This is a genomic window from Methylorubrum subtropicum (assembly GCF_038442325.1).
GTDB classification, from domain to species: Bacteria; Pseudomonadota; Alphaproteobacteria; order Rhizobiales; family Beijerinckiaceae; genus Methylobacterium; species Methylobacterium subtropicum.
The window spans coordinates 229,022-276,835 of record NZ_JBBXMW010000006.1; the positions used below are offsets into that span (position 1 = coordinate 229,022).

Sequence of the window (47,814 nt, forward strand, 5' to 3'; positions counted from 1 at the left end):
CAGGTCGCCGACCCGGGTGAAGCTGTAGAGGCGCTCGATGTCGTCGCGCCCCGAGCGGGCGGTGAAGCGGCCGCTGCGGGCGGCCAGATACGTCGCGAAATTCGGCTGCCCGGCGATGCTGGCACCGATATCGTCCTCCCGCTGGGGATGGCGCATGAGGTGGGTGCCGTCGCGCAGGTAGAGGTTGATCCCGCTGTCCTTCCCCAGGACGACGCGCTCGAAGATCCCGCTGAAATAGGACAGCTTGAGGCTGCCGAGCACCACGCCGCCGAACGAGCCGTCCGGCCGGTCGATCCGGCGGCTCAGCACCACGATCGGCACGCCCAGAACCCGCGAGATCAACGGTGGGCTGATGTGGAGGCCGAGATCGGCCCGCTCCCGGTGAACCTTGAAGTAGGCCCGGTCGGCGTTGTTGAGGTGCTTCGAGGGCATCCCGCTGACATCGATGACGTTGTCGCCGTTCTCGTCGAGGACGATGAGCGCGCCCATGTCCCGCGTGGTCCCGGCCCGGCCGAACAGGATGAGCTGGCGCAGGTGCGGGCTCGTCTCGCTCAGGCCGCTGGCCTTCATGTTGTCGATGACGGCGCGCAGCGTCAGGTCGATCAGCTCGACGTTGCGGGCGATGTCGCGCTCGATCACCTGCAGCAGGTTCTGGGAGGTCTGCTCCGCCCGCTCCCAGGCGTCGCGCCGCATGTCGAGCAGCATCGAGACGGACAGGGCCAGCATGCCGAGCGGCGCGAGCACGCCCAGCACGATCCAGGTTCGGGCGGAGCGGAGCCTTGGCGCGAGGCTCGGCGGGCGGATCATCGGGGTATTGCCCCTCGTTTCGTGACGCGCATTGGCCCACGGACGGCTTAAGAACCCCTTTCGCCGCCTAGATGATGGGCACGGCGCCACATCCTCCGCGTGTTCCATCGTGGACACGAAAATGTGAAGATCGCCGCAGGATGACGGGGCGGCCCGGCGCGGAACCCTCCGCCCCGATGCGGTTTAGCGCGGCGCAGCGACGACCGGCGCCGTCCGGCCCCTCCCCTCCCACCGCGAGACCGCCGATGGTGCCCGATCCGCGATCCTCCGCCGCAGCCCCGGAGCGTCAGCCCTCGCGCCCGGCCCTGCGCGGCCTCGACGCGCTCAACTTCACGCTCGCCGACGTGCGCGACGGCCTCGGGCCCTATCTGGCGATCTACCTTCTGGCGGTGCGCGGGCCGGAGCAGGGCTGGAACGAGGCGACCATCGGCCTCGTCATGACGATTGCCGGCATCGCCGGCCTCATCGCCCAGACGCCCGCGGGCGCCCTGATCGACCGCAGCCGCAACAAGCGCGCCATCGTCATCGCCGCCGCGGTGGCGGTGACGCTGAGCTGCCTCGTCCTGCCGTGGATCTCGAACTTCGCGCTGGTCGCGGCGACGCAGTCGATCTCGGCCATCGCCGGGGCGATCTTTCCGCCCGCGCTCGCCGGCATCACGCTCGGCATCGTCGGGCCGAAATACTTCGCCAAGCAGATCGGCCGCAACGAGGGCTTCAACCACGCCGGCAACGCCGTCTCGGCGATGCTGGCGGGCGGGCTCGCCTACCTGTTCGGGCCGATCGTCGTGTTCTGGCTGATGGGCATCCTGGCCGCCGCCTCGATCGGCGCGATGCTGATGGTTCCTGCCAAGGATATCGACGACGACCTCGCCCGCGGCCTCGACCATGCCGAGGACCAGGGCGGCGAGCAGCCCTCGGGCCTCAGCCTGCTCCTGCGGAACAAGCACCTGATGCTGTTCGCGGGGCTGTGCGCCGCCTTCCATCTCGCCAACGCGGCGATGCTGCCCTCCGTCGGCCAGCTCCTGACCAAGGTGGTGGGGAAGGACTACGCGACCTCGCTCATCGCCATCTGCATCGTCGCGGCCCAGCTCGTCATGGTGCCGGTCGCCGTGATGGTCGGGCGCAAGGCCGACCAGTTCGGCCGCAAGCCCATCTTCCTGGCCGCCTTCGGCTTCCTGGCCCTGCGCGGCGCGCTCTATACCTTCTCGGACAACCCGTTCTGGCTGGTGGCCGTGCAGTGCCTCGACGGCATCGGCGCGGGCATCTTCGGCGCGCTGTTCCCCATCGTCGTGGCCGACCTGACCCGCGGCACCGGGCGCTTCAACGTCGCGCAGGGGGCGGTGGCGACCGCGCAGGGGCTCGGCGCCTCGTTCAGCGCGACGCTGGCCGGCGTCATCATCGTCGGCGCAGGGTACTCCGCCGCCTTCCTCGTGCTGGCCGCGATCGCGGCGGCGTGCTTCGTGGTCTACTTGATGTTCATGCCCGAGACCTACGGCTACGAGCCGAAGCCGGGAGGGGCCAAAAACTCTGCGGTCCCGCCCACCGTGGTCCCCGCGGAGTAGGTCAGCGTTCGGGCGGGATCGAGTAGGTGCCGGTGGCGTGGCAGACGATGTCCTCGCTGCCCGCGCTGCGCAGCGCCACCTCGCCGACCGCGAGGCGGCGCCCGAGCTTGAGCAGGCGGCACTCGGCGAACAGCGCGCCGGGGCCGGGTTTGCGCAGGAAGTTGAACGAGAGGCTGGTCGTCACCGTGAGGCCGACGGGGCCGATATTGGCCAGGATCGCGGCGTAGAGCGCGTAGTCGGCGAGCGCCATCATGGCGGGACCCGAGACGGTGCCGCCGGGGCGCAGATGCCGCTCGTCGCCGTCGAGCCGCATCCGGGCGGAGAGCGGGCCGACCGCCTCCAGATGGTAGGCGCGTTCCCCGGCATTCATCTGCGGGAAGTCGCGGTCGAGGAAGGCGATCGTTTCCTCGAGGGTCATCGTGGTCGCGCTCATGCTCCGCCTTGCAGCACGGCCCGGCTTGCCCGACAAGGGCCGTCATGATCCCGACCCTCGACGGCGCTCCCGAAGGCCTCGCGACGCGGCACGACCGCTACGCGGACGCGCGGATTCGTGAGATACTCAAACAAACCTACTCGATCGCACTCGTCGGCGCCTCGGCCAATCCCGCGCGCCCGAGCTACATCGTGTTCAAATACCTGTCCGAGCGCGGGTACAGCGTGACCCCGGTCAATCCGGGGCTCGCCGGCCAGACCCTGCTCGGCCGCCCGGTGGTGGGCCGCCTCGCCGATCTCCCCGGCCCGGTCGACATGGTCGAGATTTTTCGCAACTCCGCTGCCGCCGGACCGCTGGTGGACGAGGCGCTCGCGCTGCCGACCCCGCCGAAGGTGATCTGGATGCAACTCGGCGTGCGCGACGACGCGGCCGCCGCGCGCGCGGAAGCCGCGGGTGTCGCCGTCATCATGAACCGCTGCCCGAAGATCGAGTACGGGCGGCTGTCGGGCGAGATCGGCTGGACCGGGGTGAACTCGCGGATCATTTCCGCCCGGAAGCCGGTGATGGCCAAGGGCGGGGTGCAGAAGCGGACGATCGACGCGTCGTAGCGATGGGCGGCACACCGCCGGACGGCACACCCGCACCGTCATCGCGAGGCGGAGCCGAAGCGATCCAGGGCGCGCGCTTTTTGGAAAAGGCGAGACCGCGCCGACGACGTAGCCGCGTGCGTGCGCTTTCCTGACAGTGCGGAGCACTGGATTGCGTCAGTTCCGCCTCGCAATGACGGCGTGCTTGAACCGGTCACGCCAACGCGTTGTCCAGCAACGAAAAATGGCGGCACCGCGCCAACAAGAATGCGCCCCCGGCCGAAGCCGGGAGCGCCTTCGAAGAGTCCCGCGGAGAAAATCAGGCCACCGTCAGCCCGACATCCACGTTCCCGCGCGTCGCATTCGAATACGGGCAGATCTGGTGCGCCGCATCGACGAGGCGCTGGGCGTCGGCGCGGTCGAGGCCGGGGAGATCGACCGTGAGGTCGGCAGTGATGCCGAAGCCGCCTTCCGAGCACGGGCCGATGCCGACGGTGGCGGTGACCTTGGTCTCGGCCGGGACCTTCAGCTTGAGCTGGCCGCCCGCGACCTTGAGGGCGCCGAGGAAGCAGGCGGAGTAGCCCGCGGCGAAGAGCTGCTCGGGGTTGGCGCCGGAGCCGCCCGCGCCGCCGAGTTCCTTCGGGGTCGAGAGCGCGACCTCGAAGCTGCCGTCCTCGGTGCGGGCGGAGCCGTCGCGGCCGCCGGTGGCGGAGGCGGTGGTGCGGTACTTCACATCGACGGGCATGGTCTGTCCTCGGGGTCTCGAAGGGTCGGGGGGCCGATCCGTTCGGCTTGAGGCGGAGATAGGCGATAACCCGATTGTGCGCAATCTAGATTTTGCGAATGGGTATGCGTTGCCCGCAGGTCGCCTCGCCCGATTCCGGCCTTGTCGCCGGTCGGGTCATGCCCCGCGCCCGGTCTCCGGCATGGCGAGGACGGCCAGCAGGCTGATCCCGGCGGCGACCGCGAGGTAGAGCCCGACGAGGCCGATACCGCCCTGGCCCACGAGCCACTGCGCCGCGAACGGCGCGCCCGCGGCCCCGACGATGCCCGCGAGGTTGTAGGTGACGGAGGCGCCGGTGTAGCGCACGCGGGTCGGGAACAGCTCGGGCAGGAGCGCGCCCATCGGCCCGAAGATCCAGCCCATGGCGAAGAGCGCCAGGCAGAGGAAGCCGAGCACGAGGGCCGGCTCGCCGCCGCCCAGCATCGGCCCGATCGCGCCGCCCAGCGCCGCGGTGACGGCGAGCCCCGACAGCATCACGGGCTTGCGCCCGAACCGGTCGGCGGCGGCGCCCGACAGCGGGATCGCCAGCGCCATGAACAGGATCGCCACGCACTCGAACAGCAGGAAGGTTTTGCGCGGGTAGCCGAGCGTCGCGGTGCCGTAGCTCAGCGCGAACACGGTCGAGAGGTAGAACACGGCGTAGGCCGCCACCATCGCCAGCGTCCCGAGCAGCGTCGCCCGCCGATGCGCGGCAAAGATCGTGGCGAGCGGCACCCGCTCCGGCGGCGCCTCGGCCAGCGCGGCGCGGAAGGCCGGCGTCTCGGTGAGCTTCAGGCGCACGTAGAGGCCGACCGCGACGAGCGCGGCGGAAGCCAGGAACGGCAGGCGCCAGCCCCAGGATTCGAACGCCTCCTGGGACAGCCCGACGCTGAGGCCCAGGAACAGGAGGTTCGCTGCAATGAACCCCACCGGCGCGCCGAGCTGCGGAAAGACGCCGTAGAGCGCCCGCCGTCCCGGCGGTGCGTTCTCGACGGCGAGAAGCGCGGCCCCGCCCCATTCCCCGCCGAAGCCTAGGCCCTGGCCGAAGCGGAGCAGGCAGAGCAGCGCGGGCGCCCACCAGCCGATCGCATCGTAGCCCGGCAGGCAGCCGATCAGCACGGTCGAGACGCCCATGATCATCAGCGAGGCCACCAGCGTGGCTTTGCGCCCGACCCGGTCTCCGAAATGCCCGAACGCCGCCGCCCCCACGGGCCGCGCCACGAAGGCGATGGCGAAGGTGGCGAAGGCCTGGAGCGTCTGCACGCCGGGCTGTCCGGCCGGAAAGAAGATCGGTCCGATCACCAGCGCGGCGGCGGTGGCGTAGATGTAGAAATCGTAGAACTCGATCGCGGTGCCGACGAAGCTCGCGATCAGGATGCGGCGCGGGGACGGTGGAGTCGGGGCGGTGGTCATCGGCTCCACGTTTTCTCGGCTCGAAATCTGCAGTCGGGCGCCCCGGCTTTGCGGGAGCGGCGCGCCCAAGGCAATGCGCCCGCCGATCGGGTTGGCGCTGCCGCGCAACGATGCTAGGTGTCTCAGCCACGTCTCCGTAGCTCAGCCGGACAGAGCACAGGTTTCCTAAACCTGGGGTCGGAGGTTCGATTCCTCCCGGGGACGCCATTTACACCAAGGGCTTAACTCCGAGGCAGTGTGACCTTGCCCCGCCTGCCCTGCGTTAGGTGATTCGTTGTTGTCGCCCAGGCAGCGGACCCCAAAGGCACACAGGTCACCCACTGGGCGTGACGATGCTCGCCAAGGCGGAATGCACGATGCCGGAAAGCTACTCGATCATCGGCCACACGCTCGTGGGCGCGAACAAGGTGCTCGAAAACTATCTCGCGCGAACGAACCTCCTGGCGAAGAGCGCAATCGCGAAGCTTAGGCTTCTCTAAGCATCCCCGGGCAAACGCTCAAGATAAAACATTTTTTGGTAATATAAATCAATTGCGCACATTTTCGGCTAAAATAGTGCATTCTCTAGCAGACTAGACTGGCTAACATCGACTTTCAAGCCATTCTTATTGCAGAAATCGGAAATTAACTCTCGATACCACTTAGGAGAGGTTGGGCTTACATAGATCGAGTGAATTAGAGAAGCTAAATTGATAGGCACTGCGGCGCCGCTGTCCTTCAGACACTTTTCTATTTCTTGTGCTGCTGGTTCCACTCTAGTAATTTTTGCAGCCTTATTCGATGAAAAGGCGGAGCTATCCCAGAGAACCGCCCTGAGTTCTGTCTCATGGCTGAATGAAGCACGTTTGTGTAAAAACGGGTTGAACACGTTTCCGAAGACAGTTGTATCTCTGCTGTAGTCTATGTACTTAACCATGCCAATATAAATCCATGCAGGTAGGCATTCGCTTAGCGTCTTATAGTCAGTTACAACCGCAACAGCATCCCTGTTGGGGGCATATATACTCCACATGGCAGCAGACTCGTACTCATTCATATGCCAGCAATTAATGTACATCGAATCTACTATCTGCTTTCGGTTGCTTTTTGTTTTTAATTCTTCGGCGGTTTCGGACGATTGCAGCTTTTCGGCCTCGTAATCTGGCGAGGTAATCGAACCCTCGAATGGATCTCCAAGTAGGTCGGACCTTGAGAACCACAAACTTTTGCTTTGTATTAAGTCCATAAACTTGGCCGTATCCATATATCTCCAAATCTTCGTTGAACCAAGCGGGGTTGAAAACGATGGATGCACGTTTCGGTAAACTCCACTATACCTTCCGGTGCCCACCGACTTGGTTGCTATATCTTCATCGGGTATTTTCGCTTCGGCCAATTTGGACTCCTGGAATTGAACCATGTTTGGCTATTCTGCCGAGCCAGCCATATCAGCCTAGGCACGGCAAAGCCTTTCGACTATGAGCGAAATCGGCTGCATCTGTATCATTCAAAAAGCGAGTTCGCACTGCCGACCGCAACATACGCGGATTGCCCCATGGCAGACCGGGGGCTGCGTCGTGGACGTATTCCCCGTCTGCCGCTGCGAGCTTTACGCCCTCCATGGCTTCGGCCCCCTCATTGTCAGCTACGCGGCGAGCGGGTCTTCTTCAACGGAAGGCACTACCGGGGCCGGCTCCTCGAGCTTGCCGAGCGTTTTTAGGTCCTCAATCGCCGCAATCGTCGACGCGATTTCGCCGGGCGGTGCACGCGGCGGACGAGGCGAAAAACCAGACGGGGATAAAGCTAAGGCTTCGCGGTTAGAGGCGGCTGCGAAGGAGCCGAGGCGGGCCAAATTTTGCTGCAGCGAGGGACACGCTGGCGATGCCAAAGAGCAGAGCCGCGATAATGCCGACAATCTGCCATGTGGTCGGGATGCTCGCGACCCTGTCCTCGACGTACTGAAGCCGGTCGCCCTATTCGCCTCCAACCCTTGCCAATGCTTCGCCGCTGGCCTTCGTGTTCAGCTTGGCTTCGATGCCAGCAAGCCGTCTCTCAATTGCGCCGAAGCGCTTCTCGTTCTCAAGGCGGCCGTCGGTGATCGCCTTGATAAGGGCGTCGAGCTTGCCATCGATTTTCTCGAAGCCCTTCTCAAGTGCGACTACGTGCTGTTCCATAGGGTCAGATGTGCCCTGCCTCCCCCCGCCAGACAGGGTAGTTGTAGGAGCAGGTCTAAGAGCAGAGCTCGCTTGCCGGGTTGATGCGATCTTGCCGGGCCCAGCCATTGCGCGGCCCTCGGCCTGGGCAATGCGAAGGCTGTGCGCTTGGCCGAACGACGCAAATCGTTCGAGGACCGGGCGCGGCGTATTCCACCCGGGGACACCATCACCGCCCCTCCCCCGGTGCAACCGGAGCAAGGCTCGGCCGTTGGTCCGCCGAACCGGCACCGTTTCGCGTCGCCGGGCAGGGACCGGAATGGACGACGACACGGCCACGCTTGACCCACGATCCCGCCCCGTCACCTTCCTCGGGCGCGGCCTCGGCCTGCGCGCGTCCGGGCGGCTCACGCTGCTGGTGTGTCCGCTCTGCTCGCAGCGCAACGGCGAGCGGATGGCCGCGCTCGGCACCTGCGTCTGGTGCGGCTACGAACCCTCGCCGCGCGACGAGGAGCCGGCCGCCGCGGAGATGTCGGCGGTCGATACGGCTTCGCAAGGACCGCCTGAACTTTGTAACAAATGAGATTTTCTGTGAGTCTCGGCCGACAAGGCTTGCGCGTTCGGCCGATTCGGTCGAACCAGATCGTGCAAGCGGAGCCGTGCGGGGCGAGATGGCGGGGCAGAAGACCGACGAGCGCGACGTCATCCTCGGGCAGCGCATCGCCGAGCAGCGCAAGCGCTCGCGCCTGACCCAGCGCAATGTGGCCGACAGCTTCGGCATGTCGGCGGCCCAGCTTCAGAAATACGAGAAGGGCGTCAACCGGATCAGCGCGATCCACCTCGCCATCCTCAGCCGGATGACCGGCACCCCGGTCTCCGAATTCCTCGACGGCATCCCGCATCCGGACGCGGCGACCGAACGGGGTTTCGCCGACACCCCGCAGCAGCCGCTGACCGCCGAGCCGTGGACGGACCTCGCCCGCGCCTTCGCCCGCCAGATCAGCGAGAGCTTCAGTGAGGCGCAACGGCGCGATCTGTCGGCCGCGATCGAGGCGTTCGGGCGGGAGTTGAAGAATTAAGGCGGTCCGCGGCAGTCGCCCGGCCTCCGAAAACCTCGCGCCGTCATTGCGAGGCGGAGCCGAAGCAATCGAGCGCTCCGCATTCGCCGGAAAGGCTGCGCCGCCGTCGATGCTTCACGGGTCGCCTCGCCTTTTTCGGCATCGTCGCGCTCTGGATTACTTCGGCTTCGCCTCGCAATGACGGGGAGGGTCCAGGGCCCGAGGCGACGAGCCGAAAGCCGGCGAACAAGAAAATTCTTCCGTCTGCCGTTCGTTATAACGGACGAGTTCGCCATTCCGCCTTGACCGTCCCTTTCGGCGGTGCGAAAAGCCTGGCTGCTTTATGGCCGGGTCAAGCGACGCCGCGAAGGCGCGTGCCCGACGCTCGGGGGTTCTCATCCGATGCCGCGCTCAGACTTCCTGTTCACCAGCGAATCCGTCTCTGAGGGCCACCCCGACAAGGTGAGCGACCGCATCTCCGACACCGTGGTCGATGCCTACCTCGCTGCGATGCCAGAGGCCCGGCTCGGCGTCGAGACGCTGACCACCACGAACTACATCGTGATCGGCGGCGAGGTGCGCGGCCCCGATTCCGTGACCTTCAAGGACCTGGAGGAGCTGACCCGCGAGGCCGTGAAGGACATCGGCTACGAGCAGTCCGGCTTCCATTGGAAGAACAACCAGATCGACATCCGCCTGCACGCGCAGTCCGCCGACATCGCCCAGGGCGTGGACGCCTCCGGCAACAAGGACGAGGGCGCGGGCGACCAGGGCATCATGTTCGGCTACGCGTCGGACGAGACCCCGGCCCTGATGCCGGCCCCGATCTACTACGCCCACAAGATCCTCAAGGACCTCGCCGACGCCCGCAAGGGTAAGCAGGGCGACGCCGCCAAGCTCGGCCCCGACGCCAAGAGCCAGGTGACGGTGCGCTATGCGAACGGCCGCCCGGTCGAGGCGACGCAGATCGTTCTGTCCACCCAGCATCTCGACGAGTCGCTGGACTCGGCCGACGTGCGCGCCATCGTCGAGCCCTATATCCGCGCGGCGCTGCCGCAGGACTGGGTCACCGAGAAGACGGTGTGGCACGTCAACCCGACCGGCAAGTTCGTGATCGGCGGCCCCGACGGCGATGCCGGCCTCACCGGCCGCAAGATCATCGTCGACACCTACGGCGGCGCGGCGCCCCACGGCGGCGGCGCCTTCTCGGGCAAGGACCCGACCAAGGTCGATCGCTCGGCGGCCTACGCGGCCCGCTACCTCGCCAAGAACGTCGTCGCCGCAGGCCTCGCCCGCCGCGCCACGATCCAGCTCTCCTACGCCATCGGCGTGGCCAAGCCCCTGTCGATCTACGTCGATCTGCACGGCACCGGCACCGTCGACGAGGCGAAGCTCGAGAGCGTGCTGATGGACGCCCTCGACTTGTCGCCCCGCGGCATCCGCACGGCGCTTCAGCTCAACAAGCCGATCTACGCCCGCACCTCGGCCTACGGCCATTTCGGCCGCGAGCCCGATGCCGACGGCGGCTTCTCCTGGGAGAAGACCGATCTGGCCGACAAGCTGAAGTCGGCGTTCTGATCCCGAACCGTCATGGGGAGGGATGAGGCCATCCCTCCCGAAGCGGGCGGGACCGACGAGCGCGCCTTCTACGGGCGCCGCAAGGGCAAGCGGCTGCGGCCGGGCCAGGAGCAGCGGCTGGAATCGCTGCTTCCGAACTTACGCGTCGCTCTCCCCGAGCGCGGCGCCCGTCTCGATCCCCCTGCCCTCTTTCCCGTTCCGGTGGACGAGGTGTGGCTGGAGATCGGCTTCGGCGGCGGCGAGCATCTCGCCGCCCAGGCAGCAGGGCATCCGAACGTCGGCCTCGTCGGCTGCGAGCCCTTCGTCAACGGCGTGGTGAAGCTGCTGCGCGCGGTGGACGACGGGGCCTTGCGCAACGTCCGCGTCTGGGACGAGGACGCGACGGCGCTGCTGGCCGCGCTCCCCGACGCGTCGCTGGCGCGGGTCTACCTGCTCTATCCCGATCCCTGGCCCAAGCGCCGCCAGCGCAAGCGCCGCTTCGTCTCGGACGCCTCGCTCGCCGAGATCGCTCGCGTGCTGCGCCCCGGCGGGCATTTTCGGTTTGCCTCCGACATCGACGACTATGCCGGCTGGACCCTGGTGCGGGCCGCGCGCTGTTCCCGTCTGCGCTGGACCGCGCGGAGCGCCGACGACTGGCGCACGCCGTTCCCCGGCTGGCCCGGCACCCGCTACGAGGCCAAGGCGCTCGCCGCCGGGCGGCGGCCGAGCTATCTCACGTTCGAGCGGGTCTGAGCGCTTAAAGCCGCGCTTCGACCCTTGCCGAAGCGCCCGCTCCGCACCATCACCGTCACGCTTGGACCTGCGCTGCGCCGGATGCTCCTGCGCGCCCGGAAGGGGGCGCGACGCGGGCGGGCGCGCCCTATCTATCGGGTGCGGGACAAAGAACGCGAGGACGACCGAGATGAACGCGCTGAACGCCCTCTTCGCCGAGCACGAGCAGGCGGTCTGGCTCGACTTCGTGGCCCGCGGCTTCGTCGCCAAAGGTGAGCTGCAGGCGCTGGTCGAGCGCGACGACCTGCGCGGCGTCACCTCCAACCCGTCGATCTTCGAGAAGGCGATCGGCCACTCGAACGAGTACGACGACAGCCTCAAGGCGGCGCTGGATCACTCCGACGCCCGCGTGATCGATCTCTACGAGGGCCTCGCCATCGCCGACATCCAGGCCGCTGCCGATGTGCTGCGGAAAGTCTACGACACCAGCGACGGCGCCGACGGCTACGTCAGCCTCGAAGTCTCGCCCTACCTCGCCCTCGACACCGAGGAGACGCTGGCCGAGGCGCGGCGCCTGCACAAGGCGGTGGCGCGCGACAACCTGATGGTGAAGGTGCCGGCGACCCCCGCGGGCATCCCGGCGATCCGCCAGCTCACGTCGGAAGGGATCTCCGTCAACGTCACCCTGCTGTTCTCGCAAGAAGTCTACGAGGAGGTCGCCCACGCCTTCATCGACGGGCTGACCGCGTTCGGGGAGACCGGCGGCGACGTGTCGAAGGTGGCTTCGGTCGCGAGCTTCTTCATCAGCCGCATCGACACGCTGGTCGATAAGAAACTCGACGAGGTCGGCGGCCACGAGGAGCTGAAGGGCAAGGTCGCGGTGGCCAACGCCAAGCTCGCCTACCAGCGCTACAAGCGCGTCTTCTCCGGGCCGAAGTGGGAGGCGCTGGAAGCCAAGGGCGCCAAGGCGCAGCGGCTGCTCTGGGCCTCCACGGGGACCAAGAACAAGGCCTATTCCGACGTGCTCTACGTCGAGGAGCTGATCGGGAAGAACACCGTCAACACCATGCCGCCCGCGACCATGGACGCCTTCCGCGACCACGGGACGGTGCGGGCCTCGCTGGAGGAGGACGTCGAGCAGGCGCAGGCCGTGATGGATCGGCTGGGACAAGCCGGCATCGACATCGAGGCGGTCGGCCGCCAGCTCGTGGACGAGGGCGTGCAGCTCTTCGTCGATGCCGCCGACGCGCTGCTCGGCGCGGTCGCGAGCAAGCGCGCGGCGCTGCTCGGGGCGCGCCTCGACAGCCAGACGTGCAAGCTCGGCGACGCGCTCCAGGCGGCGACCGACAAGGCGATCGAGTCCTGGCGCGCGAGCGGCGCGATCCGGCGGCTGTGGGCGCACGACGCCACCGTTTGGACCGGCCGCGACGAGGCGAAGTGGCTCGGCTGGCTGCGCATCGTCGAGGACGAGCTGGAGCGCGTCGAACTCTACGAGGGCTTCGCCGAGGAAGTCCGCTCCGAGGGTTTTTCGGACGTGGTGGTGCTCGGCATGGGCGGCTCCAGCCTCGGGCCGGAGGTGATCGCCTCGACCTACGGCCACCGCGAGGGGTTTCCGAAGCTGCGCATCCTCGACTCGACCGATCCGGACGAGGTGCGTGCCGTCGAGGGGGCGGTGAACCTCGAAACCACGCTCTTCATCGTCGCCTCGAAGTCGGGCTCGACGCTGGAGCCCAACGTGTTCCGCGACTACTTCCTGGGCCGGATGAAGGAGGTGGTCGGGCCTGAGAAGGCCGGACGCCACTTCGTCGCCGTGACGGACCCCGGTTCCGCCATGGAGAAGGCCGCGAAGGACGACGGCTTCAGAAAAATCTTCCTCGGCGTGCCGCAGATCGGCGGGCGCTACTCGGTTCTGTCGGCGTTCGGTCTCGTGCCGGCGGCTGCCGCGGGCGTCGAGATCCGCGAGTTCCTCGATTCCGCGCGGATGATGGTGCGCTCCTGCGGGCCGGCGGTGCCGCCCGCCGCCAATCCCGGCGTGCGGCTGGGTGCCGCCATGGGCGTCGCGGCCAAGGAGTTCGGGCGCGACAAGATCACCTTCATCGCCTCGCCCGGCATCGACACCTTCGGCACCTGGGCCGAGCAGCTCATCGCCGAATCGACCGGCAAGGAGGGCCACGGCATCATCCCGGTCGAGGGCGAGCCGGTGGGCGTGCCGGCGGTCTACGGCGAGGACCGGCTGTTCGTGTACCTGCGCCTGACGAGCCGGGCCGACCCGCGCCAGGACGAGGCGGTGAAGATCCTGGAGAGCGAGGCGCAGCCGGTGGTGCGCATCGACCTCGAAAAGGTCGAGCAGCTGCCGCAGGAGTTCTTCCGCTTTGAGATCGCCACGGCGGTGGCGGGTGCGGTGCTCGGCATCAACCCGTTCGACCAGCCGGACGTGGAGGCCAGCAAGGTCGAGACCAAGAAGCTTTTTGCGAGTGCCGAGGAGACCGGCGCGCTCCCGGCCGAGACGCCGATCTTCGAGGACGACACGGTCGCGCTCTACGCCGATCCGGCCAACGCCGAGGCCCTGCGCCAGGGCGAGGGGTTCGAGGCGCTCGTCGCGGCCCATCTCGGCCGGGTGAAGGCGGGCGATTACGTCGCGGTGCTCGCCTATGTCGAGCGCAACGAGGCGCATCACGCGGCGTTGCAGGAGGCGCGGCTGGTGGTGCGCGACGCGCGCCAAGTGGCGACCTGCCTGGAGTTCGGGCCCCGCTTCCTCCACTCGACGGGGCAGGCCTACAAGGGCGGCCCGGCCTCGGGCGTGTTCCTGCAGATCACCGCCGACCCGTCGTCCGACCTCGCGATCCCCGGGCGCAAGCTCGGATTCAAGACGGTGATCGCGGCGCAGGCGCGGGGCGATTTCGCGGTGCTGTCCGAGCGCAAGCGCCGGGCGCTGCGCATCCACCTCAAGGGCGGCGACGTCGCCACCGGCGTGAAGCGCGTCGCGGCGGCGATCAAGGGCGCGGTCTCGTCGTAACGGGATCGCAAAGGGATCATCCCTTTGCCGGGGCGCGGGGCAGCGCCCCGCAGACATGAAAAAGGCCGGTGCTCTGCACCGGCCTTTTTCGTGTTCGCTCGCCTCAGTGCGTGGTGAGCGGCCCCGGGATCGCGGCTTCGGCCTTGATCAGCAGGCGCTCCTCGTGGCGCTTCATGAAGAGCCAGAGGGCGAGGCCGCCGAAGACCACGAAGGCGAGAAGGCCGAGGCCGATCGGGCCGATGATGTGCTCGATGGAGCGGCCGCACCAATAGGCGCCGAAGCCCATGATCGAGGCCCAGGCGACGCCGCCCAGCCCGTTGAAGATGAAGAAGCGGCGGGCATCGAGCTTGTTCACACCGGCCAGCACGGCGGCGTAGGCGCGCAGCATCGCGGTGAAGCGGCCGAAGAACACGATCTTTCCGCCGTGCTCACGGAACAGGTACTGCCCGAGCTTGAGTCGCCCGTGATCGAGGGCGATGAGGTGGCCGTAGCGCAGCAGCAGCGGCATGCCCCAGCGGCGCCCGACCCAGTAGCCGAGGTTGTCGCCGAGGATGGCGGCCGTGGCCGCCGCGACCACGACGAGGACGATGTTCAGGCCGCCGGTGCTGCCGGCATAGATCGCCGAGGTCAGCAGGATCGTCTCCCCCGGCAGCGGCAGGCCCGCGCTTTCCAGGGTGATGATGACGAAGATGGCGAGGTAGCCGTAATGCGCGATCAGATCGCCGATCGGCAGCCCTTGCAGGAAGGACATGGATGAAAACTCTCCGCGAATCGTGCGGGGCACTGTCGGGATGAACGTGGCCGCAACAGGGCGCGATTTTTCAAACCCGCGGGATCAGGCCTCGGCGGGTTGGGGCGCAGGCGCCGGGTCCACGCACGGCTCGACGGCCGGCTCGTTCGCGACGACCGGCTGATCGGCGGTCGGCAGCGGAAACAGGTGCAGCAGCCCTTCGGACACGCCGAAGAGCAGCGGGTTCGCCCTGGGGCCGAAGCCGGGCGGCAGGAGGTTGACGGTGTCGATCATGGCGTGACGGGTGCCGGGCCCGCAGCGTGGGGCCGATGAGGTGTCTCGAACGGTGCCCCGCCGCCGGCTCCGTAGGCGGACGCGCGGGGCGCTTCCGAGACACCAAGTCGCGACCGGGCCGTCGGTTGCATCGTCGGGTCGATATCGCGTGTCGCCGGGCACGCGGTTCGGGCCGGCGACGATCCCACGATTGCTCCCACCCACCCCCTCATCCTGAGGTGCCGCGAAGCGGCCTCGAAGGAGGGCTCCAGTCTGCTCGCGATCCCTGGAGCCCTCCTTCGAGGCTCCACTGCGCTGCGCACCTCAGGATGAGGGGGTTGGGTGGGACGAGTCCGTCGAACAGGCGCTCAGCCCGCCTTGAGGAAGCGCTCGATGCTGCCGCCGAGGCTGGTCGAGTGGCCGGCGAGATCGTCGGCGATGCCGCGGACCGATTCGGCGAACTCGCCGGTGGCGTTGGCGGCGGCCGAGACGCCGCCGATGTTGCCCGACATCTCGTGGGTCGAGGCCGCCTGCTCCTCGACCGCGCTCGCCATGGCAACCGTGAGGTTGGACAGCTCCGAGACCGCCGCGGTGATGCCGCCGATGGCGTCGACCGCCTCGCCGGTGGCGCTCTGGATCGCCGCGATCTGGCCGGTGATCTCGCCGGTCGCCCGTGCGGTCTGCTCGGCCAGCGCCTTCACCTCGGTGGCGACGACGGCAAAGCCCCGGCCGGCCGCACCGGCCCGCGCCGCCTCGATGGTGGCGTTCAGCGCCAGCAGGTTGGTCTGGTCGGCGATGGACTTGATCATGCCGACCACCGCATCGACCTTGCGGGCGCTCTCGGCGAGCAGCCGCACGGTGGTGTCCGTGGCCTCGGCCTGGGTGGCGATGCGCTTGGCCCGCTCGGAGACGCTGCCGACCTGGCCGGAAATCTCCTGGATCGAGGCGGTCATCTGCTCGGAGCCCGCCGCCACCGACGAGGCGCGGTGGCGCGCTTCGTCCGCCGAGCGGGTCAGTCCTTCGGCGGAGCGCTGCATCTCGCTCACCGCCGTGCCGACGGCCTCGACGACGCGCTTCACTTCGGCCGCCATCTGCACCTCGGCGGTCACCACCGCCCAGGTCAGCATCGGCCCGACATAGCGCCCGTCCGGCCCGTTGATCGCCGAGACCCGCAGGTCGAGCGTCTCGGGGCCGACCTTGATCTTGGTCCGGTGCGGCAGGCGGCTCGCATCCGCCAGCATCGTGCGCTGGTGGTGGGGGTTCTTGTGGAACACGTCGAAGGACGAGCCCAGCATCTGCGCGACCTTGATCGGCAGATGCTGCTCGATCGAACCCAGCGTCACCTGCGAGGTCTTGTTGAGGTAGTTGATCTTGAAGTCGTCCTTCGGGTCGGCGGTCATGACGGCGACGGGCATGCCGTCGATCATCGTCATCAGCCGGCTGGTCTCGTTCTTCTTCGCCGTGATGTCGGCGGCGAACTTCACCACCCGCTCCGGCTTGCCGGCGGCGTCGAGCACCGGGTTGTAGGTCGCCTCCAGCCAGACGCGCCGGCCGGCCTTGTCGCGGCGGGCGAACTCGCCCGAGGCGTATTCGCCGCCGCGGAGCTTGACCCAGAAGGCGTCGTACTCGGCGCTCGCGACGTAATCGGGGTCGCAGAACATCCGGTGATGCTTGCCCTTGATCTCGTCGAGGCTGTAGCCGACGACCGCGAGGAAGTTTCGGTTCGCGGCCAGGACCGTTCCGTCCATGGCGAACTCGATGGTGGCGAGCGATCGGTCGAGGGCGTCGAGTCTCGCCTGCGCCTCGTTGTAGGTCGATTTCCGGAACATCCGCTGAAAGCCCCCGCAGCGGCGAGCCCCACGCGTCTTCGCGTCGAGGATCACCTGTCGATCATGGGGCGCCGAAGCCGCCGCCGCTGCTTTCGGGAGCTGTCGCGCGTTCGCCGCCGCCTCACAAATGTTTGATCAGGAGGGTTAAGAGGGGATTAAGTGCCTTTCAGATCGTGAAGTTATCATTTGTTGTTTTTGTAGATGCGTTCGGCCAAGTTCTTGAAGGACTTGACGGAGTGCCGGGATGAAGAGGGCCGGACGCTCTTCGGCCGGATGGCCTAGGCCGAATGCGCGAAGCGCCGCGAGGTCCCTGCGGCTCGGGCCGGAAGCGGTTCGATACTGCGTTCGATCCCATCCTCACCCTCATCCTGAGGTGCCGCAGCGAAGCGGAGCCTCGAAGGAGGGCTCCAGCCAGCCGCGCGACTTCTGGAGCCCTCCTTCGAGGCCGCTTCGCGGCACCTCAGGATGAGGGGGGTGGGATGAGCCCGTCAGCCGGGCGCTCAGCGGGTGCCGCGGGGCAACTGATCGAGCGGCACCGGGGCGGCGTGGGGCCGCGTGCCGAGCATCGCGTCGATCAGGGCCAGCACCTCGGTGCGGCCGACATTGGCCGCGGGCTCGAACGGGGTCCAAGTCTGGGTGAAGTCGAGCCGCTCGAACACGTCGCGGTAATGGCGCAACTCGTTCACCGTGAGCGGCACGCCGCGCACGAACGCCTTGTGCGCCGAGATCGTCGTCGCCCGCCGGAAATCGTTGGGGTCCAACTCGAACTTCAGGGCGTCGCCACAGAAGCAGATTTTTCGGGCTCGGTCGAACAGGACGGCGTGGCCGTCGAAGTGGCCGGCGGTGCGGTGCAGTTCCAGGCCGGGGATGGGTTCCAGGAAATCGTCGTAGGGCCAGGAGACCTGAAGGGCGGCGCTCCACGTGAAGTCGGCGGCGGGCAGGCACAGCTCCGGGTCGAACCGGTCCTGCAACTGCACCAGCGCGCCGTAGGAATGCGGGTGGGAGGCCGAGAGCACCTGCATGCCGCCGAGCCGCGCGATCTGGTCGAGCGCCGCCTCGCTGAAGACCGGGCAGCCCTCGAAGCCCATGTTCCCATGCTCGGTCTGGACGAGGTAGGCGCTCGGGCCGATGCCGGTGACGGGCTCGTTCCAGAAGCGCCAGACCCCGGGCTCCAACTCCTGCCAGTGGCAGGGGAAGGCGTCCTGCGCCTCCCGCTCGGAGCGGAAGCGCCAGCCGTCCTGGGGCACGACGTGGCGGGCGTCGAGGCACATCGGGCAGGAGGGCGGGGCCGCGAAATGGCGCTGCCAGAACCCGCAATTGTCGCAGGTGTAGGCGGGAAGCTTCAGGGCGCCCGCGAAGGGCAGGTAACCGGGCACGGGCGATCCTGTCCGTGAAAAAGGGAACGGCCGGAAGCTAGTGCTCCCGGCCGTTCAGGCATCCCCTCTGCGGCAACGCCCAGCCGTTGCCGCAATGCTCAGCCGTGGGCGGGCGTCCCGTGCGGCTCGGGCTCGTGGCCCTTGCCGCGCTTCTTGCCGATCCAGATCACGATCTTGCGGATCACGACGTAGAAGACCGGCGTCAGGAACAGGCCGAAGAAGGTCGCGCCGATCATGCCGAAGAACACCGCGGTCCCGAGCGCCTGACGCATCTCGGCGCCGGGGCCGGTGGCGATGACGAGCGGCAGCACGCCGAGGATGAAGGCGAAGGCCGTCATCAGGATCGGGCGCAGACGGAGCCGACAGGCCTGGACCGCGGCGTCGACCGGGCCCTTGTGCTCGCTCTCCTCGATGTCGTGGGCGAACTCCACGATCAGGATCGCGTTCTTGGCCGCCAGGCCGATGAGCACGATCAGGCCGATCTGGGTCAGGATGTTGTTGTCCTGCCCCCTCAACTGCACCCCGAACAGGGCGGCGAGCACGCCGGTCGGCACCACCAGCAGGATCGCCAGCGGCAGCGCCCACGATTCGTACTGGGCCGCGAGCACGAGGAAGACCAGCAGGACGCCCAGCGCGAAGACGTAGATGGCGGTGCCGCCCGCGGCCTTCTGCTGGTAGGCGATCTCGGTCCAGTCGTAGGCGTAGCCCTCGGGCAGCGCCTGCTTGGCGATCGCCTCCATCGAGTCGAGCGCCTGACCGGTGGAGATGCCGGCCTGCGCCACGCCCTGGACCGGCACCGAGTAGTACAGGTTGAACCGCTGCACGATCTGCGGACCGGTGATCTCGCGGATCGTGGCGAGCGTGCCCATCGGCACGAGCGCGCCGGTGGAGGAGCGGACCTTGAGCTGCTCGATGTCGCGCTTCGACATGCGATAGACCGCATCGCCCTGCACGCGCACCTGATAGATGCGGCCCAGCGTGTTGAAGTCGTTGACGTAGGTGCCGCCGAGCGCCGCCTGCACCGTCGAGAACACGTTGGCGAGCGGCACGTTGAGCATGCGGGCCACCGTGCGGTCGATGTCGAGATAGAGTTGGGGCGTGTCGTTGCCGAAGGTCGTGAAGACCCGCGTCACGTCCTTGCTCTGGTTCGCCTGCCCGATCACCTCGCCGGCCGCCGCCAGCAGCGGGCCGATCTCCGAGGATTGGCGGCTCTCGATCTGCATCTTGAAGCCGCCGCCCTGGCCGAGGCCGCGCACCGGCGGCGGCGGGATGACGATGACGCGGGCCTCTTGGATGCCGGCCGTGGCCTTGAGCACATCGCCGGTGATGACGGCGGCCGAGCGTCCCTGCGCGGCCCGCTCCTTGGCGCCCTTCAGCGTGAGGAACATCACCGCCGCGTTCGTCGTGTTGGTGAAGGTGGCGCCGTCGAAGCCCGCGATGATGACGGTGTTGGTCACGCCGTCGACCCCGCGGGCGATCTCGGCGGCGCGGTTGACCACCGCCGTGGTGCGGTCGAGCGAGGCGCCCGCGGGGAGCTGCACCACGCCGATGAGGTAGCCCTGGTCCTGATCCGGGATGAAGCCCGTGGGCGTGGTGCGGGCCAGATGCAGCGTGCCCGCGATGACGCCGGCATACAGGATCAGCATCGCGATGACGCCCACCGCCGTGCCGGTGAGGAAGCGGACGGTGTGGCCGTAGCCGTTGGAGAGCTTGTCGAAGCCGCGGTTGAACAGGTCGGCGAGCCAGTTGACGAAGCGGGTGAGGAAGAACTTCGGCTTCTTGTGCTCGTGGTGCGGCTTCAGGAGCAGCTTGCACAAAGCGGGCGACAGCGTCAGCGAGTTGAAGGCCGAGATGATGGTCGAGGCCGCGATGGTGAGCGCGAACTGCTTGTAGAACTGGCCCGAGATGCCGGGGATGAAGGCGGTCGGGATGAACACCGCCGCCAGCACCAGCGCGATGGCGATGACCGCCGAGCCCACTTCGTCCATGGTCTTGTGGGCGGCCTCGCCCGGCGACAGGCCCTCGGCCATGTTGCGCTCGACGTTCTCCACCACGACGATGGCGTCGTCCACGACGATGCCGATGGCGAGCACCAGCCCGAACAGGGTCAGGTTGTTGAGCGAGAAGCCGAGCGCCGACATCACCGCGAAGGTGCCCACCAGCGAGACGGGGATCGCGATCACCGGGATCAGCGCCGTGCGCCAGCTCTGGAGGAACACCAGCACCACGATGACGACGAGGAGCACCGCCTCGAACAAGGTCTTGTAGACCTCGTGGATCGATTCCTCGATGAACTCGGTCGGGTTGTAGGCGATGCGGTACTCGACGTCCGGCGGAAAATTCTTCTTCAGCTGCTCCATCGCCGCCTTGACCGAGGCGGCGGCGTCGAGCGCGTTGGTGCCGGGGCGCTGGAACGCGCCGATGCCGACCGCGGGCGTGGCGTTGAGGAACGAGTTCGTCGTGTAGTCCTTCTGGCCCATCTCGACGCGGGCGACGTCGCGCACGCGCACCAGACGGCCCTGGTTCGCCTTGACGATGACGTCGGCGAACTCCTCCGGCGACTGGAAGCGGCCTTGCGACTGCACCACGAGCTGGAACGCGGCGCCCGGCGCCGCGGGCGGGCCGTTGAGCTGGCCGGCGGCCACCTGCACGTTCTGCTCCTGCAGCGCGGAGGTGATGTCGGTGGTGGTCAGGCCGTAGGCGGCCATCTTCTGCGGATCGATCCAGATCCGCTCGGCGTACTCGTTGCCGCCGAAGATCGTGATGTCGCCCACGCCCTCCAGACGCAGCATCTCGTCGCGGATGTTGAGGTAGATGTAGTTGGCCAGATAGTTCTGGTCGTAGGTCTTGTTGGGCGACAGGAGGTGCACGACCAGCATCAGGTCGGGCGAGGCCTTGCGGACGATGACGCCGAGGTTGCGCACGTCCGGCGGCAGGCGCGGCTGGGCGACCGAGAGGCGGTTCTGCACCAGCACGTTGGCGATATCGAGGTTGGTGCCGACCTTGAACGTGACGGTCAGCAGCATCGCGCCGTCGTTGGTCGACAGCGACGTCATGTAGAGCATGTTGTCGACGCCGTTGATCTCCTGTTCGAGCGGCGTCGCGATGGTGGCCGCCACCGTCTCGGCGTTGGCACCGGGGAAGCTCGCGCGCACCGTCACGGTCGGCGGCACGATCTCCGGGTATTGCGAGACCGGCAGCTTCTCGTAGGCGACGAAGCCGATGATCAGGAAGATGATCGACGTCACCGAGGCGAAGATCGGCCGGTCGACGAAGAAGTGGGCGAAACGCATCGTTCAAACCTCTCGCCGCCGTGACGCGTGGGACGCCACCCGTGCGGCTTGCCGTCTGCGTTCAGGCCGGCACCCCGTTCTTTGGGATGCCGACGCTCGAAATTTTTTTCTAGACGACCGCGCCTCTCGCCCCCGAGACGGTTGCGGCCGTTACTTCTTGGTCGGCGGCAGCTGCGTCGTCTCGGGCTTGACCTGGGCGCCGGGGCGGACCTTGGCCACGCCATTGACCACGATGGTCTCGTCGCCCTTCAGGCCGTCGGCGATCACGCGGTAGCCGTCGACCATCGGCCCGAGCTTCACGGTCCTGGCCGCGACCTTGTCGCCCTCGCCGAGCACGTAGACGATGCGCTTGTCCTGGTTGGCCGAGACCGCCTCGTCGGGGATCAGGACGCCCTGGTAGGGCTTGGTCGCCGGCATCGAGACGATGCCGAACAGGCCCGGCTTGATGAAGCCGTCCGGGTTCTCGACGGTGGCGCGCAGCAGCACCGTGCCGGTCTGGTTGTCGACGCGGTTGTCCACGAAGTCGAGTGTGCCCTTGCGGGTCGGCTTCTCCTCGCCCGCGAGCGCGATCCGGATCGGCGCGCCCTTGCCGCGCTGGGTCACGCCCATGCCGATGCCGAGCGTGCCCTGGTACTTCAGGAACGACTTCTCATCGACGGTGTAGCCGAAATAGATCGGATCGAGCGAGACGATCGTGGTCAGCATCGTCTGGTCGGTGATGACGATGTTGCCCTCGGTGACGAGGCGCTGGCTGATGCGCCCGTTCACCGGCGACTTCACTTCCGTGAAGTCGTAGTTGAGCTGGGCGTTCCGCAGCGCGGCTTCCGCGCTGTCCACGTCGGCCTGCGCGGTCTGCGAGGCCTGACGGCGCTGGTCGGTGACCTGCTCGGAGATGTTGCCGCCCTTCGCCAGCACCTGGGCGCGCTCCAGATCGGTCTGGGTGAAGGACAGGCGCGCCTTGGCCGAGGTGAGCGCGGCCTGGGCCTGCTCCAGCGCCGCCTTGTAGGGCCGGCGGTCGATGAGGAAGAGCACGTCGCCCTTCTTCACGTTGGCGCCGTCCTGGAACAGGATCTTGTCGAGGTAGCCGGTCACGCGGGCGCGCACCTCGACATACTCGATCGGGTCGAAGCGACCGGTATACTGGTCCTGCTCGACGATCTCCTTGACGACGGGCTTGGCCACGGTGACGCCGGGCGGCGGCGCGCCGGGGGCCTGCGCGAGCGCTGGGCCCGCCCCGAGCAGGGCGGCGATCAGCGGCGAGGCGAGGAGAAGAGGCCGGAGGCTGCGCATCATTCGGTTCCCTGCATGGCGCGGCCTAATCCGGGCGGAGGAGGATCGGGCGTGCGCTCGCGCACATGGCCTTCACAATTCGTTCAGAACCGCAGGTTTCCGGCGGCCAAACGCCTCGCACCCCGCGCCGCCTCAGGTCTCGACCGGCTCGCCCGCGCCGTACCAGTCCTTGAAGGCGCCCTTGTAATGCTCGGTGATGTCGAGCCCCGCGCCCTGCGCGGCGGCGAGCGCGTTGACCGAGCGCACGCCGGACGCACACGAGAACACCGGCCGCCGTCCGTCCGCCTCGACCAGCGCCTTCAGGGCCCCCGGATCGAAGGTCGAGAGCGGGAACGAGACCGAGCCGGGGATGTGCCCGCGGGCGAACTCGTAATCCTCGCGGACATCGATGAGCAGCATCGTGCCCTCGGAGAGGCCCCGCTTGACCGTCTCCCGGTCGAGATCGACCACCTGCATCGCGAAAAGCTTTCTTGAAGGACAAGCGCCGCGGCGGCCCGAGGCGGGCCGAGATGCGCGACGCCGATGAGGATTCCCTCGACTCTTAAGGCCGATCTCGCCCGCGTGGCAATCGTGGGGTCGGGGCCGCCGCCGGCCGCGAGCGCCGGTGCCCGCCTCCGCGGTCTCAGGGTGGAAACCCGATCGGCCTGACCCTGCGAGGGATGGTTTTGGGCCCGACGCGAAACGCCGGAGCAGGAGCCTCTGCACGGCGGATGTCCGAGTGTCATGGAAAGACCGTGAGGGTCGTTCGGTCGGCATCCTATGGAGTGCCGACCGACGTCAGATGATCGGGGCGGGCATGGACTCCGGTACATGGCACAGCAAGTACATGGCACAGCAAGAGACTCGAGCGATGCCGACCCGATGCAATCGGGTCGGATACGGCTTCAGCGCAGCGGCTCCTATCGGCGAGGAACCGAGCAAAGGAGTAAAGTCCGCGTGTTCGAGGAAAATGCCACGGTAGGTTGACTTCCCGTCGCCTTGATTTATTGTCGTTCACAGATGCTTTTTCGGGTTCCGTGCGAAAAGACGGCCGACTCAAGCATCGATAAAGACTAGTTTTTGCAAACAATTCGGCGCAGTCCGTGTTCTGGTCTGTTTCACGCTCGCCGCGTCCTGATGATTTTTGACAGGAGAAAATAATGCCGCGTCGTTCCGCGACCCATCGGTTCATTCTTGCCTCTGCGATGGCCGTGAGCGTGTTGTTCGGCGGTGCTGTGACGGACAGGGCCGTCGCATCCGTGCGCATGAGCTGGCAAGACTTCGCGCAGGATCCGAACCGCGTCGCAGCCTTTCGCAAGGCCGTCGCAGCCATGAAGGCGCGCAACTCCGCCGATCATTCAAGCATAGACTACCGGAAGAGCTGGGAGTACTGAGCAAACATTCACGGTTATTATGGGGCCGAATCGCGGTTCGGCACGGTTGCCGCTGCGAGGCAAAGAGTCGATCCGTCCGATCGACACTTCTTCGACGGCATTTCCGACTTGAAGGCGCCGGATCAGGTCGCGCTCGCCGTATGGGCGCAATGCCAGCACGGTACGCCGTGGTTCTTTGCCTGGCACCGGTTGTATCTGTTCTACTTCGAGAAGCAGTTGCAGGCCGCCTCGGGAGACCCGACCCTTCGCCTTCCCTATTGGGATTACACCAACCCGGCGCAACTGGCGATGCCGGCGGAATTCGCGCAACCATCCTACAAGGACGCCTCCGGCAACGATCAGCCGAATCCCCTGTTCGAGCCTCGCCGCGCTCCAGGGTGGCAGCAAGGCGACGAAACGCTCGATACCAATTCCACGAATATCGACGGGCAGCTCACGCAATCGAATTTCGGGGGCTATCAATCCGGAATCGAGCAGAATGTTCATGGCTATATCCATTGCACCGTGGCCACGACATGCCCGGTCGTCAACATGGGCGCTGTCCCCTACTCGGCCAACGACCCGATCTTCTGGGTGCACCACGCCAATATCGATCGGATGTGGAGCTGCTGGAGTAATATGACTGGACACAAGAATCCCTCGGATTCCAGTTTTACGAACAAATCCTACTCATTCGTCGATGCGTCCGGGCAGCAGGTGACCGTGAAGGTCGGCGACCTCTTCAATGGCGGACTCATCGATTATAAATACGAACAGGAGACGAACTGCGCGCGCTCCGGGGTGAAGCTCGCGGCCAATGCGGAGGGCGCGCGGGTGCAAGGCGCTCAAAGCCCGAAAGTGCTCGAGATGATCGAACGACGCCCGGTGCTGAACAAATCGACCGAACCGGTGCAGATCAAGGCGGCGACGACGAAGGTGAACGTCGAGCTTCAGAAGGCGAACGATCTGAAGCCGCTGGTCGATCTCGCACTCCGCGCCGATGCCCCGCCCTCAACGCGGACTCACCTGATCCTCAGCGGGATCACGTTCGCCTCTCCTCCCGGCGCACAGTTCTACGTTTATCTCGAGAATCCCGCCGACCCGAACCGGCGTGAATACGCCGGAACGGTGAATTTCTTCGGCGCGATGTCGGGGGAAGAGCACACGGGGCATCAGCACGGCGCCGACATGGATGCCGCATCGGGAATGACGCGCGACTTCGACGTCACGGAGGCCTTGCGCAAGCTCGGCTCCGGCAAGCCCGATCTCAACGCGGTCACGGTCAGCTTCGAGGCAACGAATGGACGCGTCGGCTCGAAGGAGACCCCGAAAATCAACGAAAATGCCGGACTGACCGTCAAGTCGGTCGATTTCCGGCTGACGCCTTCCGAGTGACGCGGAGCATCGACCCGAAAGGTCGGAGCGGCTTTCGGGTCGATGCGGCACGGGAGGCGGGAGCATCGTGCCGGATTCGATATCGGCACGATGCTCCCGGCCTTGCTTTCGCGACTTACGCCCCCGGCAACGCAGCCAGCGCCGCCTCGACCCGCTCGAAATGCGCGTCCCAGGTCGGCGCGGCGTATCCGGCGAGCCGCCCGGTGAGGTCCGCCCGCAGCCGCGAGTTCGGCTCGCTCAAGGCGAGCACCGCCTGGGTCCAGCCCGACCCGTCGAGGGGATCGAGGAAGTGGGCGAAGGCGCCCGCGATCTCGCGGTGGACCGGGATGTCGGAGGCGATGACCGGCAGGCCGCTCGCCGCCGCCTCGACCACCGGCAGGCCGTAGCCCTCGATGAAGGAGGGCATCAGGAGCGCGGTGGCCTCGTGCATCAGCCGGGCGAGGCCGTGGGTGGTCAGCCCCACCACCTCGCTGACATGGGTCCGGATCGCCGGGCAGCGGTCGAGCATGTCGGCGACGTTCTCGATCTCCCAGCCGCGGCGGCCCACCAGCACGAGGCGGGGCGTCCCCTCCCCCAGCCGCTCGGCGAGGTCGCGCCAGAGGTTGAGCAGCAGCAGGTGGTTCTTGCGCGGCTCGATCGTGCCGCAGACGAGGAAGGTCGGGCGCCGCGCCTCGCCCGCCGCCTCGGTGGCCGCGGAAAACACCGGCTCGACCCCGAGCGGAACCACCGTCACCGGCTTGGCGCCCAGGCCCCGGGCCAGGGTGTAGCGGGTGAAGCGCGCGCCGACGTCGCCCGAGTTCACCAGCACGTGGGCGGCATGACGGGCCACCGTCTCCATCCGGGCGGCGTGGCGCGCGGCCTCGCCGGGGCGGCCGTATTCGGGGTGCGAGATCGGGATCAGGTCGTGGACGAAGAAGACCGGGCGCACGTCGCGCCGGTCGTAGAGCCAGTCGAACCGCCCCGGCCGGTCGAGGCGCAGATGCGAGGTGTGGAGGTAGACGGCGCCCTCCGGCAGCCGCTCGGGCCCGGCGGCGCGCCACGCCCGCAGGCTGGTCACCGCCTGGAGCCTTCGGCGCGGCCAGGACGCGGCGCGTCCGGGCTTGGCCCGCGCCTCTGCGCGGCGAAGGGTGTCGCCGGATTCCAGGGTGTCGCTCAGCGCCCGGTAGACCGGGTCGTCGTCGGCCGTGACGTCTTCGACCCAGCCCGCCGCCACCGCCTCGACGATGTCGAGGGCCGCGTCGCGCTCCAGAATCCTGGGGCCCAGGGCCGTGGAGACGAGGCCGAACCGCGCGCCCGCGGCGCCCGCCCCGCCCAGGACATGCCGGGCATAGGCGAGATCGACCCGATCGATGCCGGTCGGGCTGGCGTGGCGCAGGCGGGTGATCAGGCGGGTCAGGTCGACGGCGACGGGACGCGCGGGCATGGGCACTCGGGGCTGGACCGTCGGCGAGGCCGGAGGGGCCGCGCCGGGCCCGACCCCGGCGCGCTCCTCGGGACAAGGAGCCGGCCGGGTCTCTTTAGGGCGCTTTGCCGGCGCAGGCGACCATGGGTGCGGGCATCGCCTGCGTCGGGTCGGTCGCCCTCAGTGCCGCACCGGCGAGTTCGGCTCCGAGCGGTTGGCGATCTCGCGGGCCACTTCGAGCAGCACCACGTCCACGAGGTCGCGCAGATGCGGGTTGCCGCTGGCGTCGATGGCGCGCCGGGCCGCGATCAGCAGGCCCGCGGCCTCGTCGATCGCCGCCCCGGCGGCGTCCTCGGAGAGCCCGAGCAGGGCGCGGGCCTCGGCCCCGACCTCGGCGGCGTCCACCAGCGTCCCCTCCCCGCGGACCGGCCGGCCGAGCCCGTCGCGCAGGATGCGACCGCGGCACAGCAGACGGCGCGCCCGCGGCAGCCCGGCGGAGCGCAGCTCGATCAGCACGGCGTCGTCCTCCTCCACGGCGCGGCGCACCGCGTCGAGGAAGAGCTCGACATCGGCCTCTTCGAGCCCGGCGGTCGCGCGCTCGCTCTGGAGCGGGCGGCCGGCGAGGCCCGGATCGCCCGCCATCAGGGTCGCCGCCCCCTCGTCGAGGAGGAAGCGCCCCGAGGGCGGGTCCCATTCCCAGGCGCCCACCATGCCGGCCTCGGCCAGGGTTCTGACCAGGCCCGGTGCCGCGCCGCGCGCTGCACCACTGCGTCTGCGTTTCACGTGTACGTCCCCCCGCGCAGGATGCGTCAGGTCGAAGGAAAACGGCAAGCCCGGGATACAACCGGGCCCGAAACACAACCCGGCTTCAGGAAGCCAGTTGCACCACGCTCGTGCGCGGCGGCGCCAGCACGGAGCGGGCGTCGCCGCGCTTGTTCTGGAGCTGGCGCAGGGAGCGCCGGTCGAAGGCGGCCTCGACGGCGACGATCTCCTCGCCCTCGATCTCGTGCGGCAGGCCGAGCGGCACCGCGCGCAGGTGCAATTGCAGCAGGCGCAGGATCCAGCTCGTCGGCATCTCGGAGACGAAGCTCGTCACGCCCCGCGGCAGGCCCCACTCGACGATGCCGGTCATCAGCGCGAGCGCGGTCGGGTTGAGGCGCCGGCCGGAGGTGCGGGCGCTCTCGGCCACGCAGATGCGGCCCCATTCCACCACGTTCGGGCCGGACGGCGGCGTGCCCTCGCAGAGCTGCGGCAGCACCATCGGCAGCAGGTAGGGCCGGGTCGTGGGCAGGAGGCGCGAATAGCCGATCACGGTCTCGTTCTCGTCCATCGCAAGAAGATGCACGGCGTGCTCGTCGTCGAACTCGTCGATCTCGCGGCGATCCGGCCGGGCGAGGTCGCGCCAGCCGAGTTCCTCGACGAAGACCCGGTGCCTGAGCCTGAAGGCTTGATCCATGGCGCCGGCGTAGTCTTGCATGTTGTCCGCAGTCACGACGTGGATCATGGCGACACCTCTTCGGAAGTTCGAAGAAGTCGTCCCAAAATCAGACGGGGCCCGGAACTACGGGTTCCCGTAGGTTTCGTGCACGGACGCTGTCCGCAGGCGTCGTCGCAGCAGCGTCGCCGCGTTCGTCTTGTCCGAAGCTCTATTTTGGATTGTATCGACGGTTCAAGCCCGGAGTGCTGCTCCTCAACGAAACTTGAACAGCGCGAAATGGAAACGACGCCGACGCGTCCCCGATGAAGGCACGGTCGTGGCCGCCCCGGGCTGCGTCCTCGCCGCTCGGCGCATCGGCGGCCTGGACCGCGGGGTCACCGCATTCGCCGGATGGGCCGCGCCCATCGTGAGCCGGGATTGATGTCCGGGTCGAACGCGGCCGGACTCGACCGAACATGCTCGAACCCGGCCGGCGGACTTGCCGTTCTCGAAAGAATCCCCGACGCGGGCGTGGCCCGCGTGCACTTCCGGTGAATCGCGAAGCGTGGCGGCGACATATGCGATAGACACCGGATCGTGACGATTTACACGCTGCATTCGACGCGCCCGGGCGGTAGGGCAGGCGCGAATTGCGCCCAAGGATGCAGGAAGCCATCACGATGTCTGGTGCCGCTCATTCCGGTGACGCGCCGCTGCCCGCCGAGACCCCGGAGGCGCGGTCCGCGTCCAGGCCGGTCAGCCACCACCCCAATGCCAGCCTGACCCATCTCGACGCCCCGCCGGCCACGCGCGGGATGATCGATTCCTTCGACGGCTTCGTGGTGAAGGGCTGGGCGCTCACCGCCGCCGACCCGATGAAGCCGGTCGCCCTCGAATTGTGGATCGCGGGCGTCCCGGTGGCCCGGTTCGCGACGGAGCAGGAGCGGGCCGACATCGCTCAGATCGTCGGCCTGCCGACGCGGGCCGGCATCCTGTTCGATCTCGAGGCCGTGCCCCGAATCGAGGCGCAGCGCGCGAGCGCGGCCCTGCAGCAGCTCGCCGCCGAGGCGGTCGAGCTGCACGAGATCCTGTCGGTGCGGATCGCCGGCACCTCCCTGCAATTGCCGCTGAGCCGCCGCGCCCGTGCGACCCAGGTCGAGATCGCGCGGCTCGTCGGACACCTCGCCGTGGAGCGGCGCGACCTCCCGCCCGACGCGCGGGATACGGCGCGCGACGGCGCGGCGGAGGCGCCCGCCGCCGCCCGCGAACCGCTCGGCCGCAGGCTCGCCCTCGAATCCTCCGCCCGCGGGGTCCGCGGCGTCCTGCGGCCGGCCGAGACAGTCCTGGCCGGGCAGCCGCGCGCCGGGCTGCGGCTCGACCTCGCGGCGGCCGTCCAGGGCGGTTGCCTCGCCCTCGAACCGAGCGAGGCCAGGGCGCCGCTGCTGCTCGACCTGATCTTCCGCGCCGCGGCGGAGGTGGTGGTCGAGGCGAGCCTGGGGGCGGACCGGATCGCCCTGCCCGCGGCCGACGCCGAGGGCTGGTGCCGCCTCTCGGCGTACTGGCCGGCGGGCGAGGGCAAGGCCGAGTTCGCCCTGGAACTGCCCGGCGGCGGGCAGGTGGAGCTGGCCGTGCTGCGGCTCACCCCCCTGTCCCCCGACATCCCCGGCCTGCCGACGGGCCCGTCCCTGCGCTGGGCCGAGGCGGGCGCGGCGGCCCAGCCCGATCTCTCCGTCCTGGCCCTCGGCGGCGGGTCGAACGGCGCCCGCCGCTTCCTGATCGTCGGGCCGGCGGGGGACGGCAAAGGCGCGGACGGCAAGGGTGCGGACGGCAAGAGCGAGGTCGTGGCCCGCACCGAGGAGGGCGCGGCCCGCTGCTTCTCCGAGCTGCGCGTGCTCGGCCCGGACCTGCGCTACCTCGAAGTCGTGGCCGCCCGCCCCGGGGCGGAGATCGAGCTTCTGGGCGTGACCCCGGACGGCGCGCCGCTCCATCTCGAAGTGGTGCCGGGGCTCGACGGCGCGGTGCTCTCGGCGGAGGCCACCTATCTCGCGGGCGTGCTGCGCGCCGAGATGCGCTTCGCGGCCGACGCGGTTCCCCCCGGCACGACGGTCGAACTGCAGGCCGGCGGCCTCGGCCTGTACCGCGCCGTGCTGGAGGCGGACCCCCTCGCCCCCAACGCCAGCCGCGCCGCCATGGAGGTCCGCGCCTCCCGGCGCACCGCCGAACTCGGTCTCGCCATCGTCCTGCCGACGCTGGGCTTCTCCACCCCCTGCCGCCTCCTGGCCGCGGACGAGATGCCGACGAAGACCGCGCTCCTGCCGCCCGCCGAGATCGATGCCGACGGCGAGGTCGCCGGCTCGGTCGATGGGCTGCGCATCGATCCCGCCGGGCGGCGCTTCGTCACCGGCTGGGCCCGCGGTTCGGGCGCGGGCGGCGCCCCGGTCACCATCGACCTCGCGGTGGACGGGGTGCCCGTCGCCGCCGCGCCCGCCGACCGCAACCGGCCCGACGTGGTCGCGCGGCTGGGCGGCTCGCCCCATTGCGGCTTCCAGATCGAGGTTCCGAGCAACTTCCTGGCGGGCCGCGACGTCGCCGTGGTGGCCGCGCCGCGCTCCGTCGCCGACACGTCCGGCATGCGCGACCGCACCTGCCGCCTGCCGCCCTACGGCACGCGCCTCGAAACCCGCCCGCGCGGGCCGCGCCTGCTCGTCCCCCCGCCCGCCGCGGGGGCGCCCGCGGCGAGCGTCGCCGCCATCATCCTGAACCAGGACGGCGCGGCGCTCCTCGACGCGATGCTGGAGAGCGTGGCGCGCCACGACGCGAACGGCTTCCGCCGCATCCTCGTCATCGACCACGGCTCGGAGGACGACAGCGAGGCAGTCGTGGCGCGCCACGCCGCCGGCCTGCCGGTGACCTTCGTCAAGCGGCCGCGCGACGCCTCCTTCTCGGAATCGAACAATCACGGCGCGACCTTGTGCGACGAGGCCGTGCTGCTCTTCATCAACAACGACATCGTGCTGACGGAGCCGCTCGCGGAGGCGATGGCGCGCGCCCTGGAGCCGGGGGTCGGCCTCGTCGGCATCCGCCTGATGGACCCGGTCGTGGCCGACCGGACCGTGACGCACCAGGCGCAGCAGCATGTCGGCGTGCATTTCGAGCCGCTCGGCGGCGGCGTGATCCAGCCGATCGAGTCGCGCTACCTCACCGACGTGCCCGGCAGCGACACCGACCGGATCGCCACGCCGGCGACGACGGCGGCCTGCGTCGCCATGCGGCGCGACCTGTTCGCCACCCTCGGCGGCTTCGGCGAGGAGTATTACTACGGCTGGGAGGACACCGACCTCTGCCTCAAGGTGCGGGCTGCCGACCTGTCGGTGCTCACCCTGAACGACCTCTCGGCGGTGCATGTACGCGGCGCCTCGCGCCGGCTGATGACGCAGCGGCAGATCGCCCGCCGCCGCCAGAACGAGCCGGTCTTCCGCGACCGCTGGACCTACGCCCTGCGGCGGGTGATGGCGCAGGCCGGGCCGGACGAGCACGGCTACTGGACCGGGCGGCGGATGGCGATCGGCTTCGTCGTCTCCGAGGTCGGCGAGAACGCGGTCGCGGGCGACTACATGACCGCCCTCGAACTCGCGCTGGCCTTCTCCGAGCGCGGGCCGATCCAGTGCTTCTTCTACGCCAAGACGCAGGCGGTCGATGCGCTGGGCCTCGACGCCCTGATCGTCATGACCGACGACTTCGACGTGCGGAAGGTCGCCAACCGCTCGACGACGTGCCTGCTGATCGCCTGGGCGCGCAACTGGTTCCACCGCTGGGCGGCCCAGCCCTGGCGCGAGCTGTTCGGCCACTGGTTCGCCTCGTCCGAGCGCGCCTGCGAATACCTGCGCACCGAACTCGGCCGCGATGTCGGCCTCCTGCGGATCGCGACCAACCCGGCCCGGTTCTCGCCGGGCCCGGCGACCGCCGCCTTCCGCTGCAGCGTGAGCTTCACCGGCAACAACTGGAACAGCCCGCGCGACATCAACACGCTGCTGCCGCGGGTGCGCGACCTCGACCTGCGGCTGTTCGGCAACGGCTGGGACCGGGACGAGGGCACGCGGCCGATGGACGGCGGCTTCCAGCCCTATCACCGCCTGCCCCAGGTCTACCGCAGCAGCGACCTCGTCATCGACGACAGCAACTTCGCCACCGTCGCCTGGGGCTCGCTCAACAGCCGCGTGTTCGATGCCCTGGCCACGGGCACGCTCGTCGTGACGAACAACGCGGTGGGCGTGGCCGAGGCCTTCCCCGGCCTGCTCCCGACCTACCGCGACGCGGCCTCCCTCGAAGCCACGATCCGCGAGGTGCTGGCCGACCCGGAGCGCCATCGCGCTCTGGCCGAGCGGGCCCGCGCCGAGGTGCTGCGCCACCACACCTACGCGGTGCGCGCCCAGGAGATGTTCGCCTACATCGCCCGGCGGGCGGAAGCGGGCCTGCGCATCGCCATCAAGATCGCCGCGCCCTCGCTGGAGCGGGTCGAGGGCTGGGGCGACTGGTACTTCGCCCGCTCGCTGCGGCGGGAGCTGGAGGCGCTCGGCCACACCGTCCGGATCGACTGTCTCGACATGTGGAACGACGCCCACACCCACGGCGACGACGCCGTGCTGGTGATCCGCGGCCTGTCGCGCTACCGCCCGCGCAAGGGGCAGATCAACCTCCTGTGGATCATCAGCCACCCGGACATGATCAGCGCCGAGGAACTCGGCGAGTACGACCACGTCTTCGCCGCGAGCGAGGTGTTCGTCCGCCACTTCGACCGCATCGTGAAGAAGCCGGTCGAGTTCCTGCCGCAATGCACCGACCCGCAGATCTTCCGTCCCGAGGAAGGCCCAACGCCGGGGCAGGAGCTCGTCTTCGTCGGCAATTCCCGGCGGGTGCGCCGCCCGGTGGTGGCCGGGGCGGTGGCCTCCGGCCTGCCGCTGCGCATCTACGGCCTCGACTGGAAGGGCGTGGTGCCCGACGCCAACCTCATGGACGGCACGGTGCGCAACGAGATGGTGGGCGACCTCTACCGCGGCGCCGGCATCGTCCTGAACGACCACTGGGACGACATGCGCCGCTGGGGCTTCGTCTCGAACCGGCTGTTCGACGCGGTGGCCTGCGGCGTGCCCGTCGTCTCGGACGCGATCGAGGGCCTCGACACGCTGACGAGCGGCATCGTGCGCACGTTCGCGAGCGAGGAGGAACTGCCGGGCCTGCTTGCCGACACCCTGTCCACGCCCCCCGATGCCGCCGCCCTGCGGCGGGCGGCCGAGGCGGTGATCGCCGACCACAGCTTCGCCCGCCGCGCCGCCCGCTTCGACGAGATCTTACGAGGCGAGGACGCGGTGCGGGCGCGGTTCAAGCCGGTGCGGGCGGCTTAGACAATCGTCCTGGATATGAAATCCAGGACGATTGTCTAAGTTTCTGTGCCACATCGGCTTTTCCTGACAAGCCGGCACCCGCCTTTCGGGCCGATGCTCCAGAGCGGCGATCGTGAAACGCGACGCAAGTCCCTCCCCCCTCTGCGGGGGAGGGTGTCCGCGGAGCGGACGGGAGAGGGGCAGCGCGACGCTTCCGCCTCGCCGCCGTTGTCCCGTCATCTCCGGAAACGGGGTTCCCCTCTCCCGACCCTCGCTTACGCGAGGCCCACCCTCCCCCGCAGAGGGGGGAGGGATGCGGCGGCGGCGCCTGCGTCCGAAAACAATCACTTCGCTCTAAGCCCGCTTCCGACGGCGAGGCTGTCGGCAGCGTATCAAGCCGAGGCTGCCTCGCCGGCGGCGGCAGGTGCCGGCGGCGGCTGTGACGGCATGGGGCTCGCGGTCGGCGTCTCCGCCGGAGGCATCTCCTGGGCCGGCATCTCTTGGGCCGGTGTCTCCTGGGCCGGTGTCTCCTGGGCCGGTATCTCCTGGGCCGGTATCTCCTGGGCCGGCTCCTCCGCCGACGCCTCGACGATCCGCAGCGTCTGCAGCAGCGCCTTCAGGACGCCGACATCCACGCGCATGTCGCGGTTGGGCGGCGATGGGCCCTCGTCCCCGGCCTCCGCGCAGCCGACGACGTGATGCAGCGCCCCGGAGAGTGCGGCGAGTTCGCCGTACATCTTCGTGCGGTAGCGCGCGTTCTGCGGCATCAGCTCGACGACGACGGCGCCGCGCTGGGCGAAGACCGTGTGGGCCAGGGCCGATCCGTGCGGGGCCACGATCACGTCGGCCTGCCGGAACAGCGCCACCTGTTCCTCGAACGGGAGCCGCTCCATCGCCACGGTGACGAAGCCGGCCTCCGTCAGCAGCGCCGTCACCTCGTCCTCGTTGACGATGCGCCGGGCGGTGGCGAGCGACCGGCTGATGAACACGTGCCTGACCGGCTCGCCGGAGGGGGCCCGTTCGAGCGCGCGGCGGCGCATCGGATGGAGGGCGTCCGCGATGCAGCTCGCCTTCGACTCGCAGAAGATCGCCTGCGCCAGAACCTGCTCCTCGCCCGGCACGACCATCAGGCTGCGTTCCAGGCCGAAATAGCGCAGCATGTCGAAGAACAGCGCGCCCCACTTGGCTTCGAGATGGCGCAGCATGTCCTGCCGCACGACGACGACGGCGTCCGGATGGCTCTCCCTGGCCAGGACGGCGCGCGGGATCATGCCGATCAGCAGGCGATAGAAGTTGAGGTAGCCGTAGGACAGGAACAGGATCGCCGGCCGCGCGACCGGGAAGGGCGCGAGCGCCGATTCGCCGCTTCGCCCCGCCGCCCGCCTCTCGACCCAGCGGGCGAGGTCGCCCTCCGATATGGCGACGTGGTTGAACGCGGCCGCCGCGCCGCCGACATGGCGGGCCACCCCGTCCTCGTCCAGGCGGAGGGTGTCGATCCGCAGGCGGCGGGACGCCCCCGCGACATCGACCGGGTAGCGGTGGACGAAGGCCGGCTCCGGGCCCTCGAACGACTCGTACGTCGTCGCCTCGATCGGCAGGCGGCGCGTGGCGCGGCGGTTGCGGTCGATCCGGTCGCGGATGGCGCCCCGGAACACGGTCAGGTCGCGATCGACCGTCTCGTTGCGGTCGTGGTCGGCGAAGTAGGTGCCGACGCGCCCGGCATACTTGTCGTTGCTCTCCGGCGGCCGGTTGGCGTTGCCGCGCTCGCGCTTCTGCTGGAACTCCTGGTTCGACTTCAGGACGTAGTGGTTGATCTGCGCGACGGCGTGGACGACCGACCGGGTGAAGCCGTTGCGCTCGATCTCGACCGGGCGGCCGAGCGTATCGACGTAGGCGCCGCTCTTGAGGAAGGCGCGGTGGATGTGGACGTCGCCGGTGCAGACGACCTTCGAGAAGGTCTTGCAATGGCGGTTGATGTGATAGTCCCGCGCCGCCGCGCGGTCGAACCGCGTCGTGATGAGTTCGTCCTCGAAATAGGCGTTGCCCGAGGTTCCGAACACCTTCCAGTTGATCGCGATGGCGCCGACATCGGGCGCGAAGCGGTTGAGGAAGTCGCTCACGACGGCATCGGATTTCAGGTTCAGGAACTCGTCGATGTCGACGAACAGGATCCATTCCGCCGAGGTCCGGGTCAGCGCGTCGCGATAGGCGGTGAGCTGCGGCGAGGCGCCCGGAACGCTCGGCCAGTCCCGATGCACGATCAGGCCCTGCGCCTGCATCGCGTCGAGCATCGCCTGGCTGCCGTCGGTGCTGTCGTTGCTGTAGATCAGGATCTCGTCGAACCCGAGCAGTTGATAGTAGGCGACCCATTCCTCGATGTACATCGACTCGTTCTTCGCGATCGCGCAGACGGCCGTTCGGATGTGGGGACTGTACATCGATGAATTCCTCAAGGGTCGGCGGTCTCCGATGGGACGGACCTACGGGGGCGGCAGGCGCAGGACCCGCTCGATCTTCTCCCGCGGGAACCCGCGCGCGAGAAGGCGGTCGATCTCGGCCTGGACCTTGGTCCGGTCCTGCCGGAAGGCCGGATTGCGGACCAGCTTGGCCATGTAATGCTCGAAGCTGAGCACCGGATGGTAGATCTTGTCGTCCTTGTCCTTGGTTTCGACGAAAGCCTCTTCGAGGAACGGGGGATCGAACTTGAACGTGTAGCTGTCGTACATCCGCTTGATGCTGTTGAAGTCGCGCACCGTGAAGCCGGACGCGACGGCGGCGGAGGCGAAGAACGCCTCGTCGTTCGGCCACAGCGTGTTGTCGATCAGCATCGCGTCCGGCATGGCGGCCGATTGCTCCCGACGCAGCCGGTAGGCCGCCTGGATGACCGGGAGCTTGGCGAAGACCAGGGGGAAGCGGCAGCGGAACACCGTCATGCCGAACCCGTGACAGGCCGTGTGCCAGGGCCAGTGCGCGTTCGCCTGGACGAAGTCGACGAGGAAGCAATCGCCCGCGTCGGGGAGGCTTGCGAAGAAGTGATCCGGCGCCCGGTCGGTCGAGAAGCGCACGTCGCCCTCGGTCAGCAGGATGTCGTCGGTGATCCCTTCCTCGGCGGCGAGGTACAGGACGTAGTCGCCGCACTGCCACAGCGGTCGCCGGAGGTTGGTGAACAGGCCGAGCTTCTCGGCCTTCGCGACGCTGATCTCGACGACGTCGTGCGGCCCCGTATCGAACCGGCCGGCGGCGAAGTCGGCGGCGAACACGACCCGGTAGCCGCCGTCCGACAGCCACTGGGCCATGCGCAGGGTTTCGTCCGAACCGTAATGCGCACGAATGACGACCGTTGTCATAGGACTTTCCAAACCAATCCGTCAGGCCGACCCGGCTGCGACGATTGAAAATGTGCCGATCGAATGCCTGTCGTATGGGGGCCAGCGCAAAGATATGCCTCCCTCATGCCGATTTCATTGCGCCGTCGTCTGCCCATGAGTAACCGTCTCGGATCGAAGCTCCGGGCGACCCTACAGCCCCTCGACAAGCACGATCAACTCCCGAGAAAATTTCACTTTTTGATTGCATTTTTCCCGAGCACATGGGCTCGGATGTCCGGGCGTGCCGTCATCCGGCCTGCGGCAGGCACCCCGCGGTTCTCGGGATACGGCGCCCGCGGGGCCGGTGCCGCAGCCTTGCTAAGGGCTTGCGTCGAAGGGTAAATGCATCCTCTCGACAGCCTTGGGGCCGGTGGAGCGTCCCGCGGGGGAGGCTCGGCCGGGAAGCAAGTCGAGCCGGCGCCGACATCCCGTCGATTGCCGTCAACGCTCTTCGCAAACACGTGCCGCGGGGCCATGCGGCATCAAGGTGTCCAGATGGAAAAGGTTTTCGACGTCTCTGTCGTCGCGATCGTCAAGGACGAGGAAACTTATCTGGAGGAATGGATCGCCTACCACGTCGCCATCGGCGTGGAGCATTTCTTTATCTTCGACAACGACTCGACCGACAACACCCGCCGGCTCCTGCGGAAATACATCACGCTCGGCCTCGTCACGCTGATCGACTGGCCGATGAAGCCGGGGCAGATCTTCGCCTACAACTACGCGATCAAGATATTCGGTCATACGTCGAAGTGGATGGCTCTGATCGACATCGACGAGTTCATCAACGTCGTCGATGACGTCAAAATCAATAAATTCCTGGAGGATTTTGCCGATTACAGCCAGCTGCTGGTGCCGTTCCTGTTCTACGGCAGCTCCGGGCACATCCTGCGTCCCGACGGCTTGGTGACGCAGAGCTACCTGCACGCCGAGGCCGAGACCGACAAGGTCGTGAAGTGCATCGTCCAGCCCTCCCGGGTGGCCTATGCCGACGTCCACCAGTGCTTCACCACCGACCGCCGGACCGTGAACGAGAACCGCCAGATCGTCAACGAGGGCTACCGCGTGGAGGCCGCCTCGGGCAAGAAGATCTCCATCAATCACTACTACACGAAATCGATGGAAGAGTGGATCATCAAGATCCGCAAGGGCCAGGACGACGAGAAGAAGAAGACCCTCGAACTGTTCCACGCGAAGGACTTCAAGGTTCCCAACACTTCCATGACCCGGTATCGGGACGCGATCACCGGCACGATGGCGCGGCTCGACGCCTACGAGGCCTCGCCCGCGACCTTCGCGCCGCTCTCCAATCTGTCGCGCCTGTCCTATGCGCGGGCGTGGTTCACCCGGGCGCATCAGGCCATCCTCGGCTACCGGAGCGCGCTGATCGAGCGGAAGCGCGACGAGATCGTCAACAGGGTCGACCTGTCCCGGGATCAGGCCGTCCTCAACCTCAAGCCGGGGATCGACGGCGCGGAGGTCGTTGCGGGCGCGGCGACCGTGATCGAGGACGCCTTCCGCGGCTTCTTCAAGGAGGTGCTGTATCGGGCCTCCGCCCCCGGCCCCGAGGTCCGGGTGGAGATCGCGGCGAGCGATCTCGGGCGATACAGTCTCGGCGCCGTCGTCACCTCCGCCGGCGGAACCGTGCTGACGGTCGTCCTCACCGGGCTCCTGCCGAACGGGAATACCACCGAGCAGACCCGCACCTTACGCATTCAGCCGGGCGTCTCCGTGATCCTCGCCTCGATCGGCGAAGGCAGCCACCGCTGCACGGCGCTGACGATCGACGTGAAGGACAAGCAAGGCACGTCGATCGAGAGCTTCGATCTGCGGCGCTACTTCTGAGCGCCGGGCGCGCGTAGAGAACCGGGGCCGGTCCGGCCCGCCGGTGCCTGGCGGAAGGGGTGGGATTCGAACCCACGGTGGAGTTGCCCCCACGGCGGTTTTCAAGACCGCTGCCTTAAACCACTCGGCCACCCTTCCAAGCCTCTGCCGAGCTTGGAGGAATCGGCTCCGGCTGCTGGTGCCGGAGACCGCGTTCGCTGCCGCCCCGGCCAGCGTTCCTGTCTATGGCCTCTCGGAAGGCAGCGTCAACCTTCGCGGTTGCGGGCTCCCGCATCCCCGGCAGCACGTGGCCGGCGCGGGTGACACGCGTGGGGCCGGCTTTGCCGCGTAGGCGCGCCGGTCGAGGCGATCTCTCCTCAAAGCCACAGGACGGTTCCGGCTCAACGCGTCGGGATCGTGTAGGTCTTTTGGGAGGTTGGACAGCACCGCGGATCGTCGGGGCCGAGCGTCGTCAAGGTCACTTTGATGCTTCCATTCGAGAAGACGGCAGCGCGCGGTGAGGAACCGTAGATGTCGGCGACGCGGCGCTTGAACGTGAAGCCACCCGGCTTGCCATCGAACAGAAATACGTCGAGAGATGTCGAATTGCCGCCGTCCTTATCGGAGTAGTAGGAGAAAATGAGTGCGTCCTCGACCCCGTCTCCATTGTGATCTCCAAAGAATGGGATCACTTCGATGTCGCTGGCTTTACCAATTTTCTTGTAAACGATAGATTTTAATGACTTGCGTGCAGGGCTATTCCACTGCGCCTGTGCCGTGAGGGGGAATAGTAAAATTGACTGCGCAACCAATATAGAAATGATCCTCATGTTGCATGACTCCAGTAAAAATTGCCTTCGTGTCTCGAATTATGCCTCAGTTCGCTTCGTCGATATCAAGGCTTCGGCCTCTTCGGACTGGCGGCGTTTCCGGATAGACAAAACGCCGAGACACCCAGCCTTCGACCTTGCCGTAGCGGACGAACACCCAATTGCCGTTCCGCTCGCCGGTCGGGATGATGCCGCGACCGTCCGGTGGGATCATACCGATGATGCGAGCGTCCGTAGTCGGATACTTCCTCACGTTGAGGACGTCGTTGGGCGGTGTGTCGATGACCCGAAGCGTCGGCTGAGCCATCGCTGCGCTCGATGCGCCGAGCGCCAGCAGCAACGCCAAACCTCCTATTCTCCTCGACATTCGCATCGCTCCTCGCTGCATCCCTATGGATGTGATCGGCCTCATTCCGGCCAGCCGACCGTGACGGATGAGGGGACCGGCTTGACCGCCCGCAGGGCAGGCTCGGACGAGCCGAACTCCCGGTCGCCCGACACCTTGGCGAGCGCCTTCTCCGGGGCCTTCGCATCCGGATCGAAGCGAATGGAGAGACTGCACCCGCCGGCCATGTGATCGAGCCTGCCGCCCTTCCAGCTCGTGGCGTAGCCGCCGTAATCCCAGCCGAATCCGCTGATCCGGAACGGCTTCTCGTTGGCCTCCTCCAGTTCGGCCAGACGGGTCCGCAGACCCACCGCCTCGCGCGCTTGGCCGGGGGTGCGAACCATCCACTCGGATCGGCCGCGCAACGTGATGCCCGAGAGGCCCCGGCGCCGCGCCGTGTCCCACCACGTGACTTCGAGGCGCCGGCTCGGGTCCTTCGGATAGACGACGGTGCCCGGCACGGTTTCCCCCTCGGCGCCGTCGAGTTGGGCGGTCACGACGTTCTCGCGTCCGAACCGCTTCACGAGCGCGGCCTCGTCGGTCTTCTTCGAGAACTCGGTGCAGTCGAGGATCTGTGGCGGCGGCGATGCCTGGGCCATGGCGGCTCCCGGAAGACCGAGCGCCGACACCAATCCCAAAATCCCAGCCCGTATCGCCATCGACGTCGGCTCCGTCCCCTATGGGAACAGACTAGAACATCGATCTGACACGGTAAAAGCCGGTTTATCGCAGAAAACCGAAATCTAGGCCGGGCGCAGGCGGGTGAGCTGGTCGAGCAGGGCGCGGTCGTGGAGCAGGGCGAAGCGCTCCTTGGGGGAGAGCCAGCCTTGCGCCTCCGGAAGGGTCTCGGCCTCGACGATCTTGGCGCGGGCGAGCGTGTGGTCGGGGTCGATCTGGCCGCGGGGGCGGGAGCGGCCCTCGGGCAGCATCGCGGCGTGGTCGCGGGCGAGATCCGGGTCGGCGTGGAGCGCGGCGAGCGCATCCGAATCGTCGAAGCCACGGGCGGCGTTGCGGGCGGCGAGTTCGCCGGCGCGCAGCGCGATCGGCGGCGGCGTCTCCTCTTCCGGCGTCAGGAGCAGGCCGCGCCGCTTGAGCGCGAGGCCGAGCGCGAGCTGGCCGCTCGCCCAGGAGAGCGGGATCGCCAGGACGAGGCCGAGGATCGTCGGCGACATCCACAGGAACAGCGAGGTCGCGATGGCGAAGGCGCCGACGCCCGTGATGAGGCCGAGCAGCGTGTGCCAGCGGTGGCGGCGGACGATGGCCGCGAGCGGGATCGAGCCGTCGTCGCGGCGCTGCGGGTTCCAGCCGGTGTCGCGCCCGGCCAGGATCTGGAACACCGCGCCGGACTGCACCACCATCGCGATCGGCGCGATCAGCGCCGAGAGCAGGATCTCGATGAGGAAGGAGAGCGTCAGGCGCCCGGCGCCGCCGCTCGCCTGCCGGACACGGTTATCCATCAGCGCCAGGATCAGCCCCAGAAACTTCGGGGCGAGCAGGATGCCCATGGTCAGCGCGAAGAGCTGGAGCGCGCGCACCGGATCGAACCGCGGCCACACGGGATAAAGGCCGAACTCGGCGGCGAAGTATTCCGGGCGGACCCAGGCGGTCTGGAGCACGATGATCAAGCCGATCACGAGCTGGGCCAGCCACAGCGGCGAGGCGACGTAGCCGGCGATGCCGGTGGCGAAGTGCTGGCGCGAGGCCGGGGCCAGCCCCGCCGCGCCGATGACGCGGGCGTGCTGGAGGTTGCCTTGAGCCCAGCGCCGGTCGCGCACCGAGAGGTCGATCAGCGAGGGCGGGCTCTCCTCGTAGGAGCCGGCGAGCCGCGGCAGCATGGTGACGCCCCAGCCGGCGCGCCGGATCAGCGCCGCCTCGACGAAATCGTGGCTGAGGATGTGGCCGCCGAAGGGCGGGCTGCCCTTGAGGTCGGGCAGGCCCGCGGCCTCGGCGAAGGCCTGCATGCGGATGATCGCGTTGTGGCCCCAGTAATTGCCGTCGCGCCCCGACCAGACCGAGAGCCCGGTGGCGATGACCGGCCCGTAGATGCGCGCGGCGAATTGCTGGAGCCGGGCGAACAGGGTGTTGCGGTTGATGATGAGCGGCAGGCTCTGGACGATGCCGGCGTTCGGGTCCGCCTCCATCGCCGCGGTGAGGCGCACGATGCACTCGCCCGTCAGCAGGCTGTCGGCGTCGAGCACCAGCATGTGGTCGTAGGATGCGCCCCAACCCGTGACGAAGCCGGCGATGTTGCCGGCCTTGCGGTGATGGTTCTTTTCGCGGTGGCGGTAGTAGAGCCTCGCATCCGGCCTGAGTTCTTCGCGCAGTTGCCGGAACGCGCGCTCCTCGGCGACCCAGGCGTCGGCCTGCGTCGAGTCGGACAGCACGAACCAGTCGTAATGCGCGCCGTGGCCCGTCGCGGCCACCGATTCGTGCATGGCCTGGAGCCCGGCAAAGACCCGCGCGCTGCCCTCGTTGTAGACCGGCATGACAACGGCGGTGCGGCTGGTCAGCCGCGTCGGCATCGGCCCGGCGGCACCCGAACGCAGCAGGGTGACGAAGCCGACGAGGGCGCCGGTGAAGGCGAGCGCGATCCACGAGAAGTTCAGGACGAACAGCACCAGCAGCACGTACTGCAGCCACGTCGCCCCGCCGGAGACCGAGATCACCTCGTACATCTGCCACGCGCCGTAGGCCGTCAGCAGCAGGGCGCCGCCGAACACGAACAGCCGGGCGGGCAGCGGCCCGCCCCCGCCGCGCCGGGCGGGCCTGGGTGCGTTGCGCAGGTCCTGCACCGGCATGGCGAGCGGCGCCCGCGGGGGCATCGCCGGGGCGGGCTCGGGGGCAGGCGCCGGCGCGACATCCCGGGCGATCTGGGCAGTCTGTGACATCGTCTCTCCGGTCGGACCGGCGGCCGGGCCGTGCCTCACGAGGCTCCCGCGCGCCGCGGGCGCCTCGTCCGTCAAACTAGGGCGCACCGCACAAAAGGCCGCTCACGGCGTCCAGCGATACAGCCACGTCTCCGTGACCTGACGCCCGCCCGTCTTGAGCACGAGGCGCAGCTCGCACCCCTTGGCGCCCGCGGGATCGAGCTCGAACGCGACCCGGACGGTGCGCCGCTCAGGGCGCACGTACCAGCGGGTCGCCCCCTCGACGATCTTGCCGGGGCCGGCGATCAGCACGGTCTCCAGCGGCACCGCCTTGCCGTCCGGGGTGAACAGGACGTCGCCGGTGAAATCCACGAGGAACAGCCGGCGCGTGTCGCTGCCGCCGCGCCCGCTGCGGGTCTCGCCGACGCGGGCGATCGGGCCGACCTCCGGCGCGCGGCCCCAGGCCTGGCGGTAGCCGAGGCGCACCTCCGTGCCTGCCGGCACCGCCGCCTTCGGGCGCCAATAGGCGATGACGTTCTCGTTGATCTCGGCATCGCTCGGGATCTCGATGAGGGTGACGGCGCCCTCCCCCCACAGGCCCTCGACGCCGCTCGCCTCGCCGGGCTCGACCCAGAGCGCGGGCGCGCGCTCCCAGGAATGCGCGTCGTCCTCGAACGTCTCGAAGCCCCGGTCGCGCTGGATCAGCCCGAACCCTTTCGGCCCGGTATCGACGAAGCTCGAGATCTGCAGCGTCTCGGGGTTGCGCACCGGGCGCCAGATCGCCTCGCCGCCGCCGTTGCGGATCTGCAGGCCGCCCGCCGCGTAAGCGGCCGCGCGGGCATCGTCGGACCCGCGCCGGTCGTGCGGGCCGAACAGGAACGGCGCCTGCATGCCGCCCAAGCCCAGATGCTCCACCTGCTTGCGCGTCACCAGCGTGGCGGTGACCGCGACGTTCGCGGTGTCGCCCGGCGTCATCTCCAGGCGGAAGGCGGCGGCGAGCGACTCGGAATCGATCAGCGCGTGGATCACCAGCGGCGCCCCCGGCGCCTTGGGGCGCTCGACGAACAGGGCGCGCCAGCGGGGAAACTCCTCGCCGCGGGAATCGGCCGGGCGCAGCATCAGGGCGCGGCCGTTGACGCCGAAGATCTGGTCGCGGCCCGCGAGGCGGAAGAAGCAGGCGCCTTGCAGGATCGCGAAATCCTGATGCGCCTCGCCGACCTTGGCGCGGATGCGCAGCCCCGAGAATCCCGGCGCCTTGCCGGCCTCGGGCAGGGAGGCGCCGCCGCTGTCGTAGCCGGCCGGATCGTAGCCGACGGGGCGCACCACGCCGTCCTCCACGAGGAACAGCGCCACCCGGTCGGTGTAGTAGAAGCCGCGCAGCAGCGGCTCTAGGGCGAAGCCGTGCGGCTCGCCGCCCCAGATCAGCTCGTTGGGGCGGATGCGGATCGCCTCGTACTGCTCCCGCGACAGCGATTTCAGGCTCTCCGGCACGTCGTCGGTGGCGAGCGCGGCAAACGAGCGGTTGCCGTAGGCGCGGGCGAGGTCCGGCACGGTCGCGTCGGAGAACGGCGAACCCGCCGCGGGCAGCGCCGGGGCCGCCTCCTGCGCCATCGCGCCTCCGGGCAAGAGAGCCAATGCGGCGCCGGTCGCGGCGGCGCCGATCAGCCCGCGGCGGCTCAGGCCCGTCCGCAGATCGGAGCGTGCATGGCGGGTGAGGTCGGTCGGATGCGTCATGCCCTCGCCGGTTCGCAAGTCGAATTGGCCGCAGATCACCCCTCAACGCCCGAACCCGGTGTTAAGGTTGCGGACCCGTCTTGCCCGCCTTGGCCGTAATGGCAAGCCACGTGCCTGTGTTCGTCGGCTTCCGTCGTCGGCGCCCGCCGTCGCGGATGCGGCTTCGCGCGATCGTCGTTGCGATCCGCCGTGGCCTTCGCGCGCCGGCGCGCTTAAGAGACGCCGCATGACCCTCGTCCAGATCACCCACAACGACCTCGACGGCTACGGCGCCTCCACCGTCGCGGCGAGCCTCGCGCCCGTGCAGCGCGTGGTGCACGTCGCCCGCTATAGCGATGTCGGCCCGGTGGTCGAGGACGAGCTGAAGCGCCTGCGCAAGGCGTCGGCCCCCGAGACGCTGCTGATGACCGATCTCGGGCTGGAGGAGCCGGCCATCGCCTTCTTCCGGCGCTTTACCGCGATGAACCGCAACCGCGACGAGGGCACGCGCCACCGCCTCGTGGTGCTCGATCACCACGCCTCCTCCCTCGACCAGCTCCGCCGCCAGGGGCTGGAGCCCGCCCCCGATCCGGAGCGTCTGGGCCTGATCCGCACCGATTTCGGCGACCCGGCCGTGTTCGTCCTCATCGACGAGGCCCATTGCGCCACGCGGATGACCTTCGACCAGCGCGCCCTCTACGCCCCCGAGGGCGCGGAGGGACCGGCCGAGCTCGCCATCCTGATCGAGGCGATCGAGGCGCTCGATCTCTGGCAGAAGGCGAGCCCGGCCTTCACCGGCGGGCTCGCCCTCGACGAAATCTTCTGGGACAGCGTCTCGCCGCTGGTGCCTCCGAGCCATCCCCGGCACGACCGCTTTATGTCCGACCTGCTGCTCGCCGCCGCGCGCTGCCTCGCCGAGGGCGCGACCGCGGCCGAACTGGAGCGGCGCGCGGGCGGCCTGCGCGCGGCCATCGTCGATGCCCTGCTGGCCGACGAGCCGGGCGACGACCCGGCTTTGACGACCCGGATGCGGCTCGCCCGCATGCTCGCCCGCTCCGACACGATGTTCCACCCGCTCTCGGACGGCACGCTGCTCTCGTTCGGGCTCGATTCCGGCACGTTCCAGCGGGTCTCCGACCTCGTGATGGAGACGGGCCGGGCCAAGCGCGTCGTCAACGTCCAGCGGACCGGCACGCTCTCGTTCCGCTCCATCGACGGCACCGCGCTCGACGGCGCCCGCGCCTTCCGCGGCGGCGGGCACCGCGACGCGGCGGGCGGCAAGCTCCCGCAGGGCAGCGCCCATTCGCTCGCCGACGCCCTCGCCCAGGTCGAGCCGCTGCTCAACCCGCCGGCCCCCGATCCGTCGGCAAGCCCGTTCGGGGCGCTGAAGAACTGGAAGGGCTGAAGCGCTTCGCGCGCTGCCGCGAAAACGCTGCCTCTACGCCAGGTTGCCGGTCGAACACGATTGAGAATGTAGAGATGCGATCGTCGAGCGCGTCTCCGCAACCGTCCCACCTTGCGGGGCCGCCTCGTCCGGGGCATGCGGGATTGTCCGCCGCCGCTCCTCACGCCTTGCTCGCGCGAGGCAACTTCAAAGAAAATCCTTTCCGATCTTCCCACCCGGTCGGCCGCGACATATCCTGATGAAACGGCATTGTTTTTGCTCGATTGCCCGAGGCCATGTCCAGAAAATCGCTCGATCTGACGTTGGACATCCTCAAGTCGCTCGACCGAGCGCATTCCCGTGAGGATATCCTGCGGGCCCTGATGCCGCGCCTGAGCGGTTTCGGCATCGAATACATCATCTCGGCGATGATCCCGCAGAACCGTCTGTCGGCCCGAGCGCAGAAGAACTTCGTCATCCTGGAGAACACCTCCGAGGAATGGCGAAAGCTCTACTTCTCGAAGGGCTATATGTACCAGGACCCGATCGTGCAGGCGACCTTGCGCAGCACGACCGGCTTCGCCTGGGGCGAGGTCGGCGGCGGCGACACGCTCGATCCGCGCGCACGCCGACTCATGGGCGAGGCGCGCGAGTTCGGCCTCGGCGACGGCTTCACCGTGCCGCTCGCCACCCTGGAGGAGGAACGCGGCGGCCTCACCTTCGCCGGTCCGCGCCTGGAGATCAGCCCAGCCCAGCGCGGGGTGCTGACGCTGCTCGCCTCCTACGTCGTCGGCCAGACGCTGCTCATCGACGGCGGCCCCACGAAACACCGCATCGGCCTGACGCCGCGCGAGCGCGAGAGCCTGCAATGGGCGGCCGAGGGCAAGACCGATTGGGAGATCGGCGAGTTGATGGGCATCTCGCAACACGGCGCCGACTTCCACCTGCGTTCCGCCCGGGTCAAGCTCGGCTGCGTCACCCGCACCCAAGCCGTCGCCGAGGGGCTACGCCGCGGTTTGATCGTCTGAGATTTTTTGCTGGCTGATTGGCGCCGGTTTCGCTCCGCAGCGTCATCGTCAAGCAGAGCCGGACAGATCGAGCCGCGCGTCCTCACCTTTCCCCCTCCCCCGCTCCGAATAGGGCACCCCGTCATTGCGAGGCGAAGCCGAAGCAATCCAGGGCTCCGCACTGTCCAGAGTGGTCGCGCCGCCGATGACAGGACGGCCGAAGGCGGATCGCCCTATCCGATGACCCGAACAGCAAAAAGCCCCGTGCATTGAGCACGGGGCTTTGTGTTGGGTCTGGTCGGTGAGTTGGTTGCGGGGGCTGGATTTGAACCAGCGACCTTCAGGTTATGAGCCTGACGAGCTACCGGGCTGCTCCACCCCGCGGCGGTATCGGTGATGTCTGAGTGTCGGTCGCGGTGGCGGTATCGGTGATGTCTGAGTGTCGGTCGCGGTGGCGGCACGGTGTGCGTGGCGTCGTCCGGTGACCGGTCGTGTCGAGGGAATGCGGTGCGTGACGTGAACTTGTGCTGGGCAGGCCTGGCGGCGACCGACTCTCCCGTGTCTTGAGACACAGTACCATGGGCGCTGGTGCGTTTGACGGCCGAGTTCGAGATGGGATCGGGTCCTGGGCACACCGC

Annotated in this window: 37 protein-coding genes, 3 tRNA genes and 1 rRNA gene (1 of these 41 running past the window's edge); 15 read left to right on the forward strand and 26 right to left on the reverse strand. The window is 68.4% G+C overall.

Annotation, left to right across the window (positions count from 1 at the left end):
• Positions 1-807: the 5' portion of a sensor domain-containing diguanylate cyclase gene (locus AAHG03_RS11210; protein WP_342150738.1), read on the reverse strand. It extends 714 nt beyond the left edge of the window; the window shows 807 of its 1,521 coding nt (coding positions 1-807); the start codon lies at positions 805-807; its stop codon lies off the left edge, out of view.
• A gap of 245 nt (positions 808-1,052) precedes the next feature.
• On the opposite strand from AAHG03_RS11210, the gene AAHG03_RS11215 reads away from it, so the two are divergent.
• The gene (locus AAHG03_RS11215) at positions 1,053-2,369 is read left to right on the forward strand and encodes an MFS transporter (RefSeq protein ID WP_342150739.1); all 1,317 of its coding nucleotides are present in this window, start codon (positions 1,053-1,055) and stop codon (positions 2,367-2,369) included.
• Between the two features lies 1 nt (position 2,370).
• Here the strand turns inward: AAHG03_RS11215 and AAHG03_RS11220 are convergent, their stop codons facing one another.
• Positions 2,371-2,802: a PaaI family thioesterase gene (locus AAHG03_RS11220; RefSeq protein WP_342150740.1), complete on the reverse strand. Its 432-nt coding sequence runs from the start codon at positions 2,800-2,802 to the stop codon at positions 2,371-2,373.
• A gap of 44 nt (positions 2,803-2,846) precedes the next feature.
• Between AAHG03_RS11220 and AAHG03_RS11225 the strand changes: the two genes are divergently transcribed.
• Positions 2,847-3,410, forward strand: a complete 564-nt coding sequence (locus AAHG03_RS11225; protein ID WP_342150741.1) for a CoA-binding protein — start codon at positions 2,847-2,849, stop codon at positions 3,408-3,410.
• 298 nt (positions 3,411-3,708) lie between these two features.
• Here AAHG03_RS11225 and AAHG03_RS11230 read toward each other — a convergent pair whose 3' ends face one another.
• Positions 3,709-4,134 carry an organic hydroperoxide resistance protein gene (locus tag AAHG03_RS11230; protein WP_342150742.1) on the reverse strand — a complete coding sequence of 142 codons (426 nt, stop codon included), beginning with the start codon at positions 4,132-4,134 and terminating at the stop codon, positions 3,709-3,711.
• A 156-nt stretch (positions 4,135-4,290) separates the two neighbouring features.
• Positions 4,291-5,565, reverse strand: a complete 1,275-nt coding sequence (locus AAHG03_RS11235) for an MFS transporter (protein WP_342150743.1) — start codon at positions 5,563-5,565, stop codon at positions 4,291-4,293.
• A 130-nt stretch (positions 5,566-5,695) separates the two neighbouring features.
• On the opposite strand from AAHG03_RS11235, the gene AAHG03_RS11240 reads away from it, so the two are divergent.
• A tRNA-Arg gene (locus AAHG03_RS11240) sits at positions 5,696-5,772 on the forward strand.
• Between the two features lie 119 nt (positions 5,773-5,891).
• Positions 5,892-6,044 carry a hypothetical protein gene (locus AAHG03_RS11245; RefSeq protein ID WP_342150744.1) on the forward strand — a complete coding sequence of 51 codons (153 nt, stop codon included), beginning with the start codon at positions 5,892-5,894 and terminating at the stop codon, positions 6,042-6,044.
• A gap of 68 nt (positions 6,045-6,112) precedes the next feature.
• On the opposite strand, the gene AAHG03_RS11250 is transcribed toward AAHG03_RS11245, so the two are convergent.
• The gene (locus tag AAHG03_RS11250) at positions 6,113-6,940 is read right to left on the reverse strand and encodes a hypothetical protein (protein ID WP_342150745.1); all 828 of its coding nucleotides are present in this window, start codon (positions 6,938-6,940) and stop codon (positions 6,113-6,115) included.
• 577 nt (positions 6,941-7,517) lie between these two features.
• A complete protein-coding gene (locus AAHG03_RS11255) occupies positions 7,518-7,718 on the reverse strand; it encodes a hypothetical protein (RefSeq protein ID WP_342150746.1) in 201 nt (66 codons plus the stop codon).
• 298 nt (positions 7,719-8,016) lie between these two features.
• On the opposite strand from AAHG03_RS11255, the gene AAHG03_RS11260 reads away from it, so the two are divergent.
• From AAHG03_RS11260 to AAHG03_RS11280, 5 genes are all read left to right on the forward strand, one after another.
• Positions 8,017-8,280: a hypothetical protein gene (locus tag AAHG03_RS11260; protein ID WP_342150747.1), complete on the forward strand. Its 264-nt coding sequence runs from the start codon at positions 8,017-8,019 to the stop codon at positions 8,278-8,280.
• Between the two features lie 88 nt (positions 8,281-8,368).
• Positions 8,369-8,776, forward strand: a complete 408-nt coding sequence (locus tag AAHG03_RS11265) for a helix-turn-helix domain-containing protein (RefSeq protein WP_342150748.1) — start codon at positions 8,369-8,371, stop codon at positions 8,774-8,776.
• 381 nt (positions 8,777-9,157) lie between these two features.
• Positions 9,158-10,333 carry a methionine adenosyltransferase gene (gene metK / locus AAHG03_RS11270; protein ID WP_342150749.1) on the forward strand — a complete coding sequence of 392 codons (1,176 nt, stop codon included), beginning with the start codon at positions 9,158-9,160 and terminating at the stop codon, positions 10,331-10,333.
• Between the two features lie 12 nt (positions 10,334-10,345).
• Positions 10,346-11,065 carry a tRNA (guanine(46)-N(7))-methyltransferase TrmB gene (trmB, locus tag AAHG03_RS11275; RefSeq protein WP_342150750.1) on the forward strand — a complete coding sequence of 240 codons (720 nt, stop codon included), beginning with the start codon at positions 10,346-10,348 and terminating at the stop codon, positions 11,063-11,065.
• A 169-nt stretch (positions 11,066-11,234) separates the two neighbouring features.
• Positions 11,235-14,060: a bifunctional transaldolase/phosoglucose isomerase gene (locus AAHG03_RS11280; RefSeq protein WP_342150752.1), complete on the forward strand. Its 2,826-nt coding sequence runs from the start codon at positions 11,235-11,237 to the stop codon at positions 14,058-14,060.
• Between the two features lie 103 nt (positions 14,061-14,163).
• Here the strand turns inward: AAHG03_RS11280 and AAHG03_RS11285 are convergent, their stop codons facing one another.
• The 7 genes from AAHG03_RS11285 to AAHG03_RS11315 all read right to left on the reverse strand — a co-directional run bounded on the left by AAHG03_RS11285 (position 14,164) and on the right by AAHG03_RS11315 (position 23,307).
• Positions 14,164-14,811 carry a DedA family protein gene (locus AAHG03_RS11285; protein WP_342150753.1) on the reverse strand — a complete coding sequence of 216 codons (648 nt, stop codon included), beginning with the start codon at positions 14,809-14,811 and terminating at the stop codon, positions 14,164-14,166.
• Between the two features lie 84 nt (positions 14,812-14,895).
• A complete protein-coding gene (locus AAHG03_RS11290; protein WP_342150754.1) occupies positions 14,896-15,084 on the reverse strand; it encodes a hypothetical protein in 189 nt (62 codons plus the stop codon).
• Positions 15,085-15,431: 347 nt separating this feature from the next.
• Entirely contained in the window at positions 15,432-16,892 is a 1,461-nt protein-coding gene (locus AAHG03_RS11295; RefSeq protein WP_342150755.1) for a methyl-accepting chemotaxis protein, read from the reverse strand.
• Positions 16,893-17,392: 500 nt separating this feature from the next.
• Complete coding sequence (locus AAHG03_RS11300; RefSeq protein ID WP_342150756.1) at positions 17,393-18,268, reverse strand: MBL fold metallo-hydrolase; 876 nt, start codon at positions 18,266-18,268, stop codon at positions 17,393-17,395.
• 98 nt (positions 18,269-18,366) lie between these two features.
• Positions 18,367-21,561: an efflux RND transporter permease subunit gene (locus tag AAHG03_RS11305; RefSeq protein ID WP_342150757.1), complete on the reverse strand. Its 3,195-nt coding sequence runs from the start codon at positions 21,559-21,561 to the stop codon at positions 18,367-18,369.
• A 150-nt stretch (positions 21,562-21,711) separates the two neighbouring features.
• Complete coding sequence (locus AAHG03_RS11310; RefSeq protein ID WP_412759741.1) at positions 21,712-22,854, reverse strand: efflux RND transporter periplasmic adaptor subunit; 1,143 nt, start codon at positions 22,852-22,854, stop codon at positions 21,712-21,714.
• A gap of 129 nt (positions 22,855-22,983) precedes the next feature.
• Positions 22,984-23,307 (reverse strand): rhodanese-like domain-containing protein, encoded by a 324-nt coding sequence (locus tag AAHG03_RS11315; protein WP_342150759.1) that lies wholly within the window; start codon positions 23,305-23,307, stop codon positions 22,984-22,986.
• 683 nt (positions 23,308-23,990) lie between these two features.
• Here AAHG03_RS11315 and AAHG03_RS11320 point away from each other — a divergent pair.
• Both AAHG03_RS11320 and AAHG03_RS11325 read left to right on the forward strand, forming a co-directional pair.
• The gene (locus AAHG03_RS11320; RefSeq protein WP_342150760.1) at positions 23,991-24,224 is read left to right on the forward strand and encodes a hypothetical protein; all 234 of its coding nucleotides are present in this window, start codon (positions 23,991-23,993) and stop codon (positions 24,222-24,224) included.
• A gap of 108 nt (positions 24,225-24,332) precedes the next feature.
• Positions 24,333-25,598 (forward strand): tyrosinase family protein, encoded by a 1,266-nt coding sequence (locus AAHG03_RS11325; RefSeq protein WP_342150762.1) that lies wholly within the window; start codon positions 24,333-24,335, stop codon positions 25,596-25,598.
• A 115-nt stretch (positions 25,599-25,713) separates the two neighbouring features.
• Here the strand turns inward: AAHG03_RS11325 and AAHG03_RS11330 are convergent, their stop codons facing one another.
• From AAHG03_RS11330 to AAHG03_RS11340, 3 genes are all read right to left on the reverse strand, one after another.
• Positions 25,714-27,021 (reverse strand): glycosyltransferase family 4 protein, encoded by a 1,308-nt coding sequence (locus tag AAHG03_RS11330; RefSeq protein WP_342150763.1) that lies wholly within the window; start codon positions 27,019-27,021, stop codon positions 25,714-25,716.
• Between the two features lie 159 nt (positions 27,022-27,180).
• Positions 27,181-27,783, reverse strand: coding sequence for a hypothetical protein (locus tag AAHG03_RS11335; RefSeq protein WP_342150765.1), 603 nt, complete (start codon positions 27,781-27,783; stop codon positions 27,181-27,183).
• A gap of 85 nt (positions 27,784-27,868) precedes the next feature.
• Positions 27,869-28,504, reverse strand: coding sequence for an acyl-homoserine-lactone synthase (locus AAHG03_RS11340; protein WP_342150766.1), 636 nt, complete (start codon positions 28,502-28,504; stop codon positions 27,869-27,871).
• Between the two features lie 593 nt (positions 28,505-29,097).
• On the opposite strand from AAHG03_RS11340, the gene AAHG03_RS11345 reads away from it, so the two are divergent.
• Positions 29,098-33,819 carry a glycosyltransferase family protein gene (locus AAHG03_RS11345; protein WP_342150767.1) on the forward strand — a complete coding sequence of 1,574 codons (4,722 nt, stop codon included), beginning with the start codon at positions 29,098-29,100 and terminating at the stop codon, positions 33,817-33,819.
• A gap of 371 nt (positions 33,820-34,190) precedes the next feature.
• Here the strand turns inward: AAHG03_RS11345 and AAHG03_RS11350 are convergent, their stop codons facing one another.
• Positions 34,191-36,236 (reverse strand): glycosyltransferase 61 family protein, encoded by a 2,046-nt coding sequence (locus AAHG03_RS11350; RefSeq protein WP_342150768.1) that lies wholly within the window; start codon positions 36,234-36,236, stop codon positions 34,191-34,193.
• Positions 36,237-36,278: 42 nt separating this feature from the next.
• Positions 36,279-37,145: a hypothetical protein gene (locus AAHG03_RS11355; RefSeq protein WP_342150769.1), complete on the reverse strand. Its 867-nt coding sequence runs from the start codon at positions 37,143-37,145 to the stop codon at positions 36,279-36,281.
• A 516-nt stretch (positions 37,146-37,661) separates the two neighbouring features.
• Between AAHG03_RS11355 and AAHG03_RS11360 the strand changes: the two genes are divergently transcribed.
• Complete coding sequence (locus AAHG03_RS11360; RefSeq protein WP_342150770.1) at positions 37,662-39,011, forward strand: glycosyltransferase family 92 protein; 1,350 nt, start codon at positions 37,662-37,664, stop codon at positions 39,009-39,011.
• Between the two features lie 48 nt (positions 39,012-39,059).
• On the opposite strand, the gene AAHG03_RS11365 is transcribed toward AAHG03_RS11360, so the two are convergent.
• The 6 genes from AAHG03_RS11365 to AAHG03_RS11390 form a co-directional block, all read right to left on the reverse strand.
• Positions 39,060-39,149 (reverse strand) — tRNA-Ser (locus AAHG03_RS11365).
• A gap of 242 nt (positions 39,150-39,391) precedes the next feature.
• A complete protein-coding gene (locus tag AAHG03_RS11370; RefSeq protein ID WP_342150771.1) occupies positions 39,392-39,820 on the reverse strand; it encodes a hypothetical protein in 429 nt (142 codons plus the stop codon).
• Between the two features lie 46 nt (positions 39,821-39,866).
• On the reverse strand, positions 39,867-40,160 hold the full coding sequence (locus AAHG03_RS11375) for an SH3 domain-containing protein (RefSeq protein ID WP_342150772.1): 294 nt from the start codon (positions 40,158-40,160) through the stop codon (positions 39,867-39,869).
• A gap of 68 nt (positions 40,161-40,228) precedes the next feature.
• Positions 40,229-40,804 carry a hypothetical protein gene (locus AAHG03_RS11380; protein WP_342150773.1) on the reverse strand — a complete coding sequence of 192 codons (576 nt, stop codon included), beginning with the start codon at positions 40,802-40,804 and terminating at the stop codon, positions 40,229-40,231.
• A 144-nt stretch (positions 40,805-40,948) separates the two neighbouring features.
• Entirely contained in the window at positions 40,949-43,093 is a 2,145-nt protein-coding gene (gene mdoH, locus AAHG03_RS11385; protein WP_342150774.1) for a glucans biosynthesis glucosyltransferase MdoH, read from the reverse strand.
• 102 nt (positions 43,094-43,195) lie between these two features.
• Positions 43,196-44,806, reverse strand: coding sequence for a glucan biosynthesis protein (locus tag AAHG03_RS11390; protein ID WP_342150775.1), 1,611 nt, complete (start codon positions 44,804-44,806; stop codon positions 43,196-43,198).
• Between the two features lie 226 nt (positions 44,807-45,032).
• Here AAHG03_RS11390 and AAHG03_RS11395 point away from each other — a divergent pair, with 226 nt between their 5' ends.
• Complete coding sequence (locus AAHG03_RS11395; RefSeq protein WP_342150777.1) at positions 45,033-46,190, forward strand: dimethylmenaquinone methyltransferase; 1,158 nt, start codon at positions 45,033-45,035, stop codon at positions 46,188-46,190.
• A 275-nt stretch (positions 46,191-46,465) separates the two neighbouring features.
• Positions 46,466-47,197: a helix-turn-helix transcriptional regulator gene (locus tag AAHG03_RS11400; RefSeq protein ID WP_342150778.1), complete on the forward strand. Its 732-nt coding sequence runs from the start codon at positions 46,466-46,468 to the stop codon at positions 47,195-47,197.
• Between the two features lie 286 nt (positions 47,198-47,483).
• On the opposite strand, the gene AAHG03_RS11405 is transcribed toward AAHG03_RS11400, so the two are convergent.
• Both AAHG03_RS11405 and rrf read right to left on the reverse strand, forming a co-directional pair.
• Positions 47,484-47,560: transfer RNA gene (locus AAHG03_RS11405), tRNA-Met, on the reverse strand.
• 151 nt (positions 47,561-47,711) lie between these two features.
• Positions 47,712-47,814, reverse strand: a 5S ribosomal RNA gene (gene rrf, locus AAHG03_RS11410); the annotation flags it as partial.

What these genes read in the sequence shown, in the direction of transcription:
- AAHG03_RS11310 (WP_412759741.1), bottom strand. Translation starts at nt 22,854, where the DNA reads ATGATGCGCAGCCTCCGGCCTCTTCTCCTCGCCTCGCCGCTGATCGCC.
- AAHG03_RS11225 (WP_342150741.1), top strand. Translation starts at nt 2,847, where the DNA reads ATGATCCCGACCCTCGACGGCGCTCCCGAAGGCCTCGCGACGCGGCAC.
- AAHG03_RS11350 (WP_342150768.1), bottom strand. Translation starts at nt 36,236, where the DNA reads ATGTACAGTCCCCACATCCGAACGGCCGTCTGCGCGATCGCGAAGAAC.
- AAHG03_RS11390 (WP_342150775.1), bottom strand. Translation starts at nt 44,806, where the DNA reads ATGACGCATCCGACCGACCTCACCCGCCATGCACGCTCCGATCTGCGG.
- AAHG03_RS11320 (WP_342150760.1), top strand. Translation starts at nt 23,991, where the DNA reads ATGCCGCGTCGTTCCGCGACCCATCGGTTCATTCTTGCCTCTGCGATG.
- AAHG03_RS11380 (WP_342150773.1), bottom strand. Translation starts at nt 40,804, where the DNA reads ATGGCCCAGGCATCGCCGCCGCCACAGATCCTCGACTGCACCGAGTTC.
- AAHG03_RS11370 (WP_342150771.1), bottom strand. Translation starts at nt 39,820, where the DNA reads ATGAGGATCATTTCTATATTGGTTGCGCAGTCAATTTTACTATTCCCC.
- AAHG03_RS11315 (WP_342150759.1), bottom strand. Translation starts at nt 23,307, where the DNA reads ATGCAGGTGGTCGATCTCGACCGGGAGACGGTCAAGCGGGGCCTCTCC.
- mdoH (WP_342150774.1), bottom strand. Translation starts at nt 43,093, where the DNA reads ATGTCACAGACTGCCCAGATCGCCCGGGATGTCGCGCCGGCGCCTGCC.
- trmB (WP_342150750.1), top strand. Translation starts at nt 10,346, where the DNA reads ATGGGGAGGGATGAGGCCATCCCTCCCGAAGCGGGCGGGACCGACGAG.
- AAHG03_RS11400 (WP_342150778.1), top strand. Translation starts at nt 46,466, where the DNA reads ATGTCCAGAAAATCGCTCGATCTGACGTTGGACATCCTCAAGTCGCTC.
- AAHG03_RS11280 (WP_342150752.1), top strand. Translation starts at nt 11,235, where the DNA reads ATGAACGCGCTGAACGCCCTCTTCGCCGAGCACGAGCAGGCGGTCTGG.
- AAHG03_RS11235 (WP_342150743.1), bottom strand. Translation starts at nt 5,565, where the DNA reads ATGACCACCGCCCCGACTCCACCGTCCCCGCGCCGCATCCTGATCGCG.
- AAHG03_RS11295 (WP_342150755.1), bottom strand. Translation starts at nt 16,892, where the DNA reads ATGTTCCGGAAATCGACCTACAACGAGGCGCAGGCGAGACTCGACGCC.
- AAHG03_RS11255 (WP_342150746.1), bottom strand. Translation starts at nt 7,718, where the DNA reads ATGGAACAGCACGTAGTCGCACTTGAGAAGGGCTTCGAGAAAATCGAT.
- AAHG03_RS11215 (WP_342150739.1), top strand. Translation starts at nt 1,053, where the DNA reads ATGGTGCCCGATCCGCGATCCTCCGCCGCAGCCCCGGAGCGTCAGCCC.
- AAHG03_RS11290 (WP_342150754.1), bottom strand. Translation starts at nt 15,084, where the DNA reads ATGATCGACACCGTCAACCTCCTGCCGCCCGGCTTCGGCCCCAGGGCG.
- AAHG03_RS11395 (WP_342150777.1), top strand. Translation starts at nt 45,033, where the DNA reads ATGACCCTCGTCCAGATCACCCACAACGACCTCGACGGCTACGGCGCC.
- AAHG03_RS11220 (WP_342150740.1), bottom strand. Translation starts at nt 2,802, where the DNA reads ATGAGCGCGACCACGATGACCCTCGAGGAAACGATCGCCTTCCTCGAC.
- AAHG03_RS11305 (WP_342150757.1), bottom strand. Translation starts at nt 21,561, where the DNA reads ATGCGTTTCGCCCACTTCTTCGTCGACCGGCCGATCTTCGCCTCGGTG.
- metK (WP_342150749.1), top strand. Translation starts at nt 9,158, where the DNA reads ATGCCGCGCTCAGACTTCCTGTTCACCAGCGAATCCGTCTCTGAGGGC.
- AAHG03_RS11340 (WP_342150766.1), bottom strand. Translation starts at nt 28,504, where the DNA reads ATGATCCACGTCGTGACTGCGGACAACATGCAAGACTACGCCGGCGCC.
- AAHG03_RS11230 (WP_342150742.1), bottom strand. Translation starts at nt 4,134, where the DNA reads ATGCCCGTCGATGTGAAGTACCGCACCACCGCCTCCGCCACCGGCGGC.
- AAHG03_RS11345 (WP_342150767.1), top strand. Translation starts at nt 29,098, where the DNA reads ATGTCTGGTGCCGCTCATTCCGGTGACGCGCCGCTGCCCGCCGAGACC.
- AAHG03_RS11260 (WP_342150747.1), top strand. Translation starts at nt 8,017, where the DNA reads ATGGACGACGACACGGCCACGCTTGACCCACGATCCCGCCCCGTCACC.
- AAHG03_RS11330 (WP_342150763.1), bottom strand. Translation starts at nt 27,021, where the DNA reads ATGCCCGCGCGTCCCGTCGCCGTCGACCTGACCCGCCTGATCACCCGC.
- AAHG03_RS11285 (WP_342150753.1), bottom strand. Translation starts at nt 14,811, where the DNA reads ATGTCCTTCCTGCAAGGGCTGCCGATCGGCGATCTGATCGCGCATTAC.
- AAHG03_RS11355 (WP_342150769.1), bottom strand. Translation starts at nt 37,145, where the DNA reads ATGACAACGGTCGTCATTCGTGCGCATTACGGTTCGGACGAAACCCTG.
- AAHG03_RS11265 (WP_342150748.1), top strand. Translation starts at nt 8,369, where the DNA reads ATGGCGGGGCAGAAGACCGACGAGCGCGACGTCATCCTCGGGCAGCGC.
- AAHG03_RS11360 (WP_342150770.1), top strand. Translation starts at nt 37,662, where the DNA reads ATGGAAAAGGTTTTCGACGTCTCTGTCGTCGCGATCGTCAAGGACGAG.